Genomic DNA, 51,123 nt, shown 5'->3' on the forward strand with positions numbered 1-51,123 from the left:
TGCGCCACTATTAACTGTTGTTTGTGCAACTAATTCTGCCTTTCCCACCATTTAGCTAAAATTAACTGCACTTTATGCAACTATTCGGCTGGGGTGCGGATGTGGTGTATTCTGGGGTGCGGGTGTGATGTATTCTGGGGGACGGGTGTGGTATATTCTGGTGTGCTCTGCTTGTGGAGAACGGCGAGTTCTTCACCTGCCCTTCTAGCTCTATCACGCCAATCATCCCAACACACAACAAAGACCAGCTACTAGAGCTGGTCCATGGAATCCGTCTATTACCTAACTAATCAAATACTTCAGACTAACTTTGTACTAATAATTCCTTACTGCGCTCGGTATCCCGTTCAAGGACAGGCTTCAAATATTGGCCGGTGTATGACTTCTCCACCTTCACAATTTGTTCTGGTGTCCCTGTTGTTAAGATCGTACCTCCACCACTACCGCCTTCTGGACCAAGATCTATGACATAATCTGCTGTCTTGATCACATCTAGATTATGTTCAATGACAAGAACAGTCTCTCCTGAATCGACTAAGCGATGGAGAACAGTCAGCAATCGCCCAATATCGTCTACGTGCAGTCCAGTTGTCGGCTCGTCTAGAATGTACATCGTCTTGCCCGTACTACGTCGGTATAGTTCAGAGGCTAACTTCACGCGTTGCGCTTCACCACCAGACAGTGTTGTTGCAGGCTGTCCCATATGCACATACCCAAGTCCTACATCAAGTAAGGTCTGCAATTTACGATGAATACGAGGAACGTTCTTGAAGAATTCAGTCGCATCTTCAATCGTCATCTCTAACACTTCTGCAATATTTCTGTTCTTATATTTCACTTCTAACGTTTCACGATTATAGCGTTTGCCTTTGCATATTTCACAAGGGACGTAGATATCAGGTAAGAAATGCATCTCAATCTTAATGATGCCGTCTCCACGACAAGCTTCACAGCGGCCACCTTTTACGTTAAAGCTAAATCGTCCCTTTTTATAACCTCGAATCTTCGCTTCATTCGTCTGTGCATAAATGTCACGGATGTCATCGAATACACCAGTGTACGTTGCTGGGTTAGATCGTGGCGTTCTACCAATAGGTGATTGATCAATATCAATGACTTTATCCAAATGCTCTAATCCATTGATCTCTTTATGCTTACCTGGACGCACCTTCATCGCACCGTTCAACTCACGAGCTAATTTTTTATATAGAATCTCATTAATAAGTGTAGATTTACCCGATCCCGATACACCCGTTACTGCGGTGAATACACCCAATGGAATTTTCACATTAACATTCTTAAGGTTATTCTCTTTGGCACCCTTAATCTCGATCCAACGATCATTTGGCTTCCTACGCTTCGTATTCACAGGAATGAACTTACGACCGCTCAGATACTGCCCTGTTAATGAGTTGGGATTATTCATAACTTCTTGCGGCGTTCCTTGGGCAATGACTTGACCTCCATGAATACCTGCTCCAGGTCCAATATCTATGATATAGTCCGCAGCCATCATCGTATCTTCATCATGCTCAACGACAATAAGTGTATTCCCTAGATCACGCATATGTCCAAGTGTAGCAATTAATCGATCATTATCCCGTTGATGTAGACCAATGCTTGGCTCGTCCAGAATATAGAGAACACCCATTAAGCTTGATCCAATCTGTGTGGCCAGTCGAATACGTTGTGCTTCACCGCCCGATAGCGTTCCCGCTGCACGACTTAATGATAAATAATCCAGTCCTACATTGATCAAGAAGCCTAGTCTACTATTAATCTCCTTCAAGATCATATTCGCTATGGCTGTTTCCTTTTCGCTCAACACCAGGCTATGAAACAGGTTCATCGCATCACCTATCGAAAGACTAGTGACATCAGCAATATTGTGATTGTCTACCGTCACAGCTAAGACTTCCTTCTTCAGTCGATGCCCCTTACATACCTCACAAGGCTTTGCACTCATGAATCCTTCAATAAATTCGCGGATACCATCTGAAGCTGTCTCACGATAACGACGTTCTAGATTAGGGATAACTCCTTCAAAAACGACCAGCGCTTCTTTACGTTGACCGAAATCATTCTCGTATTTGAAACGAATTTTCTCTCCACCTGTTCCGTGAAGTAACTTATTCATTTGATCTGATGTTAACTCACTAACTGGAACATTCTGTGCAATCTCGAAATGTTCACATACCGATTTCAGAAACTGTGGGTAATAGTTCGATGTGCTTCCCGTCCAAGCTAGAAATGCGCCATCCTCAATCGACTTGCTCATGTCAGGAAGAAGCAGTTCTTGATCGACGATCATCTTCACACCCAGTCCATCACATGATGTACATGCGCCAAAGGGACTGTTGAACGAGAACATACGTGGTGATAATTCATCCATACTGAATCCACATATTGGACATGCGAAGTTAGAACTGAATCTCAGTTCTTCCTGTTCCATCACATCAACCAATAGCTGACCATCAGAAATCTTCAGTGCGGTCTCAATCGAATCTGCCAATCGTGACTCTATATCCTCTTTGATCACTATGCGATCCACAACGACTTCGATTGTATGTTTCTTATTCTTCTCCAGTTCAATATCTTCGGATAGTTCACGAAGTTCACCATCTACTCGAACACGTACGAATCCTTGTTTACTAATATCGGAGAAGATGGTCTTGTGCTCACCTTTTCGTCCAGATATGACAGGTGCAAGTAACTGTATCTTTGTCTTCTCTGGATATTGCATAATACGGTCAACCATCTGTTCTACCGTTTGAGATGTAATCTCCACACCATGTGTTGGGCAATGCGGATGACCTACACGCGCGAATAGTAATCTCAAATAGTCATAGATCTCCGTAACCGTCCCAACGGTTGAACGTGGATTTCGACTGGTTGTCTTTTGATCAATGGAAATGGCTGGTGACAACCCTTCAATGGAATCGACATCAGGCTTCTCCATCTGACCTAAGAATTGACGAGCATATGCGGAGAGGGACTCGACATACCGTCGTTGACCCTCGGCATATATCGTATCGAACGCAAGCGAAGATTTACCCGAACCACTAAGACCGGTTAATACAACAAAACGATCTCGCGGAATGGTGATATCTATATTTTTCAGATTATGTGCTCTCGCACCTTTAATAATGATATTATCAATTGCCATGGAATTTCCTCATCCCCTTCATGTCTAGCATTATCGTTTAATCTGCTCTTAATTCTAACAATGCATCACGAAGCTCGGCGGCTCTTTCGAATTGCAAGTTCTTCGCCGCTTCCTTCATCTCTTGTTCTAGGCGTTGTATGACCGTCTGACGGTCTTTCTTCGTAATCTTAGACAGATCCCCTGTCAAATAGTCTGACTTCGATTCAGCCACTTTCGTAGCTTCTATAATATCACGTACTTTCTTGCGAATCGTCTGAGGGGTAATCCCATGCTCTTCATTATAAGCGATCTGAATCGTGCGTCGACGGGAGGTTTCTTCGATCGCTTTGTTCATGGAATCCGTTATTTTATCAGCGTACATAATGACATACCCTTCCGAGTTACGAGCAGCCCGCCCACTCGTCTGAATCAAGGAACGCTCAGAGCGTAGGAACCCTTCCTTATCTGCATCTAGAATAGCGACTAGGGATACTTCTGGAAGGTCAAGCCCTTCTCGTAATAAGTTAATACCTATTAATACATGGAATACACCCAGACGCAGATCGCGAAGAATAGCCAGGCGCTCTAACGTCTTGATATCCGAATGCAAATATCTTACTTTGATCCCAATCTCCTTCAAATAGTCCGTCAGATCCTCTGACATCTTCTTCGTAAGGGTTGTTACAAGCACTCTTTCATCACGTTCAATTCTCAGATGAATCTCTTCAATTAGGTTATCAATCTGCCCTTTGGTTGGTCGAACCTCAATAATGGGATCCAACAGACCCGTTGGGCGAATAACCTGCTGCACCATCGTACTACAACGCTCCAACTCAAGGGGCCCTGGCGTGGCCGATACATACACAATCTGATTCACCTTCTCTTCGAATTCTTCGAACCTCAAAGGTCGATTATCTAGTGCCGAAGGAAGCCTAAATCCATGATCTACCAACATCGTCTTCCGCGCTCTATCCCCATTATACATCCCTCGAATCTGTGGTAACGTCACGTGGGATTCATCGACAACGACTAACATATCTTTGGGGAAATAATCCATTAGTGTATAAGGCGTAGCTCCAGGTTCACGGAACGTTAACGGTCCTGAATAGTTCTCAATCCCCGAACAGAATCCGACCTCATTCATCATCTCAATATCATATCTGGTACGTTGCTCCAACCGTTGAGCTTCCAATAACTTCCCTTGCTCTTTCAGCACGACCAGTCGTTCTTCCAGTTCTCGCTCTATATTAACCAATGCCAACTTCATGGTCTCTTCCTTAGTAACGAAGTGAGATGCTGGGAAGATAGCAATATGCTCACGAGTACCTACCACTTCACCCGTTAATACATCAATCTCTGTAATCTTCTCAATCTCATCGCCGAACATTTCAACACGAATGGCATGCTCTCCGTTGGAAGCAGGAAATATCTCTACCACATCGCCACGCACTCGAAATGTTCCACGCACAAAATTCAGATCATTACGCTGGTATTGAATATCTACAAGCCGACTCAGAATGTCGTTACGCGACTTCTCCATCCCTACTCGTAATGAGAGTAGTAAATCAGAATACTCCTGTGGAGATCCCAGACCATAGATACAAGAAACACTCGCTACAATAATGACATCACGTCGTTCAAACAATGAACTCGTAGCAGAGTGACGTAACTTATCAATCTCTTCATTCACACTTGAGTCTTTTTCAATATAAGTATCTGTAGATGGGATATAGGCTTCTGGTTGAAAGTAATCGTAATAACTCACGAAATAATCGACGGAATTGTGCGGAAAGAATTCTTTGAACTCTGCGGATAGTTGTGCTGCCAGTGTCTTATTGTGCGCAATGACCAGTGTCGGTCGATTCACAGCATTGATCACTTGAGCAATCGTAAATGTCTTACCTGTACCTGTTGCACCAAGCAGTGTCTGCTCTCTTGCACCACTATTAATCCCTTCTACTAATTGCTTAATTGCGGTTGGTTGATCACCTTGTGGGGTATATTCAGATATAAGCTCAAACGGCTTGTTACTGATTACAATATCGCTCATTGCTCTAAACCACCCTTATCATCTAAAATAGTAAAGTATATGTCGAGAATTCCCGATAAATAGATTATCAGAGATTATTGTAATAAGAATATTTGTTCCCATTTATTATACTCGGATCAGATAAGCTATGCAAACCCTAACTATAAGATCGGAGTGGTACGTACTCATGGATATCATTACAATATTAGGTGTTCTAGCCGGCCTTCTTGCACTCATTGGAGGCTTTCTATGGGAAGGTGGCCAATTAACAGGTCTATTCCATCTCACTGCTGCTGTGATTGTATTTGGCGGCACGTTTGCTGCCGTTGTGATTAGTTTCCCGTCAAGCAAGCTCAAGTTAATTCCTGCTGCTATTCGCTATGCTTTTGTAAGAACAGACACGGATATGGAGCAAATGGTAGAAGACTTAGTTGATCTAGCAACCATATCTCGACGAAACGGTGTACTTGCACTAGAGTTGAAATCACAAGATCATCCCAATTCATTCCTTCGCGAAGGAATACAGATGGTTGTGGACGGTAATGACTCTGCACTCGTTCAACAAATTCTAGAAATCGAAATGGATCGTGTTGAATTGAAGCATCAAAGCTTCGCCAAAATATTCGAATCCGCTGGTGGCTATGCGCCGACTATGGGGATTGTAGGAACCGTCATGGGTCTAATCCATGTGCTAAGCAATCTGTCAGATCCAACACAATTGGGCCCTTCGATTGCGATCGCCTTTATTGCTACATTGTACGGAGTTGCTAGTGCTAATCTTATATTTTTACCCATTGCTTCCAAGATTAAATCGCTAAGCGCGGATGAGATTCATAATATGGAACTTCTACTTCAAGGCATTCTCGCTATCCGTGACGGGGATCATCCCCAAATTGTTCGCAAAAAGATCAGTTCCCTTGAACCCGAGGATTACTTCCGTTCACCTACCTTTCCAAAGGGGGGATTTGAATGAGGCAACTTCGTAGACGAACAACGTTCCGGCAAAATAATGCCGAACATAGTAGTCGTGATCGTTGGCTCATTACATACGCCGATTTAATTACATTATTACTGATATTTTTCATTATGATGTATGCGATGAGTTCTCTCGATGAGAGCAAGTATGAAGGCGTTACGCAATCCCTTCATCTTTCTTTTCAATCAGGTGATTCCATTCTAGAACAAGGTTCGGGATTAACAGGTAGCGCTGATCAATATAAACATAAGAATCCAGACTCTACAACAACAGAAGGACAAGCTACGCAAGGTGCTACGGATGGAACAACAACGGAGCCATCTGTAGAGCAAGGAACTCAACCCTTGTCTGAACGTGAGTTAGCTTTTATCGCACAGGAACAAGAACTAAAAGGCTTAATGTCGATTATATCCAATTACGTCTCTGATAATAATCTTCAGGATCAGATTTTCGTGGCAGATAAGCCCCAAGGGATCTCCATTACCCTGAGCGACCAGTTCGTATTCGATACAGGTAAAGCAGATCTCAAAACAGCATCAACCCCAGCGTTATCTAAGCTTGGTAGTCTTTTTCGAAATATAGATACGATTGTTAGCATTGAAGGACACACCGACAACTTCCCTATTAAATATGCATCACAATATCAAGATAATTGGGAACTCTCTGGCGCACGTAGCTTGTCTATCCTCAGATTCTTCCTTGAAAAAGAGAAGTTACCTGCCAATGGATTTCAATATGCAGGTTATGCCGACACCCGTCCAATTGCGGATAATGCAACGCAGCTGGGCCGTCAGAGTAATCGACGCGTGGAGTTGATCGTTCTGCGTCAGTTGCAGGAGTAAATAAGGGATGTTGGGGCAGCCACAGTGTGGCTGTCTTTTTATTGGACTTATTCACAAGGGTTGGCATTGCTATGGGAAGATGAATGTGTAGGTGAGGAGTTGTATCCTTGTATGTGCAGTCGTTAGATAAATGTTAGTCGCAGCCAGTTGTTACATATGCTGTTCCGGCTCTACTTTAGTTGCATAGATGTCATCTAAACACACCATATTTACCAGTCATCTAACTTTAGTTGCAATAACAACATCTAATTTACTCTAAACCAACACTTTTCATCATCACTCTGCTTTTAACTGTTGTTTGAGCAACTAATTGTCCCCTTCTGATTATTTCACCCAAATTAACTACACTTTATGCAACTATTCGGATAGCTATGAGTAAACGAAGTATGCGAGAATATGTGGGGTAAGTCGTACCCACTTAACTAAGTATTCCAGTTACACACTTATATAAATGCTCTAGATTATTTGGAAATATATTGATATAATCAGCCTATCTATTATTTTAGTGACGAAGTACGTCCTACCATCAAATCTGATGAGTGGGGCTTTTTTGCGTGCGCAAAGGAGTGTGTGGAATACAAGTTCCAGCTTATCCATTAAACTAAGGAGTTGCATTAGATGAGTAATTTCGAGGAAAAACATCAAACATTTGTTCAACAACATTTAAGTCTACGTACAGGAGAGAGAAAAGGCCGTCTTGAACGTGGTCACAGTCATGGAGAAATCCTATTTCTTAAAAATGTTTGGTGGCCTCTCTATGGTAACTTTGATGGATTACATCCTGAATTTGAGGTGGCGGATTGGCGTGGACGTTCATATTTCGGTGATTTCGCCTTCTTGAAAGGTCATTTAAAGTTCATAATTGAAATTAAAGGGTACGGTCCCCATGTACGTGATATGAATCGTCAAAAGTACTGCGATGAGCTGAATCGCGAACTTTTTCTTCAATCTACCGGTTACCGGGTTATTTCGTTCGCATATGATGATGTCTCTGAGCGCCCAGAAGTGTGTAGAGACTTAATTCAAATGTTATTAAACCGTTATTTGGTACTTGAGCAACCTACTAACCTTGCTACCATATCCGAGAATGAAGTCATACGCTTGGCGCTATCCCAGACTCAACCACTTAGCCCCAAAAGAGTTGCCCAACATTTCAGCATTAGCTATCGAACAGCTATCCGACTGCTTCAATCTCTATGTGCCAAAGGTTGGCTCCATCCGATTCCGTCAGGCAGCGGGATGAGAATTCATCGTTATGAACTGCAACGTAATACTTGGGATTTCATATAACCAACTTTAGTTGCATAATAGATCACTAAATCCACCACATTTACATTTAATCTAACATTAGTTGCTCAAATAACATTTAATTACTCCTTAGAACCCCGTATTCATTATTTCGCTAATTTTAAATGTCTTCTGAGCAACTATTTCACTTTATCCTTCTCTTTGCACTTGATTAGATACACAAAATGCAGCTATTCTGCCATAGTACACCTAGGTTGGGTTGGGTTGGGTTGGGTTGGGGGTCTGATTTCCACGACATAGCTTGCGTGGTGTAACTTTTGGTCTTATATATGCTTGTTTTATCCTTTTTTCTATAGGTATATTACAACTAACATCAAAGACAAGAAGAAGAACCCACATCTACTTGGGTCCCCTTTGTGCATATGATCGATACTATCAACATCACCATCATCATCAATATTAACCAAGCATACTAATTAGCCTATAGATCCGATCATTTCTGTTCGCATATCTCATTCTTCTACTCAACGATCCCACGGGTATTTAATCACGACATCATCATCTTCGTCATCATCCATCTTCGTATCTGATGTCGCTGCCACCTCAGCTACAGCTAGAGCTGCTGCTGGGGATGAAGCTTCTAATTCAAGGCTATCTCGACGTACTCTCGAACGTGTCAGCGTATTTAGCTTCATACCGATAATTTGATAGATGCTTGCAAATCTCCAACTGGCTACATGGGTAATAGATTGTTCGGGAGACAAGATAACACCTAATTGGTGATGGTCTCCTGCATACATCGGACGTTGCAGATATTTACTCTCACCGGACAAGTTCTGCACTTCTAATTTACAAAAGGCTGCATTCATGCGCAGAGAGCTATGAAGTTGTTCCACGCTATGCACCATGACACCATTCACCCTGAGTAGCGTTTCACCTGGAATAATACCTAGCTCCTGAGCAGGGCTATTAGGCACAATCGCAAGCACTCGTAATCCTTGCGAAGGGTGAACGAACAGAGAATTGCGTTGTTGTTCCTCGAATGCACTGACCCATTCTAAGCCTCTATGAAGTAAGATACTAGCAAGTGCAGCCACAATCATCAAGGGACTCCACCAGAGTGCGAGGCTTCCAGTGATAATAAGAATGACACTGAACCATAAAAGTCTTGTAAAAGTACGCTTTGCCTTTTGTTGAGGTAACACACTTTGTGTCATCTCGCTAAATCCTATAATGACTGGTAATGCTAATATACTGAATCCGTTCATCCAACCGTCCCCACCTAATATGGGGGTCCATGGTAAGATACTGCCCGCAGTATGAATAGGAATCAATAACATTAATGGCAACGGCCAGAAGGCCTGCATTTGATATCCGCCCACCAACTTACCTCGTTTGCTCTCTAATAACAACGGCATAGCAAGTGAAGCGCTTTGATTCTTGATTAGAAAAGCTTCAACAATATGAAGAAGCCCTACCAACATGACTAAAGCTGGTATATCCAACCCTCTCACAGCTTGCGTTGCCGTTCCTAGATAAGAATCAGGTTGCCAATTTGGGAAGAAGCCCATAATAAATTGTACGACTCCTAACACACCTATAGCGTATGCCAAACACAAATATCGAATACCTAACAGTAACAACCCTAGTGTTACAACCCAAATGCAAATGATAGCTTCTGCAGTTAATGATATACCTAACAAAGCCATCACAATCGATATACATATTCCAGCAACCACACCACTCACTAATGTTCGCCAAGCTTGTAGTGTCCAACTATGTAATCGCACATGGAATAATTTACGTTCCATAAGCATTTGTTGCCGATAGAACAATAGTATAAACACGATTGAAATATAATAAAAAGGTTGAGTAAACAGTTGTACTAGCCCATCCGTCAAATTCCACAACAATTCTAATGCCACATCCAAAGCCTAGTCACTCTCCTTCACAATCCTACAGAAACATTACATCCTACATTGCGACTGTTGTCATTCCAACTCCAATTGAAGATAATCGCATTTTAAAACCTTCACATTTCAAATCAAGCGAAGTTCTTACTGTATCAATAAGGCCTTTTCGTACCTACATAAGAAAAAAAGAAGGCTACGTGCAGCCTTCTTACTTGTTCGACGCCATTGCCTTTATTTCCTTCTGTAACTCTGCAATACCCTGTTTCAATTGTGCATCATTCACAGGATCTTGGATATGCTTGATCAGCATCAATTCTAGTGCGCCAGCTGTCTTGGCATCGATCACGCCATCGGCCTTTAACTTTTGACTCGTCTGGAAGCTCTTCACAGCTTTTTGAGTACCTTGATCGAAGTATCCATCTGTACGACCTGTTGTTAATCCCAGTCCGTTCAACATGATCTGTGCACTCTTCACATCTTCACTATTCATGTTGTACTTCAGCGTTTTCTCTTTGTTAATGGGTGCAACAGAGAAGTAAGCAGGTTGGGATGCGGCAATATCTGGTTTAATTCCTTTCTCATGAATCCAAGTGCCGTTCGGTGTAAGCCATTTGGCAATCGTAATCTTGAGCAAGCTACCATCACCCAATTGCTTATCGAAGCTTGTTTGTACAGTTCCTTTACCAAAGGAGTTGTCACCCACTAATATGACACCAGCGGATTGTTGAAGCGCACCTGCTAAGATCTCCGACGCACTTGCACTTCCCTTGTTCATTAATAGTGTGACCGGGTAGGATTTGCTTGAACCTTTAGAAAAGCTCTTCTCACGCTTTCCGTTCTTGTTCTCCACTTGAACTATCATTTCACCTTTAGGTACGAATTGTTGTGATATATCGATAACGACCGAAAGTACACCACCGGGATTATTACGAACATCAATCACAAGTCCCTTCATGCCTTTTTGCTCCAGATTAGCTAATTCCTTCTTAAATCGTTCAGCTGTATTTAATGAGAATTGTGAAATCTCAATTACACCAATTCCGTTATCTATCATCCGAGCATGAACCGTTTCTAAAGCAACATCATCGCGGACAATAGCATATTCAATGGGATCGGATACACCTTCACGTTTCACTTTTATTGTAGCTGTTGATCCTTTTACGCCTCTAATCTTACTGACAGCGACATTCAACTCAAGGCCTGCTATGGATTCACCATTCACAGATAACAGAATATCTTTTGCTCGAATACCCGCCTTCTCTGCAGGTGCTCCTTTGATGGGAGACACTACAGTTACATTTCCGTTAACCAATGAGACTTCCGCACCTATTCCACTGAAAGAACCTTCAATAGACTCTTCGAATTGTTGCGCTGTTTCTTGGCCCATATACGTAGAATAAGGATCTGATAATGCTTGCATCATCCCATTAATCGCACCATCTACCAACATACTACGATCAACATCCTTATAATAATTACCTTCAATGAGATCAAGAGCTGCCCCAATCTTACGATTCTCTGAGGACTTCAGACCTCCACTTGTAATGCTAGCAAGAAGACCTTCACCACTTGCAGCCTGTCCAGCAAAACTGCTACCTGAATTACTAAGGAAAATCGTCAATAAACTACCACTTATCAGACCGATTACCATCATAAGTATCGCCGTGCGTTTCTTTAACAAAGTTGAGTTCACCGCCTTCTTCATATCAGTCCAATTCTATTCATGGTCTCATTATACTTGAATTAGTATATGTCTGAAAGGGCAGGATTATTTATAACAGATTATCATCATTTCCAATTTAGAGATACGGCATTGGATCTACAACGCTTCCGTTCAGACGCACTTCAAAGTGTAGATGGGGTCCAGTACTAAGCCCTGTGTTGCCAGATTCGGCAATCTTCTGTCCACGACTGACCCGATCTCCCACATTCACAGAGATGCCTCCTTTGCGAAGATGTGCATATAACGTCCACATGCCGCCACCGTGATCTACAATTACAGCGTAGCCATATCCACTATACCATTCAGCGAGTATAATCGTTCCTGATTCTGCAGATCGAACTGTCGTCCCCTGTGGCACTGCAAAGTCTACGCCATTATGCATCTTACCAATAGCTCCTGTTACAGGATGCGTTCTTTTACCGAACCCAGAAGACAGCCTTGCACCAGATACTGGCGTTGCCAAAACACCTGCCCCTCCAGAAAAGGATGAGTTTGAAGAAGATGATGATGAAGATGTTTGTTTCTTCTTTCTCTCTGCTTCACGCTTAGCTGCAGCCGCTTTAGCGGCTTTGGCTCTAGCTTCTTCCTCAGCTACCAACTTATTCTTAGTTTGTAACAATGATGAACGTTCGCTTGCAAGAGCTACGAGCTTATATTCCTGTTCTACCGTCAGCTCACCTGATTCTTGAATTTCTTTATCATATTGTGCGATAAGAACTTTCTTCTCGGCTTCTTTTTCGCTTAGTATACTTTTCTGTGACTCCATTTCCGAATAGAGACTTTCTGCCTTGGCATACTGTAATTCTAGCTCCTGTTGCTTCTCAACAACAATCTCCTTATCCTTCTTATGCTCAACTAATAAATTCTGATCTTGGTCCACAATCATCTTCAATGAATCTGCCCGTGCTAGGAAATCACTAAAGCTAGTTGAAGACATCAATACTTCTAGATAAGAAACGTTACCATCTGTATACATTAAGCGAATACGTGATTCCAACATTACTTCACGCGATGCGATTCGTTCCTCCGCAGCATCGATCTCGGTTGCAGCTATCATTAAATTTTCCTTCGTTGCTACGATTTGATCAGAAATATCATTTAAACGATTCGTAACCGTTCCAATTTGGTTAATGAGAGAATGTAAATATTCCGTTGTCTTTTCCTTATAATGTTCAGCTTCTTCCTTCTGGAACGACGCTTTAGCTTGAGACTTTCGAAGTTCCTGTGCGCGATTCTGTAACACTTTTAGTTCCTTCTCAATATCATTTACCGTTTTCTTCTTCGCATACGTATCGCCAGGTTGAAATATCATGGTTGCTGCCAAAATAATAACCAATATAAGATTTATCTTTTTCAATTCAGGTTCGCCATCCTTTTAGCTAAATTCTATAATGCTCATATATTCTACGATAGCCGATAGGCCTGTCCGTTAGCTTACAATATTACACTTTTAGGAATTTACGAATGGATACTGTACTTCCCCATATGCCGATTAACATTCCAATCATAAGCATTAGAATACTAATCAACAACCATATCTCAGATAATGGAATCAATATAATGCCAAGTGAAATGTCCGACCTTACGGCTTGTTCCAACTGACTATAACTCACGAACAGCATACCTACTGTAGCGATGGAACCTATAGCACCAATCAGGGCACCTTCTATGAAAAAAGGCCAGCGAATGAAATTGTTCGTCGCACCTACCAACTTCATAATACCAATCTCGCGACGACGAGCTAGAATGGTCACTCTAATCGTATTGGATATTAAGAACATCGACATCAATGCAAGAACACCAACAAATATAAATCCTATATTACGAACAGCTCGGGTAATCTTGAATAGTTTCTCGACCGCACCTTCACCATATTTCACTTTCATAATTGGTTTCTCAGGATGTTTATTATTCAATGCTTGGATCTGATCAACCACTCCAACTATCGTTGTTGCTTCAGCGACCTCTACCACCAACGTATCGGGCAATGGGTTGTTATCCACATCAAATCCTGATAGAAGTTCCTTACCTTCTTCCCCTAAACGTTCTGCAAATTCTTTTAGCCCTTGTTCTTTTGATATAAAAGAAACTTTGCTGACCTCCGGGATGAGACCAATCTCCGTGTGGATGTTCTCGCGCATCTTCTGATCCACATCAAGATTCAAATAGGCACTAATCTGGACCTTACTATCTACATCATCGGCCAGCTGGTTCACATTGAGTACTAATAAGATAAACACACCCAACACGAAAAGAGATACTACGATAGAAGTAATTGAGGCAATGGACATCCATCCATTACGGAATACGCTTTTGCATCCTTCTCGCAGATGGCGCAAGGAGGTGTTAAAATTCATATCCATATTCCCCTCTCGCTTGGTCTCTGACGATGTTGCCCTGTTCAATAGCAATAACACGCTTACGCATGCCATTGACGATATCTTTGTTATGCGTAGCCATCACAATGGTTGTTCCTCGGAAGTTAATCTCATCGAGAAGTTGCATAATCCCCCATGATGTCTCGGGATCAAGATTCCCTGTCGGCTCGTCCGCAATAATCACCGATGGATTGTTAACAATTGCTCTAGCTATAGCAACACGCTGTTGTTCTCCACCCGAGAGTTGATCTGGTTCACGTCCAGCTTTATTCTTCAATCCAACCATGTCCAGCACTTCCATAACACGCTTCTTGATGACCTTCTTCGGCATTTCTATAGCTTCCATGGCAAATGCAACATTCTCATAGGCTGTCATGCGTGGTAGCAATCTGAAATCTTGAAAAATAACGCCAATATTTCGACGCACATAAGGAATCTTGCGTTGTTTCAATTTCTCTAGATTGAATCCATTTACGGAAATCTGTCCTTTGGTTGGAACTTCTTCTCTATAAATAAGCTTCATAAATGTCGATTTACCTGCCCCTGAAGGACCCACAACATATACAAACTCGTTACGATCAATCTTTACAGACACACCACGTAGAGCATGCGATCCATTCTTATATGTCTTCCATACATCCTGCATTTCAATCACAATATCACTTCCCAATTCACAAATTCAGCTTAATATTATTTCGACAACATGTATCTATTTCCTTTAAAAACCACTAAGAATCCTCACTATAGTATATTGTAACAAAATTGTTACCCTTTGAGTACCCGAAATTATCTCATTTATTGGACATATAGTATATAAGTGCGTAAATCCATTCTTAGAGGAGAGTAGGTCGATACCACTTGAGAAATAATCATATCTTTTCAAAGATTATATTCATGATCTTCATCTTAGGGACTACCCTAATCGGATGTCTATATCTATATTCACAACAGGATACATTGCCAAAAGGAACTACGGTATCGGGTTGGGATGTGGGAGGCTTGTCTTCTCACGTTGCACTGCAAGAGGTTGATAATAAAATGAATCAATTAAAAAAGTTACCCATCAACTACACCTTAAATCATCCTTCTAAATTCGTGATACATGCGAAATCCACACTCGGTGAGTCTGGGGTTGATTATGATGCAGACGACTTTCGTAACGCAGTAATACAATTACGAGAAGGAAATATGTTTCAGCGTGCTTATTATCGATGGAATTTCAACAGGAGTTATGTCATTACACCGCACTGGACTTCCTATGCAATGCAGCACACGTATAGTGAAGCATGGGAGAATGACCAATTCGGAGTGCCCATTAACGCCATTCGTTCAATTAATGCACGTGACCAAGTTGTCTATACAGCCGGAATTACTTCTTATCGATTGGACTGGGATGCCATAGCAAATCGTATGATTTCTATCATTCCAAAAGATTTTACCCCATTGGAAGATGATGTAACAGCTCCTTTCTTATACGAATTACCCTTAGTCATATCACATCCTAAGATCAGCATGGATGATTTGAAAAAGGAAGGGATTGATCGTAAATTCATTGAGTTCTCCACCGTATTAGGATCCAGTGGGGAAGGAAGAGTGTACAATGTTAATTCAGCAGCCCAAGCAACAAATGGCATTCTATTGCGTCCAGGTGAAACATTTGATTTCGGGAAGGTCATTGCTTTTGCGGAGAAACAATATGGATTTCGGGAAGCACCTGTCATTATAAATGGTAGACTCGTTCCTGGTGTGGGCGGGGGGATATGTCAAGTATCTAGCACACTGTATAATGCAGCAATTCGAACAGGATTAGACATCGTCGAGAGAAGAAGTCACTCTTTGCCAGTAAGTTATTTACCTAAAGGCCAAGACGCCACCTTTGCTACAGGCTCCATAAACTTTCGATTCAAGAACAATACTGGCAAGCATTTACTCATTCTAGCTGCTGTCCATCAAAGGACACTTACAATTAAGTTCTTCGGCACATTTCCTACAAATATTCATTATGATATTGAGTCTATTATTGTGGAGACCCTCACACCAGCTAATAAATACGTCAATAATGCCACATTACCATTAGGGACTCAAGAAGTGCTACAGCAAGGAAACATTGGCTATGTCGTTGATACGTACCAGATTAAAAAGGTGGATGGCGTCATAAAAGACAGGAAACGAATCTCACGGGATACATACCAGCCTCAGAAGCGCATCATTGGCATTCATCCTGAGGAAAAGTTGAACATGGATCCACCGATTGTTCCGAAAGAGAAGCCCATTATTGAGGATGGTGTGAGTGGTCCGAATTTTTGAAGATATGTTGAATCCATATTAGATTAAAGATTAGTGGAAACGAGTTATGACAGCACGAATAAGGCGAGTTCCTATCTGATCATTCAAATTATCGGCTCTCCTTTCCATTTCCAATGCTATCGGAGGCACGCAAATTCAATGTATCCAAATAAAAACAAAGGCAATATTACGCTCTGTTTCGAACGAAATATCACCTTTGTTTTTCTTTGAAGCGTATAATCAACTAATTATTTTACGGTAGCTTAAAGGTCATACTATTCGTCATGTTGTAGAACCCATAGTTTGTCCGATTCTAGCTTGACTTCACTGCGTTCAATTGCCGCTGCCACTTGTACTGTTGCTGTCCCGCCGTATACGTTACGTGCATTCACAACCGCCTCAGGTTGTAACACATCGTATATACGTTCATCGAATAAGGATGAGAACTCCTGGAACTCGGCAAGCGTTAAATCGAGCAAGTATTTATCGTTCTGAATACAGTACAACACGGTCTTACCAATCACTTCATGCGCTTGTCGGAAAGGTAATCCTTTGCCTACTAAGAAATCTGCAATATCCGTTGCGTTGGAGAAATCTTTATTCACGGCTTCACGCATACGACCTTTATTCACTTTCATCGTTGCGATCATCGGAGCGAATAATTGTAGCGCTCCCTCCAGTGTGGCAACCGTGTCGAACATGCCTTCCTTGTCTTCCTGCATGTCCTTGTTATATGCCAATGGTAGTGACTTCAATACCGTAAGAAGCCCCATCAGATTCCCATAGACGCGCCCTGTCTTACCGCGGACTAATTCAGGAACGTCTGGATTTTTCTTCTGTGGCATAATGCTACTACCTGTACAGAAGGCATCATCCAACTCAACGAAACTAAATTCTGTACTACTCCACAATACAAGTTCCTCACTAAGGCGGGATAGATGTGTCATGATCAACGAAGCATTAGCTAGAAATTCAACGATAAAATCTCGATCACTTACGGCATCTAGACTATTCTCATACACCCCATCGAATCCAAGCTGCTCTGCTACGAAATGACGATCAATTGGGAACGTCGTACCCGCAAGTGCTCCTGCCCCAAGTGGCAGAATGTTAATGCGCTTGTAACTGTCCATTAGACGTTCAGCATCACGTCCAAACATCGATACATACGCCATTAAATGATGTGCGAACAGAATAGGCTGTGCTCTTTGCAAGTGTGTATATCCTGGAACAATCGTATCTAGATTCTCCTTAGCTTGAGTAATAAGCGCTGCCTGCACCTCTTGTAGCATTCCCGTTAGAGCGACCACTCGCTTGCGTAAATACAAATGCATGTCCGTAGCAACTTGATCGTTGCGACTGCGTCCTGTATGTAACTTACCGCCCACTGGGCCAACTTCTTCTAGTAAATGCTTCTCGATATTCATGTGAATATCCTCATCTGAGACAGAGAATGTCACTTCACCGGCACGTATCTTCGTTAATACCTTCTTCAATCCTTCACGGATGGTCTGTGCATCTTCCTCGGGCACGATACCACATTTGGCAAGCATCGTTACGTGTGCCAAACTACCTTGAATATCTTCTTCTGCTAGTACCTGATCGAAGTCTATTGAGGCTGTGTACTCCTCTACTAAATGGTTGGTCTGCTTCGTGAAGCGCCCTCCCCATAATTTACTCATATCCCATTCTCCCTTCTATTGACAACGAAAGCCGCTCCTTCTCCTACACGGACAAGGAACGGCCACTTGCTGCCTTCAAGCTAAATGTAGATCATTTATTTATTATGTTTGCTCTGTTCAACGCCCATGGCTACTTTCAGACGCAAAGCATTCAGATTAATGAACCCCGTCGCATCACCTTGGTCATATGCTTGGGATGGATCTGCTTCCATCGTAGCAATATCCGGATTGTATAGGCTGACGGGACTCTTCACACCCGCTCCGATAATATTTCCTTTGTACAATTTAACACGTACCGTACCGGTCACATTATTCTGGCTCTCTTGGACAAGAGCTTGCAGGGCTAGGCGTTCTGGTGCGAACCAAAAGCCATTATATACAAGTGTACTGTAACGAGTGATCAAGCTGTCACGTAGGTTCATAACTTCACGATCCATCGTGATGGACTCCATTTTGCGATGGGCAGTGAATAGAATGGTCCCACCTGGCGTCTCATACACACCACGGCTTTTCATTCCAACGAAACGATTCTCCACCATGTCCACACGTCCGATACCATGCTTACCACCTAGCTCGTTCAGTTGTTCCATCACTTGCAATGGCGTAAGCTTGTTCCCGTTAAGTGCTACGCAGTTCCCCTGCTCGAATTCAAGTTCCAAGTATTCTGACTCATCCGGTGCATCTTCTGGAGATACACTAAGTAAGAACATATCCTTGTTCTCCGGTGCGCTTGGGTCGAACCAAGGATCTTCAAGTACTCCACTCTCATAACTAATATGTAGTAAGTTACGATCCATGGAGTAGGACTTCGCAGCCGAAGCGGTCACTTGGATATCATGTTTCTGTGCATAAGCGATCATCTCCGCACGTCCCGGGAAATCATTACGGAATTCTTCAAGACGCCAAGGCGCGATAACCTTGATATCAGGTGCTAGTGCCGCAACACCAAGTTCGAATCGAACCTGATCATTCCCTTTACCTGTAGCGCCATGAGCAATCATTGTTGCCCCTTCCGCACGAGCAATATCAACCATACGCTTCGCGATTAATGGACGAGCAATACTCGTTCCCAGCAAATATTGACCTTCATACAATGCACCCGACTGGAACATCGGATAGATGAAGTCATTAGCGAATTCATCGCGTAAGTCATCAATATAGACTTTGGAAGCTCCTGTTGCCAACGCCTTTTCTTCAAGACCATCTAACTCTTCCTTTTGTCCAACGTCAGCTGTGAAAGCAATAATCTCTGCATCATATGTTTCCTTAAGCCACTTCAGAATGATGGATGTATCCAATCCTCCAGAATAGGCGAGTACGATCTTTTGTTTAGCCATGCACGATAACTTCCTTCCTTATATATAAATAAATATCTATAGATGAACCTTAACCTCTGTTTACTTCTATCCACATATCATACTATGAATCAACTAACCCATCAATGCGGCCATCAATGCCTTCTGTGCATGAAGACGATTCTCTGCTTGATCAAAAACAACGGAATTGCTGCCATCAATCACACCTTCACTCACTTCTTCACCACGATGCGCAGGTAGACAGTGCATGAATAGGTAATCACTCTTCGCACCTTGAACTAATTGCTCATTCACTTGATAGTCTTTAAATGCAGCTTCACGCAATTTCTGTTCCTCTTCAAAGCCCATGCTTGCCCATACATCTGTATAGATCACATCCGCATCTTGAACTGCTTCTTGCGGACTACGAGTTACTACAATCTGTGCCCCTGTCTCACGAGCGATCTCAAGACATTGCTGTACCACAGATGCATCTGGTTCATATCCTTCAGGCGTTGCAATAGATACATGAACACCTAGCTTGGCGCCACCAATCATCAGAGAGTGCGCCATATTGTTACCATCACCGATATAAGCGAGCTTCAACCCTTGTAGCTTCCCTTTATGCTCATAGATCGTCTGATAGTCTGCGAGAACCTGACATGGATGGGCAAGATCACTCAGTCCATTAATAACGGGTACCGTAGCATAACGAGCTAGATCAACGACATTCTCATGTCCAAACGTACGGATCATCATCCCATCTAGATAACGAGATAACACTTGTGCCGTATCGCTAATGATCTCCCCACGTCCTAGCTGAATATCATTCTTACTCAAGAAAAGTGCATGCGCACCCAATTGAAAAGCACCCACTTCAAAAGAAACACGTGTACGAGTCGATGATTTCTCAAAAATAAGTCCGATCGTCTTACCTTTTAGCGGCTGATACACTTCACCATTCTTGTGTTTTCCTTTAATCTCAATCGCAAAGTCGATTAAATATTGTATCTCCTGCGTCGTATAGTCATCTAATTCGAGGAGATCGCGACCTTTTAAATCCACCTTGGGTTGTTGTTCATTCTGTGTCATACGTCTAGCCTCCATTCATAATGATGATTATTTAAGTTGTGATTGTCTTGGCCAATAGTTGCATAACTACCGCAGTTACTGTCAGAGCCATCGCCAATAGTTGCATAACCTGCACTTAAAACTAACTAATCTGGGTCGTATAGACTTTTAGTTGCAAAAAGTACATCTAGTTTGTCGTAAACACCCTTTTTACCTCGTTACCCAACTTTTAAGTGCACTCTAAGCAACTATTCCGCACTAACCACACATATCGCTCTAATTAGATGCATGATTTGCAACTAAATATCGGCGAAGTGGCGTAAATCTGCTAGAGATGGCGCGGAGCGCTGGAGCACTGGGACACTGGGAAAGATAGTACAGGAGCACCCGTTAACCGGCGCATACTTTCCACCGTTCACCGCCAATAGTTGCATAACTTGCAGTTAAAACTAACTATTTGAGATGGCATAGACTTTTAGTTGCAAAAAGTACATCTAGTTTGTCGTAAACACCCTTTTTACCTCGTTACCCAACTTTTAAGTGCACTCTAAGCAACTATTCCGCACTAACCACACATATCGCTCTAATTAGATGCATGATTTGCAACTAATTATCGGCAGGATGGCGAAGGGAACGCGGGACGGCGCTCAACTTAAACTTCTACATGGTAGCTCAGGACCGCTGGGAGTTCGCGTAGGACAGCTAGAACGGAACTCATTCCATCCCCACCTAAAACTAAACTGTCTTAACCTTCGTATGTTCCTCTATGATATCCGCCACAATGGCTACCGCTTGATCGATCTCCTGCTCCGTCACACAAAGGTTCGGTAGCAAGCGGATCACGTTCGGCCCCGCATTTACGAATAATAGTCCACGTTGTTGACCTTCTTGCACTAGACTAGCGACTGGCTCCACACACTCAATGCCAACTAGTAGTCCTAGTCCACGGATTTCTTTGACAAATGGATGATTGCTAAGTTTCTCATTCAATTTACCGAATAGATACGTACTCATCTTCGCTGCACGCTCAGGAATGTTATCTTCTATCATCGTCTCCACTGTTGCAATAATAGCTGCTGTCGCGAGTGGTGTCCCACCAAATGTCGTCGCATGACTACCTGGCGTAAATGCTTCACGCAAATACTCTTTACCTAGCATAGCACCGGCTGGGAACCCACTTGCAATTCCTTTGGCAACGGTGAAAATATCTGGTTCAACGCCATAATGTTCGTGCGCGAACCATTTGCCTGTACGTCCCATACCCGTCTGAATCTCATCTATAATGAAAAGGAGTCCTTCTTCTTTACATAAAGCCGCTACTGCCTTTACGAACTCCGGTTGCGCTACGATCACTCCGCCTTCAGCAAGAACCATCTCTAACATGATTGCTGCTGTGTTCTCTGTAATTGCTGCCTTTAGCGCGTCTAAATCATATAATGGTACCGTCTTAAATCCAGCTGGAAGAGGTAGAAAGCCTTCCTTCACCTTATCCTGACCCGTTGCAGTCAGCGTAGCTAATGTTCGACCATGAAAGGACTGATTAAATGTAATGACTTCATAGCGTTCCGTTCCTTTTACTTTTTGGTGATAACGACGAGCTAGCTTGATCGCCGCTTCATTTGCCTCTGCCCCACTATTGCAAAAGAATACCGCATCCGCACATGAGACAGATGTTAGAAGGGATGCCGCCTTCTCCTGATTCGGAATCTGAAATAGGTTGGATACATGCCATAACTCATCGAGTTGATTTTTGAGCTTTTCTTTTACCTTTTCAGGAGCATGGCCTAAGTTCGTTACCGCCAATCCAGACATGAAATCTAAATATTTATTACCTTTATCATCCCATAACCAACTTCCTTGGCCTTTGACCAAGCTAATGGGATAACGGGCATAGGTGGGAAACAATGAACTTGTCGCTGAATTGTTCTGATCTGCTAACTTCGCCATAATATATTATCACTCCAATCGATTGATCTATTGATATTGCGTTATCCTCGTGCAATACGAGTGCCTAGTGTCTCACCTTGCATGACTCGACTCAGCACCTTCGGTTCACTGCCATCTACAATGATGACTTCTTGAACATTCCCATGAATACAGCCCATTGCTGCACGTACTTTGGGGATCATTCCACCGTATATTTCACCCGACTCAATCATCTCGTGGATCTGCTGAACAGTAACGGAAGCTAACACTTCCTTCTGTCCGTTCACAGTCTGCATAATACCAGGAACATCCGTTACAACAATCATCCGATCTACACCCAAATGTGATGCGACTGCACCTGCTGCTGTATCTGCATTAATGTTGTACCGTTGCCCTGTCTTATCTATACCAATGGGTGCAATGACTGGGATGTAACCTAATTCCTGCACGCCTTGAATAAGCGTAGCTTCAACATACGTAACCTCGCCAACCCAACCAACCTCTTTACTATTGGATACGGCCTTCGCTTGAATCAGAGAACCGTCCACACCCGATAAGCCCCATGCCCGACCTTCAACATTCTGAATTCGTCGCACAATTTGCTTATTAATACTGCCCGACAGTACCATCTCCACAACATCAAGGACTTCCTCCGTCGTCTTACGCAAGCCATTCACGAATTCACTCTCAATGCCGAGCTTCGCTAGATTATCTGAAATAGCAGGACCGCCACCATGCACAATGATCGGTTGTACGCCACTCTCCTGCAATTCTCTTAAATCATGAAAAAAGGAATCCGGTAACGCTGCAAGCGTACTCCCGCCACATTTCATCACAAAGCTGACTTTACCTTCACCGCTTATCGCCATAAGTGATATCCTCCTTTCCGTTCGTGGTAATTACTATACTTACAATAGTATCTGCGCCATCACCAATAGTTGCTTAAATCGCACTTAAATCCGCTACCACTCCACTAATCTAATCTTTAGTTGCAAAACATGCATCTAAATTACTCGAAGTTCCTCAATCGTGCGATTAGGGCTATTTTAACTGTACTTTGTGCAACTATTTCTCAATTTCCTTGCGTTCTTGCTACATTAGATGCAGATTATGCAACTAAACCAGGCACACCTGCTGTCATCAGCCCGATTATTGTGTGCGATCCGCGCCATCACCAATAGTGGGCTAAAGTGCACTTAAATTCGCTCCAACTCCACCAATCTAATCTTTAGTTGCAAAACGTACATCTAAATTACTCAAAGTTCCTCATTCGTGCGATTAGGGCTATTTTAACTGTACTTTGTGCAACTATTTCTCATTTTCCTTGCGTTCCTGTTACATTAGATGCAGATTCTGCAACTAAACCAGGCACACCTGCTGTCATCAGCTATTTTGTTGTGCCACGATCAGCGCCAACACCAATAGTGTCCTAAAGTGCACTTAAATTCGCTCCAACTCCACTAATCTAATCTTTAGTTGCAAAACATGCATCTAAATTACTCAAAGTTCTTCATTCGTGCGATTAGGGCTATTTTAACTGTACTTTGTGCAACTATTTCTCAATTTCCTTGTGTTCTTGCTACATTAGATGCAGATTATGCAACTAAACCACGCACACCTGCTGTCATCAGCTATTTTGTTGTGCCACGATCAGCGCCAACACCAATAGTGTCCTAAAGTGCACTTAAATTCGCTCCAACTCCACTAATCTAATCTTTAGTTGCAAAACATGCATCTAAATTACTTGAAGTTCCTCATTCGTGCGATTAGGGCTACTTTAACTGTACTTTGTGCAACTATTTCTCAATTTTCTTGTGTTCTTGCTACATTAGATGCAGATTATGCAACTAATCCAAATTAACTATTCCAATCAAGTTCGATATGCCGCGTTAATTCGCACATAATCATATGTTAAATCGCAACCCCATGCTGTCGCTTTCCCTTGACCGCCATGCAAGTCGACAAAAATACGCACAGTATCACCTTTTAAATATGCCAATGCTACCTCTTCATCAAAGGCAACCGGTCGTGAACCTTCAAGTACCGAAATCGATCCGAGCTGGATATCGACGCAATCTGGGTTCACTGGTTCTCCCGCTCGCCCCACTGCAGCGATGATTCTGCCCCAGTTGGCATCGGCTCCAAATACCGCAGATTTCACTAGACTTGAACCTACCACCGTCTTCGCAATGACTCGTGCGGAGCTGTCGCTAACTGCCCCATGTACGACAACCTCTACCAATCTAGTAGCACCTTCGCCATCACGCGCGATAGCCATTGCTAACTTCTGACACACATAAGTAAAGGCATCTGCGAAGTTAGCCCAATCGGGATGAGATGGGTTCAGACTCTCATTGTCTGCCAGTCCGCTCGCCATCGTAATGAGCATGTCATTCGTACTTGTATCCCCATCTACTGTAATCATATTGAACGTAAGATCCGTAGCTTGTCGCATCAGTTGTTGGAGCGCTTCTTGTTCAATATTGGCATCCGTGGTCATAAATGCCAACATGGTTGCCATGTTCGGATGGATCATGCCTGATCCCTTTGCAGCTCCAGCAATAACAATCTCCTTACCATCCACAATTACAGATACACAAGCTTCCTTCTTCACCAAATCCGTGGTGAGGATCGCTTGTGAGAAGTCCTCCGCGCCGACTTCGTCTTGTCTCAGACGTGCCGGCAATGCCTCGATGCCCGCGTGTACGCAGTCCATCTTCAGCACTTCGCCGATCACACCCGTCGACGCAACAGCCACATCCTGCTCCGCCACGCCAAGCTGCTTCGCCATCGCCGCCCGCATATCATAGGCATCGGCTTCACCTTGTTGCCCTGTACAAGCGTTGGCGTTGCCACTATTGACAACAACGGCACGTAACTTGCCGTCCATAAGACTCTCGCGCGTCACCTTCAGTGGTGCCGCTTGAAACACGCTCGTAGTATACACCGCCGCAGCTGTTGCCACCACATCACACACAATCGCACCTATGTCGTGGCGATCTGTCTTTTTGAGACCACAATGCACTCCACCTGCGCTAAAGCCCTTAGGCGTCGTAACTGAACCACTTTCTAACACTATATATTGGACTAGCTCGTTAGCTTGCTCTATTGAAATCATATCTCGTTCCATAGATTATCTCTCGAACTTAAGGATACACGGGTGTGTAACCTAAGCCGAGATTCTCCTCCCATCCCATCATCAGGTTTAAATTTTGAATTGCTTGGCCCGAAGCGCCTTTTACAATGTTATCTATGACGGAGATGATCGTGATTCTTCCCGTCCGCTCATCCAACATGAAACCCATGTCACAATAATTCGAACCTGTTACTTCCTTCGTCGCTGGCCATACCCCATGATCTCTCACTCGAACAAAAGGTCGCCCTTTGTAATAATCACGATACAACTCAACGAACTCTGCTTGCGTATGCTCTCCAGACACTTTTGCATACATCGTACTCATAATTCCTCGCGTCATCGGTACCAAATGCGTTGTGAACGTGACCGTCACCTTTTCACCCGATACGTCGCCAAGCACCTGCTCAATTTCAGGTATATGCTGATGCCTATTTACTTTATATGCTCGTAAGTTCTCATTAATCTCAGCGTAATGCGTCGTTAGATTGGTACCTCGACCTGCACCCGACACGCCAGACTTCGCATCAATAATAATGCTGGATAGATCAATCCAACCCGCTTCAACGGCTGGGATCAATCCTAGAAGTGTGGCGGTGGGGAAACATCCCGGATTAGATACAAAATCTACACCTTCTACTAAATCACCATACACTTCACTAAGCCCGTACACGGCCTGCTCAATATAGGCAGGGTCTGCTGCGGGAAGTTTATACCACTCTTCAAACAACTCCCCATTCCTGATACGGAAATCACCAGATAAATCTATCACCTTAAGCCCCGCTTGAAGTAACTTCGGTACTAAGGGTGTACTTATCCCTGACGGTGTCGCTGTGAACACAACATCAGCATTTCTTGCGATCGTCTCTATGTCTAAATCGTCCAATTCTTGCTCCACAATATTCGTTAGATGTGGAAAGCCTTGTGCAATAGAGACCCCTGCACTAGACGTCGAAATAACAGAAGTTATATTTACTTTGGGATGTCCTTGTAGCAAGCGGATCAATTCTACTCCGCCATATCCTGTTGAACCAATAATCGCCACTCTCATCTTAGTATTCACTGTCATTATTCCGTATCCCCTCTCTTGTCGAACATAAACGGTATCCCTTGAATAGTATGTATTATTATACAGAGGTATTCATATAAATACAACAGTGTTTTATTCCATTACACGTCATATTCCCATGAAGACCAATACCACTTTCTTGCATTCTACATCTGTCGCTTAAATCCTTCCCCGAGTACCTCATGTGCGTTCGTAATAATAACAAAGGCATCTGCATCTACACTCTGAACCAATGTCTTCAACCTTGTTACTTCACTCTGGCCAACGACTACCATCAGAACCGTGCGATCATCACCTGTAAATCCACCTTGTGCATTCAGCTTCGTTAATCCACGATCTAGATCTTGAAGAATAGTTGTTGCGATATGATCTGTATGCTTAGAAATGATGTAGGCAACCTTGGTGTAATTGAAGCCAAGCTCTACAACATCTATTACCTTACCCGTGATATACAAGGCAACTAATGCATACAGCGCTTGTTCCATTGTCATTACGAATGCTGCTAGAATAATAACCGCTCCATCCAACGCCACGACACAAAAAGAGAAGCTAAGTCCACTTACTTTCTGAATCACTTGTGCTAGAATGGTCAATCCACCTGTTGATCCACGTCCACGAAATACGAGTCCTAACCCAAGCCCAACACAAATCCCACCATATATAGAAGCTAACAAAGGGTTAGCCGTGGGTATAGGGTAATCCTTCGTCAAGAATACGAATAGTGGTAAGATAATACTCCCTAGCAAAGAGCGAACGCCATATTCTTTACCTAACAACACAATGCCCAATATGAATAACGGGATATTGAAAGCCCATTGCGTAAAGGCAGGTTCTAACCCCAGCCAAGCTTTGCCCAGCACGGAAAGACCAGAAACGCCGCCAGAAGCAATGCCATTTGGGAGGAAGAATAAATTGAATCCTATCGATATAATAAAAGATCCAACTATAATACATATCGTGTCAAATACATGTCTTGCCCGTCCATTTGCAGGAATGAACGCTTTGGATCTACGATTAAGTGTTGGTGATGCCATATGGTGTTGCTCCCCTTTCATTCCTCATGTGAAAAAATCCCTACACAATTTGAACGTGTAGGAATTCTCATATCTATTATTCAGTTTCAGTCACTTTAAGTTGACTGCGCAGAAATCCATCAATGAACATATTGATATCTCCGTCCATAACGGCGCCTATATTCCCTGTCTCTACGGTAGTACGGTGATCCTTCACCATACTATAGGGATGGAATACATAGGAGCGAATCTGACTTCCCCAAGCAATGTCAGAGTGTTCCCCTCTAATCTCTGCCAACTCCAAACGTTGTTCTTCGAGCTTACGCTCTACTAACTTAGAACGAAGTGCAGTCATCGCCCAGTTACGGTTCTTGATCTGAGAACGTTCCGCCTGACTCGCTACAACGATACCCGATGGAATATGTGTAATACGTACGGCTGAATCCGTCGTATTGATATGCTGTCCTCCAGCTCCCGTAGCACGGAATGTATCGACCTTCAAATCCTCCGTGCGAATCTCTACCTCTGCATCTTCTGTAATCTCTGGTACAACATCACAGGACACAAACGACGTATGGCGTCTTCCTGAAGAATCAAAAGGTGAAATTCGTACCAAACGATGTACACCTTTCTCTGCTTTGAGATAGCCATACGCATTGAACCCTTTGATTAACAAGGTGACGCTCTTGATACCTGCTTCGTCCCCCGCTAAATAGTCCATCGTCTCGACCTTGAAGCCCCGCTTATCTGCCCAACGTGTATACATACGTAGAAGCATCTCTCCCCAGTCTTGAGATTCTGTACCACCAGCTCCAGGGTGAAGCTCCAGAATAGCGTTCATCTTATCATATGGTTCACTTAGTAGAAGCCCTAGCTCAAATTCAGCTAACTTCTTCTTAAGTTGCAATACAGACTCCGTTATCTCAGCGAATAAGGATACATCTTCCTCATCATCGACTAGCTCTGCCATCATTTCAATATCATCGTACTCGCTTTGGAGCTTCGCATATTCATCAATGGACGATCTCACTACATTAAGTTCTGCAATCAAGCTTTGCGCCTTCTCTGTGTCATCCCAGAAGTCAGGTGCGGCCATCTTCTCTTCGAAATTGGCAATCATCTCTTGCTTAATATCTAAGTCAAAGAGACCCCCTAAGGTTCGTTAATTTATTGCTCATGTCTCGAAGATCATGTCTTATACTTGGATCAATCATTTCTAGTCACCTCTACATTATTGATTTCGCTCTATACTACCATAAAATCCCCCAATTCAGAAGGTTCACCTGTACACGCTCATAGTCCCTTGCCGAGAATGAACGTAACGATAGAACCTCCAACCATTGAGGGAATCTTAATGCTGTGATCCAGCCCTTTACTATGGCTATCTCAAGCTAACTATTACTTATTGACCGTGACACTGTTTGAACTTCTTACCACTACCACATGGGCATGGATCATTACGACCAATCTGCTCACCCACACGTACCGGATTCTTATCCACCGGTTCAGCATTTGTAGACACTTTAGATTCATCAACGACCGCTTGACGTTCTTGGTTACCTTCAATCTGAGCTTTCATAATGTAATTAGAGACTTCTTCTTGTATATTTGCTGTCATCTCATTGAACATTTGGAAGCCTTCAAATTGATATTCACGCAACGGATCTGTACCACCATATGCACGTAAATGAATTCCTTGACGAAGCTGATCCATCGCATCAATATGATTCATCCATTTACTATCGACAGAACGAAGTACAATAACCTTCTCGAATTCACGTACAAGCTCAGAACCAATACGTTCCTCACGTTCGTCATACTTCGTAACTATGCGACTATAGATATATTCGATCATATCTTCTACTTCTTTACCCCAAAGGTCTTCTGTAGTAATCGATCCTTCTTCCAAAAGCTTACTGTTCATGTAATCCGCAACTTCTTGTAGTTCCCAGTTCTCTGGTATATCGTCGGCACAGTGTGCCATAACGACTCTATCCACGACACCTTTGATCATTTCCATGACAACACCTTTGATATTCTCTGATTCGAGAATCTCGCGGCGTTGCTTATAAATAATCTCACGTTGCTGATTCATTACGTCATCATATTGAAGTACGTTTTTACGTGCATCGAAGTTATTTCCTTCTACACGCTTCTGTGCAGATTCAACCGCACGCGTAATCATCTTACTCTCAATTGGCTGATCTTCCTCGAATCCAAGACGATCCATCATATTCAGCACATTATCCGCGCCGAAACGCTTCATCAATTCATCGCCTAAAGATAAGTAGAATTGTGTAGATCCAGGATCACCTTGACGTCCTGCACGACCACGGAGCTGATTGTCAATACGACGGGATTCATGACGCTCTGTACCAATGATATGCAATCCACCAACTTCTGGCACACCATTTCCTAATATAATATCCGTTCCTCGGCCTGCCATATTGGTAGCAATCGTTACAGTACCTGGTTGTCCTGCTTGAGATACGATCTCTGCTTCTTCCGCATGATACTTCGCATTAAGTACGCGATGCGTCACGCCTTTTCGCTTCAACATTTCAGAGACAAGCTCTGAATTCTCGATTGAGATCGTTCCGACCAAGATCGGCTGATTATTCTTATGACGCTCAACAATCTCATCAACAACGGCCATGAATTTACCCTTCTCACTCTTATAGACGATATCAGGCATATCTTGACGTTGATTCGGCTTATTCGTTGGCACTTGTAGAACTTCTAAGCCATAGATCTTCTTAAATTCTTCTTCCTCTGTCTTCGCTGTACCTGTCATACCCGCTAGCTTGCGGTACATACGGAAGTAGTTCTGGAATGTAATCGTTGCAAGTGTCATACTCTCGTTCTGCACTTCTAAGCCTTCCTTGGCTTCAATCGCTTGATGTAATCCATCACTATAACGACGACCTTGCATCAGACGCCCCGTGAATTCATCTACGATCATAACTTCTTCTTCCGCCACTACGTAGTCGACATCCAGACGCATGATAACATTCGCCTTGAGTGCTTGTACGATATGGTGATTCAACGTTACGTTCTCATGATCATATAGGTTCTCAATACCGAACGCCTTCTCTGCCTTACCTGCTCCTACCTCCGTAAGCGCAACAGACTTCACCTTAATATCTACCGTGTAGTCCTCTTCACCCACTAGACGCTTCACAAAGCGATCTGCTGTGTAATACAGTTCTGTAGACTTCTCAGCTTGTCCCGAAATAATTAACGGTGTCCGCGCTTCATCCACCAGAATAGAATCGACCTCATCGATTACACAGAAATACAATGGACGTTGTACCATTTGTTCTTTATACAACACCATATTGTCACGTAGATAATCGAAGCCAAATTCATTATTCGTACCATAGGTTATATCACAGGCATAAGCAATTTGCTTATCTGCATGATCCATACCATTCATATTAACACCAACAGTTAATCCAAGAAATTCATATATAATTCCCATTTGCTCACTATCACGTTGTGCTAGATAATCATTGACAGTAACGACGTGCACACCTTTACCCAATAGTGCGTTCAGATACACGGGAAGCGTTCCTACTAGTGTCTTACCTTCACCCGTCTTCATCTCAGCAATTCTACCTTCATGAAGTGCCATACCGCCCACTAACTGTACATCGAAGTGGCGCATTTGGAGCGTACGCTTGGAAGCTTCTCTCACCGTAGCAAATGCTTCTGGCAAAAGCTCATCTATCGATTCACCCTTTTCAAGGCGAGCGCGAAATTCCTCTGTCTTAGCTTTCAGTTGTTCATCCGTGAGTGCTACAAATTGTGGTTCCATTTGGTTGATTAGTTCGACCGTCTTCATAAGACGCTTGACATCACGTTCGTTGATGTCACCGAATATTTTCTTTACAAGTCCTAACATGGTTAACCCCTTTCGTTCAAAACAGATGGTTGAACCAACTTCATAACTCCGAGGGTTAATAATGAAATTGATTCCTTAAAAGATTGTTTGCATAAATTGTAACAGTTTGAACCCAATGCCGCAACACAGGTTGTCTCCACGTTACCATTGAATAACTATAACACTTTCTACTATAAGAATGAACTATCAGATAGACACCTCGTATGTTTCTATAATAGATACGCACAAACAACCCCATCCGTTGCGCGGACAGGGTTGTTTAAATTCATATGACGATCGTATAATTAGCTCTGTTCAATCAGACCATATTTACCATCATTACGCTTATACACTACATTTACTGCTTCATTATCGATATTAGAAAATACGAAGAAATTATGTCCAATCATATTCATTTGCAGGATTGCCTCTTCCACATCCATAGGTTTGAAGAAGAAACTTTTGGTACGCACAACTTCCAATTCGTCTTCAATGTCACCATTGACAATCGAACCTGATGCTGCCGATCCTTCAGCAAATAATGTCTTTAGACTTCCAGCCTGGCGGAACTTACGGTTGAGCTTCGTCTTGTGTTTGCGAATCTGACGTTCAAGCTTGTCCACAACGGCATCAATCGATGAATACATATCATCACTATGATCTTCCGCGCGAAGCATAAGCCCTGGCAATGGGATAGTTACCTCTACCCTGTGTAACCCTCGATTAGCACCTAAAGTAACATTACCATCTGTCATCAATGGTTCATCAAAATACTTCGTAAGCCTGCTGAGTTTTTTATCAACATACTCCTTCAAAGCACTTGTTACCTCAATCTGTTGACCACGAATACTGAAATTCATAAGGCACTCCTCCTTTGCAAATTCATTATAACACAATCGTTAACGGGAAGTAAAAGGGTGATTTATATGTAGTAACAAACTTTGAGAACCCTTAGAATTGTTCAGAAAAATTTAATATCTATCTTATCAAACAAACAATACAGACCCTGGAAGTATCCAGGGTCTGTACTCTATTCATTCAACTATAATTAATATTTCAACTATATTGGTTCGGCAATTGCCGTACGAATTATAATTTAGTTACGTTAGCTGCTTGTGGTCCACGAGCTCCATCAACAACGTCGAATTCAACTTCTTGACCTTCATCTAGTGATTTGAATCCTTCAGATTGAATCGCAGAGAAATGTATGAATACGTCATTACCCTCACTTGTTTCTAAGAAACCATACCCTTTTTCTGCGTTGAACCATTTCACTTTACCTTGCATACATAACATTCCCTTCGTTTTAAAAAATGACGTAAGCAAGCGCTTACTTTAGGAATATAACATTATAAGGAAGGGCATGTCAAATTAAAAATCTATTACATATCATGTTATTTCTTTGGATACATCTTTAGCAATGGAATGCTTTTACTATAATCAAAATCATAGATATACATAGAAGTCTCTATACGGTGACTATCGATCGAGAGTAGTTCTTTATATGAAAATTGGATATTTGGATTCTGTATTACGTGATCAAACAATAATAGGAAGTCCGCTTCTAGTCCATGGGAACTAGACTTGAAGATTTCACCATCAACTTCTCGGTCTGAAATTTCATGTAGCTCGCAGTTGTTCATCGTTGCACAAAAGTCTCTTTTATCCATAAGTGTAATAATATTGTCGTTAGCACCATGAAATGAATAAATAGAACATTGGTTATGTAGCCCCATACTAATGGTCGGTAAATTTAATATTTCTACGTCTTGAATGATATTCCCGGCCATATAATTAAATTCATAGATGACACCATTGATATGAAGCACTCTATTATCCAAAATATAAGATGGGAATAACCATGCTGAATTATCAATCATAAGTGTAAATAAGCCCGGAGCAAAAATATTACATAAGTACGTTAAATATGCCCCATGTGAATGACCATATGCAATAACCTTTCCTACGTTAAATGTCATCCCATTATCTTTAATAATCTCTACGATTGCTGTGATTGCAGTAATATTATCTAAAGCTTGCATGATACCCATATCATTGAAATTGTGCTTAGATTCCGGCAGTCTTTCAGACTGCATAAATTCCCATCCGAAATAGTCGCATTGTATGGTCACTAGATTATATTGATCCGCAAAATTTGATCGCATCTTTCGATAAACATTTGAATTAGCATGTGCTCCAAACCCAGGGATGAACAATAGTAGTCCAGTATCCTTATTTATTCCATTCTCTGGTTCTGAAAAATATACATTTAAATCTCTTGGTGAATAACCGTTGTATATATTGGGATGTCCACCCATTGTGAAATTATAATCCTTTGCCATTTGAAGACTCCTCTAATTGTTAAAACATTCTATTATTCGTTCAATAACGTACATTTGATCCTCTTGATTCAATTTAGTATCAGAAGGTAGACAAATTCCGTTATTGAACAACTCAGAACTTACGTCCCGACCAAGTTCATGTGTGAAATAATCCGTATTCTCAAATAGCGGCTGCATATGCAACGGCTTCCACACTGGACGTGATTCAATATTGAATTTTTCCAAATGATCAATCACTTGCTCAACGACCACGCCGGTCTTGATCGGGTCCATTAGCATAGCTGTCAACCAACGCGTAGACTTACCATCATCCGTCTCTGGCATGAACTCAATACCATTAATCATGGATAAGGATTGTTGATATAATTCGAATATTTGCCTTTTCTGAGAAATGCGTTCATTCAATACTTGTAATTGACCTCGTCCTATACCCGCTAATACATTGCTTAATCTATAATTATAACCGCTTTGACTATGTTGATAGTGTTTAGCTTGATCCCTAGCCTGTGTAGCAAAGAATCTAGCCTTCTCTAATTGATTCATATCTTCAGATACTAGCATACCGCCACCGGAGGTTGTAATAATCTTATTTCCGTTAAATGAAAAAATACCGTACTTCCCTATCGATCCGCTCATCTTCTGGCCATAAGTAGCTCCAAGGGATTCAGCTGCATCTTCCACAATCGCTACTTCATAGGTGTCACATATTGCCATAATTCGATCATAATTAGCACTTTGCCCATATAGATTGACCACGATCACAGCTTTGGGTCTCTTTCCCTTACTAGCATATAGGCTAAGAGCTCGTTCAAGTGCATCTGGTGACATATTCCAACTATCCGGTTCAGAGTCAATAAATACAGGAGTTGCCCCTTGATATAGAATTGGATTGGCGCTGGCTACAAAAGTTAACGAGGAACAAAACACGATATCATCTCTTCCAACTTCCAGTAGTACTAAAGCCAAATGAATAGCAGCCGTTCCTGAACTTAAAGCAACTGCTCCCATGCTGCCAGCATAGCTTGCTACTTCAATCTCCAAGGCGTTTACATTTGTTCCAAGAGGTGCAATCCAATTCGTCTCGAACGCTTCGTTAATGTATTGTTGCTCTAGCCCACTCATATGTGGTGATGATAAATAAATTCTGTTTCGATTAGACATTTCATTTCATCCCTTAGCTTTATAGGTTTTTAATAACTTGTGCAGGACACCCAACAGCTATTACATGACTTGGCACATCACGTATAACACACGAAGCGGCTCCAATCGTTGTATGTGCACCTACCCTCACACACGGAATAAGGCAGGCACCAATACCAACGTGACTGCTACGCCCAATCTTAACTCCACCGGCCATATGTACGCCTGGTGAAATATGTGCAAATGATTCAATGAAACAATCATGGTCTATTGTAGCTGCAGTATTAATAATAGCGTGTTCCTCAATATAGGCATCCGCATTAATGACAACATTAGGCATAACTACCGTGCCTTCACCAATAGAGACATTGGAACCGAGGATTGCACTTCTGTGGATAGCTTTACCAAAATTAACACCAACACATTTCAATTGAGCAACAATTCTTTCCCTAACATCGTTATCCCCAATTGCTACAATAAATAGGGATTCTGGATATTGGATTAAAATCTGACTAACGTGAGCAGAAGTGCCTAGATTAGGCAAGCCGTTCCAATGAATGTCTTGGCAATAATCATCCATGATGCCATAGACTTGTTCATCACAAGAGCGCAATATATCAAGTACAACCTTAGCATGTCCTCCGGCTCCATAGACAATATAACTCAAAGACTCATCTCCTTAGTAGGTAATTGTCTTTTGTATAACATCATCTGAACTCGATATTTGTTTTAATATTTCTACAATAGAATTACTTGTATTCTCCCTGTAGTATACGTTATTTACAAGTTCAACGCGTTGTTGAAATATGCTTGATAGTACATAATCTACGGCGGATTGAAGCTCCGATCCATTCTCTGTTATATCCACTACGTTAGCTGACCTTTCTCTTCTACCCTGTCTGTTTCCAATGTTAATTACTGGCGTATGATAAGAAGCTGCTTCTATAATACCTGACGAAGAGTTCCCTACCAATACTTCAGCATGTCTCAATATAGTCAGATAGTCTAATTGTTCAAAACTCGTTACACAATGTATCTTGTCCGATCCATACTTTCGTAAAAAGCGATCGTATACTTCCAATATCGTATCTGCGCCTGCATCTGAGTTCGGCATAACACAAATGATGTCCATTTCACTCGCATATAACACTTCTAACATTTGGTTCAACTCTAGAAGATCAGTAGCCAATGTAGTGACTGGATGATATGCAAATAGGATATATTTATTAGTTGAAATATTAATTTTGTATTTCAGCAGCGTACAGGCAAGTTCAGGCAACGTGGTATTCATCATCGTTTCAATTCGAGGGGCACCCACTAAGTGAATTCTCCACGGATCTTCCCCAAGCTTGATCAGACGTTCTTTACTACCTTCTGTTGCAACTAGATGAATATGTGCCAACTTACTGATCGCGTGACGTACAGACTCGTCAATGGTACCCGATACCTCACCGCCATGTAAATGAACAAGCGGAATGTTCATATGTGATGATACGATAGAAGCTGCCAGCATTTCTCCTCGATCACCTAGTACAATAACGACATCTGGTTCAATCACTTCTATGGATTGTGTCATTCCTAGGATCGCTAAGCCAATACCTCGAGACATGTTCGCATGTGTCGCACCTTGCAGCAAAGTATCCACTTGAGCAGATATACGAAATCCGTCGTTTTTAATGAGATTGACTGTGTATCCATGCTGAGGTGACAAATGCATTCCTGTAATCAATAAATGTAATTCCAGTGATGGATCTGCCTCAATTGCTTGTAATATCGGATAATATATTCCATAATCAGCCCTTGTTCCTGATACCACTAGTATCCTTTTCATGTCACATCGTCCCAAGAGATCATCTCATCTTGCTGTAGATCCTTTAATAGACTTTTTCCTATCACGTCATACAGGAATTTCGGTTCGATCCCCGTACCAGGTCGTTTAACGCTAAGATCAGCTACTGTTAATCGTTGACCTGCCTTTTTATTAGTTGCCATTACAATGCTTTTTCGAGCTACTTCCTTGGTATTCTCTTCTGAAGGCATGCATCTTTTGATTCCATCGCCTAAAGCTTGTTCAACATTACGAATCGCAGTTACCATCTTGGTGAAATCAACTGGTTCCAATGAAGCCTTATGATCAGGTCCAGGAAGTGTGCGGTCCAACGTGAAATGCTTCTCAATCATTTGTGCACCCAGAGCAGTAGCGGCGATAGCAACTTCAATACCTGCCGTATGATCAGAGTATCCCGTTATTGTATTGAATGTATTCGACATCGTTTTCATAGCCAATAGATTAACATCTTCCAATGGTGCAGGATAATCCGAAGTACAGTGTAATAGAATTACCTTGCTCTTCTTAAACACATGTATCGATTCGCTGATTTCTTCTATGTTAGACATCCCTGTAGATAGGATAACAGGTCTTCCATACTCATCTATCTTATGAAGAAAGGGAATATTGTTCATGTCTCCTGAACCAATCTTGAATGCATCTATATCAATTGAATCGAGAAACTCTGCGCTTTCCTCATCGAACGGTGTGGATAGAAAGTCTATCCCCTTATGCTCACAATAACTCTTCAAATATATGAAATCATCAAATTGGAGTTCTAGCTTCTTAAGCATTTCCAACTGACTCTCAGTTGTTCCAGTATTCTCAGTCTGATAAGCTGCCTTCTTAGCGTGCTTAGAGACAAGATTCTCACTTTTAAAAGTCTGAAATTTCACAGCATCTGCACCAGCTAGAACAGCTTGATCAATACATTGTGTAGCAAGATCCAACGAGCCATTATGATTGACTCCGATCTCAGCTATGATATATACGGGACGCTTACTGGTTGTGTCATGAGAGAAAAAGCTTTGGATCGACATCTCAACGCCTCCTAATATCGAGGATTCCCTCTTATTGCGCTTCTTTTAACAGAAATTCTGCCCATTTCAAATCGAATTCACTATCGATATCAATGGATCTATTCCTAGGCATAACATATCCGCAATTCTTACGACCTACTAAGGTATTCTCATTCATCAGAGTATCTCTTCTTACGATATAAATGGCGCCATTAAGAACATACGAATCCTTCAATTCTTGTCTTCTCAGTCTTACATCTTCTCTATCATTCTTCAGATAAGAACTAAGCATATCCCCTTCTAATTCTCTTAGTAGATATGGAGGGGCTTCCGTCAGAGCTACACTCTGAAGAGAGTCCGCTTCTTGATCCATAAATATACGATATGCTTCTTGAACATCTACAGCATTGCGAAGTGGAGAAGTAGGTTGTAAGAGTATAATATTATCGAAAAGGCGATCACATTCTTGCTCATAGAATCCAACCGTGTGTTTGAGAACATCCATCGTTGAGGCACTATCTGTAGCCAAGTTCTCTGGTCTCATAAAAGGGACGCTCGCACCCGCCTGTCTAGAGATGACTGCAATCTCTTCACAATCGGTGGAGACTGCCACTTCGTCAATATACCCACATTTCAATGCAGCTTCAATGCTATACTCGATTAAGGGCTTCCCATACAAAGGTAATATATTTTTGCGTGGCAGCCCCTTTGAACCACCACGAGCAGGGATAATAGCTAAACAGTTCTGTTGGCCTCTCATAGAAGCCGGCCCTCGAAGTCCAACTTATACTTTTTCATTAATTGTTTAATATCTTCCATATATAACTGAATAGCGTGACTTGATGAATAATCACTATGCTTAGCTTTCCAGAAGCCATCATATACTTCCTCCGGAGAATGAAACGGTGATTTAACAATATACATTTGTTCATTCTCTAATGCCCGCTCGGATTCTTCAAGCGTCATTAATTCCTCATATAGCTTCTCCCCAGGTCTAATACCGATCTCCGTAATCCCGCCCGTAAATGTCTTGCCTGAGGCATTCTCGTACGATTGAATTAAACAAATGGCTAAATCCATGATTCTAAGAACTGGCATCTTCAATACGAACACTTCTCCACCTAAGCAACATTTTGCCGCTTCAAGGACAAGTTGAACTGCTTGGGGGATGGACATCATAAATCGAGTCATCTCTTTATGAGTAATGGTTAATTCTTGCCCTTGCATAATCTGATTCTTAAACAAAGGTATAACTGAACCCCTAGAACCCATAACATTTCCGAATCTTACACAAGCGAACGTTGTACGCTTACTACCCTTATACAGATTCGCTGCAGACATTAGCTTCTCAGATAGCAACTTGGTTGCACCCATCGTATTCGACGGGTTCACAACTTTATCTGTACTGATGGAGATCACTTTCTCCACATTGTGTTCAATTGCTACTTCAATAATATTCTGGACACCTAGAACATTCGTCTTCACTGCTTCCATTGGGTTATATTCGCATGCAGGAACATGTTTCAGTGCCGCTGCATGAAAGATATAATCCACACCCTCTGCAGCGTAACTTAATCTTTCCTTGTCTCTTATGTCACCGATCAGATACCTAACATTCGAGTATTCTTTCAGTTCGTGTTGTAGATCAAATTGTTTACTCTCATCCCTACTGTATATTCTTACCGATTGGGGTTTATATAATAAGATATTCCGTACAATCTCGCTGCCTATTGACCCTGTTCCACCTGTAACTAGAACCACTTTATTTGTAAACATATAGACCCCCGGTATTTAGTTATTTATACGGACACTAATTATTATCATCACTTCACATCAATGATCGTATTCATACGTTCAATCGATTCCCTCAATATTTCTTCAAGCGTTGGAATTTGCTCAATCATGTTCTTAAGCAGTGTACCCAAATGTTCATCGATAAGATCGGATTTTTTAATTAGTTGTGTTTCCGTAACTATGGTTGGTAAGTGCTGGTCAAAGCTAGCAATCTCTAATGGCATAATGGATTCGAAAATGGACGAGAACCAATCTCTGTTGGCTATCATACCCCATTGTTGTTCAATCTTTTCTATCAGCTTTTGACCTCGGTCAGGCTTTGTTCTGGCCATTTCACGTATCTTACTCATCAATTTCTGCAGACTAATAATCTCCATACGGACATTTGAAAGGTCAACTAATGTCGATTCCATTTTCGCTTTGACATTCATTATCTTCTCTGTATCTTGAACAAAGGTAGATTCTTGAATCATTTGTGCGATTGCATTAGAATCAATCACTTCATTAACTACCATCTCATATACTTCTTCTATTGGTTGAAATGGCGCTCCTTCAATCACTGCGCCGTTGCGAGTAGTATTGATAAATTCAACTTTCGGAAGATTGGCAATCAAATTCTCCAATCCAGCTTTCATCAATAGGAAGCTATCATCTGTTGCATTATTTGTTCCCTTTACGTTAGGAACTTGTTTCTGTGCAATATTCACTTTGTGTTGTGTAACGTCACTTGCAAAATGTTCTATACCTGCCGTGTAGAATTTATCGTCAGGAAAGGATAGATCCTGTCCTGCTAGTACTATTCTTGTTGCACCAAAGGAAACAGCCGCTTGAATAACCGTCCCCGCCACAGTTTCTGTAGGCACGATGAATAGCTGCTCTTGCCTAATATTCATAAAGTATTGGGTTATCAAGTCACTCTTCATTACACTATGAATCTTTGGCGCCCGACTTTGGTCAGATATTTCATAATATGATGAAGAGGTGAATAGTAATGGCGCATCCAATGTTCCAGGTTGAGAGAATATTTTATTATTTACAGGATGACCATCCATAATAACTGCAAGATGAGGCCTTATCCCATTCTTAAGCAAAGCTTGAATGCTAGAACCCGCTGCAATGATTAGCACATGTGATTGTATACGTCTTAACCATTCGATATCTTCTTGTAACGAAGGTCCAGACGAGACTACAACAGCAGTTACGCCTTCAAAAGCGTTATAACATTGCTCAATGGAAGGAGTGCTTAGAACTTCAGGTAAATGATACAGATAATTGCGTGTCCAATCTAACTTGAAGAAGTTCTCTGTATGTTTGTTAGAGAAGAAAGTTCTTCTATATTCCTGAAATTCCTCCTTCACCTTACGTAGTAAATCCATTTCTGTATCTAGATATTCACGCAGAGCCACAAACATCATTTCTTCTTGCATGTAGCTACACACCATATGAAACATCATGTTCAACTGCGATTTACCTACCGATAACCAGTAGAAATTAGGGTGTTCCAATAACAGACTAAGATCATAATCGTTGAGCGCCTTACGAAAGAGGTCTTCATCCGGTTCATATACAAACAACCATCGGTTCGGATAGAGTTCAAGAAGATCAGCAATGCTGAGTCCTCTTCCAAATCCGTATATAAAGATGATCTTACAATCATTAAGGAGACCATCTACGGCATTCAACCACTCCGTATCCCTTTCAAAGGATTCTTTAAATGAAATGGATTCAGATAACTTAGTATTTTGAGCCGATTGTATTTTTGTAGCAACATGAGGAAACCTCTGTTGTAAAGTATCGTAATTTCGTTTTAATAGAGACAAGAAGATACCACCATCCCACGTGAAGTTATGTTATATACTATATCGGAATTTTTAGAGTCAGATTGAACCTTTCCACAAAAAAACCCCCTCATCATAAAGGCAATGAAGGGTCTATCTATCTTATTCATTTAATTTCGGTGATCAATAAAAAGACTGTCTATAGCATACACTTGTTGATATGCATTCTTTTGTTCACGAATAGATCCACGCTTCTCTAACCATACACCAAGCTCATTCTGTAAATTACACATATGTTGTAGAATTTCAGCATCTTGACTTGTAATGACTTGGATGCGCTGTTTATGTGCCTGTGTCATTATTATTGCGTAATCTTCCATCGCTTGAACAATTCTTTGTCTATTCGTAGCGAACTGTTCAAAGTCTTCTTCAGTCATTTGAGTTAAGTTATCATATGTTGCTTGAGTCAAACTCTGTAGATCATCTAATAGTACATGCAACTTTTGTTCTTCCATTACATACTACCTGCATCACTTGAGTTTTTACTGGCTTCAAACCAAGTATCACGCAATTCAATCAAATACCCAAGAACTTCTTTAGCGGGTGCGTCAGATTTGCGTACGTTAGCGTCAATCAACTGATGCATCATATACTCATATAACCGATTCAAATCATTTGAAATAGCATAACTGAAATCTAAAGCAGAGACTAATTCATGTATTATTGCTTGCGCTTTACATAGATTATTATTACTCTTCTCATAATTACGTTCCTCAATGCCCTCGATGCCTGCGCGAACGAAACGAATAGCCCCATCGTACAACATAATTAACAATTTGGATTTAGGTGCTGTTTGCGCTTGAATCTGTTGGTATTTCTGATAAGGTGCATTAATCAAATTATATTACCTCCTTATGACATGAAACTAGAAAGGACTGACGATGTTGAGTTAAACTTATTTATTGCCGTTTCCATCCCGGTAAACTTCTTGAAATAGTTGGTTTCAATTCTGGTTAACCGACTCGTCATGTCCGCAATACGGCGATCAAGACTAGATAATTGTTCACCCATCGTACTTGAATTGATAAATGTTGATGTAATATCTGAACTAACTCTGGATGTACCTGCCGTTTCGGCCATTCTTTGAAGGGATACATTTGAGATCTTTCTTAATTTAGCAATGATACCGTCTTTTTCGGTATACTCATTACTCAATAATTTATCCTTATCTTGATTACCAAAGAAATTATTAAGGATCTCAGGATCACTATTTAATGCGGTCTTGAGCTTGTCGGTATCTAGAATTAATTTACCACGTGTATCATAAGTACCTGTAGTAATCCCAAGTTCGGATAGCATCAATGGTTGATTTTTCCCATCGCTACCAATTCTCCCTATATCGACTCCCTGCATCATCGCATTACGCATCTCAATAACTGTATTCTGCAGAATAGTATCATTCTTCAGCATTCCGCTCTTGGCCTTGCTTGTCCACAATTTTATTTCTTCGTCACTCATGTCACCTTTTTGTTCCGTTGTGAGTGGCGTGTATTTCTTATAGCGTTCTTCATTTACACTGCTATTCATGGCCCCTAGCACTTCATTATATGCATTTACGAAGTCTTGAACATTCTCAACAAGCTTATCCGTATCTTTGGACACTTCAATATTAGTTGATTCACCTGGAGGTGTTACACCTTTTAGAGTAAGGGTGACACCATTTATATCAAATGTGTTGGTTGATTTGGATACAGCGAGACCATTGACGTTCAATACAGCGTCTGTACCTGAAGTTATACTTAGTCCAAACATATCACTTATATTTAAATCCACTTTAATGTTGCTTACTCCTGTCACTTTGCTTGTCAAGGACAATCCTGATTTTTCATCATAAATTGCAGTTACACCGGTCTGTGTATTAGCGTTTATTTTATTCACAAATGATTCTATCGTTTCACCAACATCAATTTGGATATCTACGTTACCAACTTTAACTTTATCGTCTTTAGGTGTACCGATAGGCACTCCATCCTTAGTTCTTTCTACTACCCAATCAGCAAAATCAGATTTAATTGTCGGGGACTTGGTTGTCCAGTCCTTACTAACTGCCCTTGAGGCCGTAGCTAGACTTGTTACCTGAATATCCAGACTTCCACTAGCAGAAGATGATGCCACGGCTGAAACAGCCGATGTGTTTCCAGTTACTGTCGCCTTTTGTGCATTAATGGAGCTGCTTAAGCTTAATTTAGCTAATTTATCTTGTAAGAAGGATACCATCTTTGTACTTGTCTCACGGTAGCTTTCTCTCTTCCACTCCATCAATTGTTTCTGTGCCGTCATCTTATCCAGTGGTATGCTTTCAGCTTTCATTAACTTCTTAACCATTGCATCAATGTCCATACCCGATGCTAGACCACTTATTCTAGTTACCATAGTATTACCTCCTATATTCTTTTATCTATAAGTATCCCTGTAATTTCCATCATTCTGGCTGCCAAATCAAGCAACTTCTCTGGTGGCACCTCACGAATTAAATCTCCGGTCTCTTTGTTCATTACTTTGATCATGATAGCATTTGTCTTCTCATGAACTGAGATTTCAAGTGATTTCTTCGGACCTTGTATTACATCAATCGCCTTCTGGAGCTCAGCAATAGCTTGATCTTGTGTCTGTTCACTTGTATGTACACCAACCGTTGTTTGTACCACTGCTGGTATTTGTGATTGATTCATTTCAGTTTCTATAGATATTTCTCTTTTCCCTATATTTGCTCTTTGAACTGGTATAACATTGCCCTTATTGGCTATTACCATTGAATCCATATTGAGACCTCCACTTATAATTTAATTCAATCTTAGTGAAACTACTCTGCTTCTCAATGCTGTTACCTTATATATCGGTTAATAAACTCAAATATTTATATGAATACAAAAAAAGATCCTGCAAGAAGCAGGATCTTTCGAAGTAATGATTGTTTCGTAATATTAACGAAGCAATGACAATACACCTTGAGGGTTGGAGTTCGCTTGTGCAAGCATCGATTGAGAAGCTTGTAGCAAGATGTTGTTCTTAGACATAGCAACCATTTCTTTAGCCATATCAGTATCACGGATACGTGATTCTGATGCAGTCAAGTTCTCAACAGTTGTTCCTAGGTTGTTAGAAGTATACTCCAAACGGTTTTGAATAGCACCCAACTTCGCACGTTGCTTAGCAACGTTGTCGATAGCAGTAGTTGCAGCTGAAAGCGTAACTGCTGAAGTCAAGCCACGAACTTGAGAAGAGTTGATTCCAGTAATTGTAACTTGGAATAGATTATCATCTGCTTGGATTACTACAGAACCACCAGAGATGTTGATTCCGTTAAACTTAGTGTTAGAAAGGATAGCATCGATTTGTCCACCAAGTTGACCAAGTTCTGCCTTGATGTTGGACTTATCGCCAGCGCTATAAGTTCCGTTCAATTGTTGAACGCTAAGTTCTTTCATACGAGTTAACATTGAAGATACTTCGTTCATTGCACCCTCAGCTGTTTGTGCGAAAGAGATACCATCTTGAACGTTACGTTGAGCTTGCTCAAGACCGCGGATTTGCCCACGCATTTTCTCTGAGATTGAAAGACCAGCAGCATCATCAGCAGCACGGTTGATACGTAGACCTGAAGATAACTTCTCCATGTTCTTGCTTGCTGCAGTGTTGTTAAGACCCATGTTACGGTGTGTATTTAAAGCTGGAATATTGTGATTGATAATCATTATAATTTCCTCCTTGAAATGGTTTGTTCCCACATCCATGTGGTTAAGCTCATTCACGGTCGGCCGCCCTGAATTATTGCTCTTAATTATATATCGACGGTTAACAGCTAAATGTTTATAGTATTTTAATATTTTTTCAAATAAATTAATTTGATAGATTATCCATTATCTTTTTGAGCTGATTAACGTCTATTGCAGCACCCAAATTGTTCTGTTGAATCGCTTCAAATATTTCCTTGCGATAAATATCTATCGACTTAGGTGCTGAAATTCCCAATTTAACTGTATCTGCCTCTACGGAGAGCACGGTAACTTCAATATCATTTTGTATAACGACAGTTTCACCCTTTTTTCGTGACAGTACTAGCATTAACCCTCACCACCTTCAGGATTGTCTTTGTTATTAGCCCACAGTAAATGTCTGGTATTATAGGGTACATTCTGAAGCACAACTTGTTTAGCATTCTGATTCTCGGAGTTAATAATTAACGGAGCTAGCAAATTAAGAGTTACCTTATGATGATCACTATTCCATGTAACGATACATCGAACATTCACTTGCTCAGGACTTTTTATTTCAATCTCTTCTAACAAATCATCTGGCACATCTAATTCATAATCTGGATAAAAATCAAACGGATTCACGATTATAAACGCAACGGATGAATCATCTTGCGAAATCAAATAACTAAAGTTTTCGTCATATTGTTGAATAGCATATTTCTTTAACATCTTAAACCCAGGTAATCCTTTGGGGAAAATAACGATATTTGATTGGTTGTCCATAGTATAACCTCCATTGTTTATGAAACAAAAGAGCTATGGATTCTTTCATCCCCATAGCTCTTTGATTTCAAAGTTTAATTACATCCCACTATCTCATATAATCCACTAGACTTGTGGACATAATCTGTGCGGATGACTTCAATGCCGCTTGATAGATCGTTTGAGCAGAGGTAGCTTGAATAAGTAAGCTAGCAATATCTGCATCTTCTGTTTTGGACTTAAGTGTAGTCAGATTAAGATTGTTATCTGTTAAACGATTCTGTACTAATTCAACTCGGTTCGTACGTGCACCAACCTCCGTCTGTGCAGCAAGCATCTTCGTCATTCTAGATTCAATCTTAGTCAATTGCCCACTAATGTTGGTGAAGTTACCACTTAGCACAGCTGCGGAGAGATCATCGAGAAGTTTAAAGGTATTATCCGCTTCCGTACTACTACCGAAGAATTCACTACCCGATGTATTGATTCGGAACGTTACCTCATCACTAATTGAATATTCAACTTCTGCAGTATCTGCGTCGATATCTGCAAAATTCGTAACTGTGCCAGATAATTGGTACGGAGGCACATCATATTTTTGACCATTAAAAATATACTTACCTCTAATTTGTGTGTTCCCGATATCAACGATATGTGACTTTAATTCTTGGATCTCTTGATTAATAGCAAACAATCCAGATTCATCAAGCGTTCCATTGGACGCTTTAACTGTTAATTCCTTCACACGTTGCATAACATCTGTAGCTTGTGACATGTTGGTATCCGTCGTATCCAACCAACCAACTGCCGCATCAGTACTTGTCTGATACTGTTCATTCGATGCTAAGTCTGATCTATATCGAAGTGCATATGTCACGCCTACTGGGTCATCTGATGGTTTGTTAATTCTACGACCTGTAGAAATTTGATTCTCCATCTTATTCATACTGTAATTGTTGCGATTAAGATTGGTCAACAACTGTGAGCTCATCATGCTAGAAGTAACACGAATAGACATCAAAGAACCTCCTTATTAATTAACGTCCCACTACCCCTGTACCGTTAATTAATTTATTTAATAATTCATCAAACGTAGTCATAAATCTTGAAGCAGCACCATAAGCATGTTGATATTTAATTAAATTACTCATTTCCTCATCCAATGAGACACCACTTATGGATTGACGACTGCTATTCACCTGATCTGTAAGTAGCATTGCATTCTGTACTTGTCTTTCAGCTTCTTTACTTTCCACACCAATTTGTCCAACGATGGAGGTGAAGAAGTCATCCACAGTAACTGGTTTGGAGAAGGATGGACCAAAGTCAAATCTGCCACTTTTCAACCCAGTCATTAGAATAGCTAACGAATTGTTTCCTGCAACAACCTTTTCATCTGTCCCTGTACCATCTGAACGGATGGAGGAAGCAATATAGTTGGGGTCATCTTTGATCAATTGACTTAATGTGATATTATCTGCGGTCAGAGGTGATCCATCTTTAGATACGAAGAAATCACCACCAGCAACCGGAGGGTTACCCGTTAATGTATAACCTAGGCTATGCAATTCATTGATACCATTAACAGTGACCGTTAGGCTAGTATCTAATTTTCTATTATTGTTTGCATCGCTATACGTAATATTATTTAATACAGTTCCATCTGGTAGAACCGAACCTGCTGGAATAGTAACTTCGACTTTACCGTTTGCTATTGTATCTGCTAACTGATTCAGTTGATTCTTATAATCTGCTACATACACATCTCTTGAATAGAGTGTACCGAAAGTCTCTCCACCCGTTAAAGTGCCACCTTCATATCCTGCTTGAAGCGTTTCTGCAGTAATGGCATTAGCCGTACCACCAGCAACTACAATCTGACCAGCAAGTGTGACTTGGTATCCAGTCTCTAATGGAGCTACTTGAACATTGGCTAACTTAGACAATTGATCCATAGCATAATCTCGCTGATCACGAAGATCATTTGCATTATCGCCAAGACTCTCGATCTTATTGATATTTGAATTAAGACCAGCTACCTGACTTAGTAGGGAATTAATACTTGAGGCCTGTAGATCAAGACTATTTGTTAAATCACTTGTTAAATCATTCATCTGACGACTCATCTGATTCATGGCATCTGTCATAGCCAGTGTAGTCTCTTTAACGATTTTGCGGTTCGTAATATCTTGTGGGTCCTTACTAAAATCTGCCCAAGCACTCCAAAAGTTATTAATAACTTTAGCTAATCCACTATCGGAAGGTTCATTTATGGTTGCTTCTAATTTCCCAAGCACAGAGAATCGAACATCCCATGCCCCTTGAGATGAACTTTCTTTACGAAATTGATCATCCAAAAAGGATTCCCGTACGCGTTCAATGGATACGAACTCAGATCCTGTTCCCAATTGTCCTGGCGATGTTGAACGTAAGAATGCAAATGGAGCTAGGGGTATGGATTCTGTCATTTTCACTACTTGTCGTGAGTATCCGGGTGTATTAGCATTGGCAATATTATGTCCGGTTGTACTTAATGCAGCCGTTTGAGTGAACAAACTTCGTTTTGCAGTTTCAATTGAATGAAAAGTTGATGTCATAAGATCCTCCTTAATTACGCACGCGTATCAAAAACACCAGGACGATTAGCCACATGAGTTTTGTCTGACGGATGCTGATAGAATGCTTCTTGCTCAGGATGTATCTGGAGTAATCCGATTGAAAAGTCAATGTAAGCTATCGCCTGTTGCAGCAATTTTTGATTTGTATCATTTAATAACTTCAAATTATTTAAAGTCTCATTCAATTGTAATTGGATCTTTTGAAGTCTAGCCTTATCTTCGGGTTCGAATACAAGCCTTGTGACTTCTTTTATATTGAGATTTAAATTGGATTTAATCCCTTTCTCTTTCAAAAAGAGATTCACAGAGACTGAACGTTCTTGTTCAAGCTCTTCAATCTTTTTAACCATTCTAGTTTCCTGTTTAACTAAAGAAATGATCTGCTCCATCTCATTAGCAATGATGAGTTGCTTTTTGTGTTCACCACTTACAATCAACTTCTGATGTTCCATATCCAGCTCGCCTAAAATATTGATAAGCCGTTCTAATGCCATATCATTCACCTAATTCTCAGAATGTTGTTTGAAATACGGGGCTAGCTTCTCAGCTAACTTGTTACTGTCCACATGATAAGTTCCTGTAGATACCTGTTGTTTCAAATCCTGTATTTGTTGCGTGCGTTCTGGATTAGCACTACGTTCTGTAGCTTGCAACATCTCCATAGCTTCGGCTGAGATGGTTACTTCGTCTTTGCGACGACTCTTCTTATCCTCATTCTGTCTGTTTACCTCTATGTTGCGTTGATAAGAATTAATGGCTCCCACTCGTCCGGTTTCGTTAATTTTCATAACTTCCACCTTCCTATTCTTCTTCATTATATAAAGGTCCGAACTTGTGTGAATAATAAAAACCGATAACCTTTACTAAGTTTATCGGTCATAAATGAAACATATATAATAGCTGTACACTTAATTCATTCGTAATTTTCTATTTATTATATTTATCGAGTGCGCTATAAGCGGATGAGCGGCTATTCTCATTGGTTCTATTTACTTGTTGATCTCGTGCAGACTGATTCATTTCTTTGGTAAGACGTTGTCTACATGAAGCACACATGTTACCTTCTTGAATAAATGCCGTAGCACACACTTCACAAGGATAGCTAAGATTAGGTGCATCAATCACCGATATACGACCTTCACGTATAAATTTAGTGATCTGTCGAACGGTCACACCCGTTACCTCAGATAATTCAGTCATAGAGATACCTCTATTTACTCTTAAATGATCGGAACACAGCTGATATTCAGCTTCTATCTTCTTTGTGCAATCCGAACATATATCTCTAAAAGTCATCGTAAAAAGCTTACCACATTTCGGGCAATTGATAAGATTCATCGCGACTCACTCCCCCATTCCATAAATTACATATAACCATACAAACTAGTATTTATATTAACTTATACAAGTGGCTTTCGTCTATCAAATAAATTACACGCTGCGGATTTGATCACGGTTCACTCTTTCTTAGTATATCATTTCTTTAGATGGACTTCCTCCTTTACGATCGAGCCCATGTCAAGCTATAGATCTCCACAGGATGTTGCAGAGCCTCTTCTAATTCCTGCAATACGTGTGCACATGCATTCATCGTGCTTCCCGTCGTATAAATATCATCGATTACAAGGATGCGTATTGGGCGAACTGCAAGTGCTTGGTGATTGGATTGAAGTATCTGGCCTACATGATGAAACATATCTGGATCACGACGAAACACGTTCTGCATATCTCGAATTCGGTCACCACGACTTTTGAAACTTTGTTTATCTGTATGGCGTGCTCTAACTAACAATTGTATAAAAGGAATATGTATTCTCTCGGCTAATCCAACGGCTAGCACTTCCGCTTGATTGAACCCTCTTTCCTCCAATCTGATTGCACTCACTGGAATGCACGTTATGATATCCATAGTCCATGCAGAGGTCGACTTCATATTACTGTATTCACTTCGCATTCTCATATAAGCCTTCACTAGCATCATTACAAGCAACGCACTATATCTCTCGTCACCTCTATATTTATACTGTCCAAGCCATTCTTTCATCATTCCATTATAAGCTACTGCACTTCGATTAGATTTGAAGAATCGTTCATAACCATCAACACGCGTACAATCTGGACATCCGATATGCCGACCACAGATCGTACAACGAGGGTCAACAATCCACGGAATCATCTGATAACATTCATCACAGATTCCTTTTCTCTGAGTTGATATGGTCTTCAATTTTCCACACGTGAGACAAGCTACTACCGGCGGACCGATAAGTCCATGTAGGGAGTTTATTATACTTTTCCAGATCATTATTCACTCCTTCTCCTTCTTATTCGAGTGGCATTGGTAGAACGCTCGAATGGATATGTGCCTATATTGTTCTTCTCAATGAATAGGTGCAATTGTGCATCTAATTTCAGCTAGTCTTCTATCGCGTTATGTTTAGTTGCATATTGTGTATCTAAATACCGTGTTTA

The 51,123-nt window shown here is 41.3% G+C and carries 44 protein-coding genes; 4 read left to right on the forward strand and 40 right to left on the reverse strand.

The features are described 5' to 3' along the window. Positions 1 to 304: 304 nt before the first annotated feature. Both uvrA and uvrB read right to left on the reverse strand, forming a co-directional pair. Entirely contained in the window at positions 305 to 3,166 is a 2,862-nt protein-coding gene (uvrA, locus tag ACH8E3_RS04790) for an excinuclease ABC subunit UvrA (protein ID WP_458631473.1), read from the reverse strand. A gap of 37 nt (positions 3,167 to 3,203) precedes the next feature. Next, positions 3,204 to 5,195, reverse strand: coding sequence for an excinuclease ABC subunit UvrB (gene uvrB / locus ACH8E3_RS04795; protein ID WP_458631474.1), 1,992 nt, complete (start codon positions 5,193 to 5,195; stop codon positions 3,204 to 3,206). Between the two features lie 166 nt (positions 5,196 to 5,361). On the opposite strand from uvrB, the gene ACH8E3_RS04800 reads away from it, so the two are divergent. The 3 genes from ACH8E3_RS04800 (at position 5,362) to ACH8E3_RS04810 (ending at position 8,282) form a co-directional block, all read left to right on the forward strand. Continuing rightward, entirely contained in the window at positions 5,362 to 6,147 is a 786-nt protein-coding gene (locus ACH8E3_RS04800) for a flagellar motor protein (RefSeq protein WP_458631475.1), read from the forward strand. Then, positions 6,144 to 6,992: a flagellar motor protein MotB gene (locus ACH8E3_RS04805; protein ID WP_458631476.1), complete on the forward strand. Its 849-nt coding sequence runs from the start codon at positions 6,144 to 6,146 to the stop codon at positions 6,990 to 6,992. The genes ACH8E3_RS04800 and ACH8E3_RS04805 overlap by 4 nt, the downstream gene beginning before the upstream one ends. A gap of 618 nt (positions 6,993 to 7,610) precedes the next feature. After that, positions 7,611 to 8,282 carry a DUF559 domain-containing protein gene (locus ACH8E3_RS04810; protein ID WP_458631477.1) on the forward strand — a complete coding sequence of 224 codons (672 nt, stop codon included), beginning with the start codon at positions 7,611 to 7,613 and terminating at the stop codon, positions 8,280 to 8,282. A gap of 482 nt (positions 8,283 to 8,764) precedes the next feature. Here ACH8E3_RS04810 and ACH8E3_RS04815 read toward each other — a convergent pair whose 3' ends face one another. The 5 genes from ACH8E3_RS04815 to ftsE all read right to left on the reverse strand — a co-directional run bounded on the left by ACH8E3_RS04815 (position 8,765) and on the right by ftsE (position 14,909). Beyond that, entirely contained in the window at positions 8,765 to 9,457 is a 693-nt protein-coding gene (locus ACH8E3_RS04815; RefSeq protein ID WP_458631478.1) for a PDZ domain-containing protein, read from the reverse strand. A gap of 904 nt (positions 9,458 to 10,361) precedes the next feature. Next, positions 10,362 to 11,834 carry a S41 family peptidase gene (locus ACH8E3_RS04820; RefSeq protein ID WP_458631479.1) on the reverse strand — a complete coding sequence of 491 codons (1,473 nt, stop codon included), beginning with the start codon at positions 11,832 to 11,834 and terminating at the stop codon, positions 10,362 to 10,364. A gap of 118 nt (positions 11,835 to 11,952) precedes the next feature. After that, positions 11,953 to 13,233, reverse strand: a complete 1,281-nt coding sequence (locus ACH8E3_RS04825; RefSeq protein WP_458631480.1) for a murein hydrolase activator EnvC family protein — start codon at positions 13,231 to 13,233, stop codon at positions 11,953 to 11,955. An 85-nt stretch (positions 13,234 to 13,318) separates the two neighbouring features. Continuing rightward, complete coding sequence (ftsX, locus tag ACH8E3_RS04830; protein WP_458631481.1) at positions 13,319 to 14,233, reverse strand: permease-like cell division protein FtsX; 915 nt, start codon at positions 14,231 to 14,233, stop codon at positions 13,319 to 13,321. Further along, positions 14,223 to 14,909 (reverse strand): cell division ATP-binding protein FtsE, encoded by a 687-nt coding sequence (ftsE, locus tag ACH8E3_RS04835; RefSeq protein ID WP_458631482.1) that lies wholly within the window; start codon positions 14,907 to 14,909, stop codon positions 14,223 to 14,225. The genes ftsX and ftsE overlap by 11 nt, the downstream gene beginning before the upstream one ends. A 203-nt stretch (positions 14,910 to 15,112) precedes the next feature. Here ftsE and ACH8E3_RS04840 point away from each other — a divergent pair, with 203 nt between their 5' ends. Then, positions 15,113 to 16,561, forward strand: a complete 1,449-nt coding sequence (locus ACH8E3_RS04840) for a VanW family protein (RefSeq protein ID WP_458631483.1) — start codon at positions 15,113 to 15,115, stop codon at positions 16,559 to 16,561. Between the two features lie 254 nt (positions 16,562 to 16,815). Here the strand turns inward: ACH8E3_RS04840 and argH are convergent, their stop codons facing one another. The 33 genes from argH to ACH8E3_RS05005 all read right to left on the reverse strand — a co-directional run bounded on the left by argH (position 16,816) and on the right by ACH8E3_RS05005 (position 50,956). Then, positions 16,816 to 18,222: an argininosuccinate lyase gene (gene argH, locus ACH8E3_RS04845; protein ID WP_458631484.1), complete on the reverse strand. Its 1,407-nt coding sequence runs from the start codon at positions 18,220 to 18,222 to the stop codon at positions 16,816 to 16,818. 95 nt (positions 18,223 to 18,317) lie between these two features. Then, a complete protein-coding gene (locus tag ACH8E3_RS04850; protein ID WP_458631485.1) occupies positions 18,318 to 19,559 on the reverse strand; it encodes an argininosuccinate synthase in 1,242 nt (413 codons plus the stop codon). Positions 19,560 to 19,652: 93 nt separating this feature from the next. Further along, complete coding sequence (gene argF, locus ACH8E3_RS04855) at positions 19,653 to 20,609, reverse strand: ornithine carbamoyltransferase (protein ID WP_458631486.1); 957 nt, start codon at positions 20,607 to 20,609, stop codon at positions 19,653 to 19,655. Between the two features lie 714 nt (positions 20,610 to 21,323). Beyond that, on the reverse strand, positions 21,324 to 22,535 hold the full coding sequence (locus ACH8E3_RS04860; protein WP_458631487.1) for an acetylornithine transaminase: 1,212 nt from the start codon (positions 22,533 to 22,535) through the stop codon (positions 21,324 to 21,326). Between the two features lie 41 nt (positions 22,536 to 22,576). Beyond that, positions 22,577 to 23,383 (reverse strand): acetylglutamate kinase, encoded by an 807-nt coding sequence (argB, locus tag ACH8E3_RS04865; RefSeq protein ID WP_458631488.1) that lies wholly within the window; start codon positions 23,381 to 23,383, stop codon positions 22,577 to 22,579. A 1,001-nt stretch (positions 23,384 to 24,384) separates the two neighbouring features. Next, complete coding sequence (argJ, locus tag ACH8E3_RS04870) at positions 24,385 to 25,632, reverse strand: bifunctional glutamate N-acetyltransferase/amino-acid acetyltransferase ArgJ (protein WP_458631592.1); 1,248 nt, start codon at positions 25,630 to 25,632, stop codon at positions 24,385 to 24,387. Between the two features lie 28 nt (positions 25,633 to 25,660). Further along, positions 25,661 to 26,716, reverse strand: a complete 1,056-nt coding sequence (gene argC, locus ACH8E3_RS04875) for an N-acetyl-gamma-glutamyl-phosphate reductase (protein WP_458631489.1) — start codon at positions 26,714 to 26,716, stop codon at positions 25,661 to 25,663. Between the two features lie 146 nt (positions 26,717 to 26,862). Continuing rightward, a complete protein-coding gene (locus tag ACH8E3_RS04880) occupies positions 26,863 to 27,750 on the reverse strand; it encodes a YitT family protein (protein ID WP_458631490.1) in 888 nt (295 codons plus the stop codon). A 76-nt stretch (positions 27,751 to 27,826) separates the two neighbouring features. Then, a protein-coding gene (prfB, locus tag ACH8E3_RS04885) for a peptide chain release factor 2 (protein WP_458631491.1) occupies positions 27,827 to 28,943 on the reverse strand; the annotation gives its coding sequence in 2 pieces (ribosomal slippage) (positions 27,827 to 28,870 and positions 28,872 to 28,943; 1,116 coding nt in all). Between the two features lie 188 nt (positions 28,944 to 29,131). Continuing rightward, complete coding sequence (gene secA / locus ACH8E3_RS04890; protein ID WP_458631492.1) at positions 29,132 to 31,633, reverse strand: preprotein translocase subunit SecA; 2,502 nt, start codon at positions 31,631 to 31,633, stop codon at positions 29,132 to 29,134. Between the two features lie 284 nt (positions 31,634 to 31,917). After that, positions 31,918 to 32,472 (reverse strand): ribosome hibernation-promoting factor, HPF/YfiA family, encoded by a 555-nt coding sequence (gene hpf / locus ACH8E3_RS04895; RefSeq protein WP_458631493.1) that lies wholly within the window; start codon positions 32,470 to 32,472, stop codon positions 31,918 to 31,920. 229 nt (positions 32,473 to 32,701) lie between these two features. Then, on the reverse strand, positions 32,702 to 32,899 hold the full coding sequence (locus ACH8E3_RS04900; protein WP_458631494.1) for a cold shock domain-containing protein: 198 nt from the start codon (positions 32,897 to 32,899) through the stop codon (positions 32,702 to 32,704). Positions 32,900 to 33,006: 107 nt separating this feature from the next. After that, positions 33,007 to 33,954, reverse strand: a complete 948-nt coding sequence (locus ACH8E3_RS04905; protein ID WP_458631495.1) for a DUF2920 family protein — start codon at positions 33,952 to 33,954, stop codon at positions 33,007 to 33,009. Between the two features lie 12 nt (positions 33,955 to 33,966). Next, the gene (locus ACH8E3_RS04910; RefSeq protein ID WP_458631496.1) at positions 33,967 to 35,115 is read right to left on the reverse strand and encodes a DegT/DnrJ/EryC1/StrS family aminotransferase; all 1,149 of its coding nucleotides are present in this window, start codon (positions 35,113 to 35,115) and stop codon (positions 33,967 to 33,969) included. Between the two features lie 19 nt (positions 35,116 to 35,134). Then, complete coding sequence (locus ACH8E3_RS04915) at positions 35,135 to 35,761, reverse strand: acetyltransferase (RefSeq protein WP_458631497.1); 627 nt, start codon at positions 35,759 to 35,761, stop codon at positions 35,135 to 35,137. Between the two features lie 12 nt (positions 35,762 to 35,773). Continuing rightward, on the reverse strand, positions 35,774 to 36,925 hold the full coding sequence (gene neuC, locus ACH8E3_RS04920; protein ID WP_458631498.1) for a UDP-N-acetylglucosamine 2-epimerase: 1,152 nt from the start codon (positions 36,923 to 36,925) through the stop codon (positions 35,774 to 35,776). After that, positions 36,922 to 37,962, reverse strand: a complete 1,041-nt coding sequence (neuB, locus tag ACH8E3_RS04925) for an N-acetylneuraminate synthase (RefSeq protein ID WP_458631499.1) — start codon at positions 37,960 to 37,962, stop codon at positions 36,922 to 36,924. The genes neuC and neuB overlap by 4 nt, the downstream gene beginning before the upstream one ends. Positions 37,963 to 37,993: 31 nt before the next feature. Beyond that, positions 37,994 to 38,701: an acylneuraminate cytidylyltransferase family protein gene (locus ACH8E3_RS04930; RefSeq protein ID WP_458631500.1), complete on the reverse strand. Its 708-nt coding sequence runs from the start codon at positions 38,699 to 38,701 to the stop codon at positions 37,994 to 37,996. Further along, positions 38,698 to 39,717, reverse strand: a complete 1,020-nt coding sequence (locus ACH8E3_RS04935; RefSeq protein WP_458631501.1) for a UDP-N-acetylglucosamine 4,6-dehydratase family protein — start codon at positions 39,715 to 39,717, stop codon at positions 38,698 to 38,700. Before ACH8E3_RS04935 ends, ACH8E3_RS04930 begins: the two co-directional genes overlap by 4 nt. A gap of 47 nt (positions 39,718 to 39,764) precedes the next feature. After that, on the reverse strand, positions 39,765 to 41,555 hold the full coding sequence (locus ACH8E3_RS04940) for a motility associated factor glycosyltransferase family protein (protein WP_458631502.1): 1,791 nt from the start codon (positions 41,553 to 41,555) through the stop codon (positions 39,765 to 39,767). 128 nt (positions 41,556 to 41,683) lie between these two features. Beyond that, positions 41,684 to 42,028 (reverse strand): hypothetical protein, encoded by a 345-nt coding sequence (locus tag ACH8E3_RS04945; protein ID WP_458631503.1) that lies wholly within the window; start codon positions 42,026 to 42,028, stop codon positions 41,684 to 41,686. Then, entirely contained in the window at positions 42,028 to 42,411 is a 384-nt protein-coding gene (fliS, locus tag ACH8E3_RS04950) for a flagellar export chaperone FliS (RefSeq protein ID WP_458631504.1), read from the reverse strand. The genes ACH8E3_RS04945 and fliS overlap by 1 nt, the downstream gene beginning before the upstream one ends. A gap of 14 nt (positions 42,412 to 42,425) precedes the next feature. Then, entirely contained in the window at positions 42,426 to 43,946 is a 1,521-nt protein-coding gene (fliD, locus tag ACH8E3_RS04955) for a flagellar filament capping protein FliD (protein WP_458631505.1), read from the reverse strand. An 11-nt stretch (positions 43,947 to 43,957) separates the two neighbouring features. Further along, on the reverse strand, positions 43,958 to 44,335 hold the full coding sequence (locus tag ACH8E3_RS04960) for a flagellar protein FlaG (protein ID WP_458631506.1): 378 nt from the start codon (positions 44,333 to 44,335) through the stop codon (positions 43,958 to 43,960). A gap of 162 nt (positions 44,336 to 44,497) precedes the next feature. Then, complete coding sequence (locus ACH8E3_RS04965; protein ID WP_458631507.1) at positions 44,498 to 45,268, reverse strand: flagellin N-terminal helical domain-containing protein; 771 nt, start codon at positions 45,266 to 45,268, stop codon at positions 44,498 to 44,500. 145 nt (positions 45,269 to 45,413) lie between these two features. Further along, positions 45,414 to 45,638: a carbon storage regulator CsrA gene (gene csrA / locus ACH8E3_RS04970; protein WP_458631508.1), complete on the reverse strand. Its 225-nt coding sequence runs from the start codon at positions 45,636 to 45,638 to the stop codon at positions 45,414 to 45,416. Beyond that, positions 45,638 to 46,054, reverse strand: a complete 417-nt coding sequence (gene fliW, locus ACH8E3_RS04975; protein ID WP_458631509.1) for a flagellar assembly protein FliW — start codon at positions 46,052 to 46,054, stop codon at positions 45,638 to 45,640. Before fliW ends, csrA begins: the two co-directional genes overlap by 1 nt. Before the next feature lie 88 nt (positions 46,055 to 46,142). Then, positions 46,143 to 47,051: a flagellar hook-associated protein FlgL gene (gene flgL, locus ACH8E3_RS04980; protein WP_458631510.1), complete on the reverse strand. Its 909-nt coding sequence runs from the start codon at positions 47,049 to 47,051 to the stop codon at positions 46,143 to 46,145. Positions 47,052 to 47,070: 19 nt separating this feature from the next. After that, positions 47,071 to 48,630 (reverse strand): flagellar hook-associated protein FlgK, encoded by a 1,560-nt coding sequence (gene flgK / locus ACH8E3_RS04985; protein WP_458631511.1) that lies wholly within the window; start codon positions 48,628 to 48,630, stop codon positions 47,071 to 47,073. 14 nt (positions 48,631 to 48,644) lie between these two features. Further along, positions 48,645 to 49,145 carry a flagellar protein FlgN gene (locus ACH8E3_RS04990; RefSeq protein WP_458631512.1) on the reverse strand — a complete coding sequence of 167 codons (501 nt, stop codon included), beginning with the start codon at positions 49,143 to 49,145 and terminating at the stop codon, positions 48,645 to 48,647. Between the two features lie 9 nt (positions 49,146 to 49,154). Further along, entirely contained in the window at positions 49,155 to 49,439 is a 285-nt protein-coding gene (gene flgM / locus ACH8E3_RS04995; protein ID WP_458631513.1) for a flagellar biosynthesis anti-sigma factor FlgM, read from the reverse strand. 139 nt (positions 49,440 to 49,578) lie between these two features. After that, entirely contained in the window at positions 49,579 to 49,989 is a 411-nt protein-coding gene (locus ACH8E3_RS05000; RefSeq protein ID WP_458631514.1) for a flagellar protein, read from the reverse strand. A 163-nt stretch (positions 49,990 to 50,152) separates the two neighbouring features. Next, on the reverse strand, positions 50,153 to 50,956 hold the full coding sequence (locus ACH8E3_RS05005) for a ComF family protein (protein ID WP_458631515.1): 804 nt from the start codon (positions 50,954 to 50,956) through the stop codon (positions 50,153 to 50,155). Positions 50,957 to 51,123: the final 167 nt, after the last annotated feature.

Source organism: Paenibacillus sp. CMAA1364 (assembly GCF_054373195.1).

What these genes read in the sequence shown, in the direction of transcription:
- neuC (WP_458631498.1), bottom strand. Translation starts at nt 36,925, where the DNA reads ATGAAAAGGATACTAGTGGTATCAGGAACAAGGGCTGATTATGGAATA.
- ACH8E3_RS04905 (WP_458631495.1), bottom strand. Translation starts at nt 33,954, where the DNA reads ATGGCAAAGGATTATAATTTCACAATGGGTGGACATCCCAATATATAC.
- ACH8E3_RS04850 (WP_458631485.1), bottom strand. Translation starts at nt 19,559, where the DNA reads ATGGCTAAACAAAAGATCGTACTCGCCTATTCTGGAGGATTGGATACA.
- ACH8E3_RS04965 (WP_458631507.1), bottom strand. Translation starts at nt 45,268, where the DNA reads ATGATTATCAATCACAATATTCCAGCTTTAAATACACACCGTAACATG.
- argC (WP_458631489.1), bottom strand. Translation starts at nt 26,716, where the DNA reads ATGACAGTGAATACTAAGATGAGAGTGGCGATTATTGGTTCAACAGGA.
- uvrA (WP_458631473.1), bottom strand. Translation starts at nt 3,166, where the DNA reads ATGGCAATTGATAATATCATTATTAAAGGTGCGAGAGCACATAATCTG.
- ACH8E3_RS04815 (WP_458631478.1), bottom strand. Translation starts at nt 9,457, where the DNA reads ATGACACAAAGTGTGTTACCTCAACAAAAGGCAAAGCGTACTTTTACA.
- hpf (WP_458631493.1), bottom strand. Translation starts at nt 32,472, where the DNA reads ATGAATTTCAGTATTCGTGGTCAACAGATTGAGGTAACAAGTGCTTTG.
- fliD (WP_458631505.1), bottom strand. Translation starts at nt 43,946, where the DNA reads ATGGTAACTAGAATAAGTGGTCTAGCATCGGGTATGGACATTGATGCA.
- flgL (WP_458631510.1), bottom strand. Translation starts at nt 47,051, where the DNA reads ATGTCTATTCGTGTTACTTCTAGCATGATGAGCTCACAGTTGTTGACC.
- fliW (WP_458631509.1), bottom strand. Translation starts at nt 46,054, where the DNA reads ATGGACAACCAATCAAATATCGTTATTTTCCCCAAAGGATTACCTGGG.
- ACH8E3_RS04810 (WP_458631477.1), top strand. Translation starts at nt 7,611, where the DNA reads ATGAGTAATTTCGAGGAAAAACATCAAACATTTGTTCAACAACATTTA.
- ACH8E3_RS04900 (WP_458631494.1), bottom strand. Translation starts at nt 32,899, where the DNA reads ATGCAAGGTAAAGTGAAATGGTTCAACGCAGAAAAAGGGTATGGTTTC.
- ACH8E3_RS04945 (WP_458631503.1), bottom strand. Translation starts at nt 42,028, where the DNA reads ATGGAAGAACAAAAGTTGCATGTACTATTAGATGATCTACAGAGTTTG.
- ACH8E3_RS04860 (WP_458631487.1), bottom strand. Translation starts at nt 22,535, where the DNA reads ATGGCGAAGTTAGCAGATCAGAACAATTCAGCGACAAGTTCATTGTTT.
- ACH8E3_RS04910 (WP_458631496.1), bottom strand. Translation starts at nt 35,115, where the DNA reads ATGTCTAATCGAAACAGAATTTATTTATCATCACCACATATGAGTGGG.
- ftsX (WP_458631481.1), bottom strand. Translation starts at nt 14,233, where the DNA reads ATGAATTTTAACACCTCCTTGCGCCATCTGCGAGAAGGATGCAAAAGC.
- argF (WP_458631486.1), bottom strand. Translation starts at nt 20,609, where the DNA reads ATGACACAGAATGAACAACAACCCAAGGTGGATTTAAAAGGTCGCGAT.
- uvrB (WP_458631474.1), bottom strand. Translation starts at nt 5,195, where the DNA reads ATGAGCGATATTGTAATCAGTAACAAGCCGTTTGAGCTTATATCTGAA.
- secA (WP_458631492.1), bottom strand. Translation starts at nt 31,633, where the DNA reads ATGTTAGGACTTGTAAAGAAAATATTCGGTGACATCAACGAACGTGAT.
- argH (WP_458631484.1), bottom strand. Translation starts at nt 18,222, where the DNA reads ATGAGTAAATTATGGGGAGGGCGCTTCACGAAGCAGACCAACCATTTA.
- ACH8E3_RS04960 (WP_458631506.1), bottom strand. Translation starts at nt 44,335, where the DNA reads ATGGATTCAATGGTAATAGCCAATAAGGGCAATGTTATACCAGTTCAA.
- flgK (WP_458631511.1), bottom strand. Translation starts at nt 48,630, where the DNA reads ATGACATCAACTTTTCATTCAATTGAAACTGCAAAACGAAGTTTGTTC.
- flgM (WP_458631513.1), bottom strand. Translation starts at nt 49,439, where the DNA reads ATGAAAATTAACGAAACCGGACGAGTGGGAGCCATTAATTCTTATCAA.
- ACH8E3_RS04800 (WP_458631475.1), top strand. Translation starts at nt 5,362, where the DNA reads ATGGATATCATTACAATATTAGGTGTTCTAGCCGGCCTTCTTGCACTC.
- ACH8E3_RS04935 (WP_458631501.1), bottom strand. Translation starts at nt 39,717, where the DNA reads ATGTTTACAAATAAAGTGGTTCTAGTTACAGGTGGAACAGGGTCAATA.
- csrA (WP_458631508.1), bottom strand. Translation starts at nt 45,638, where the DNA reads ATGCTAGTACTGTCACGAAAAAAGGGTGAAACTGTCGTTATACAAAAT.
- argJ (WP_458631592.1), bottom strand. Translation starts at nt 25,632, where the DNA reads ATGATTTCAATAGAGCAAGCTAACGAGCTAGTCCAATATATAGTGTTA.
- ACH8E3_RS05005 (WP_458631515.1), bottom strand. Translation starts at nt 50,956, where the DNA reads ATGATCTGGAAAAGTATAATAAACTCCCTACATGGACTTATCGGTCCG.
- ACH8E3_RS04990 (WP_458631512.1), bottom strand. Translation starts at nt 49,145, where the DNA reads ATGGCATTAGAACGGCTTATCAATATTTTAGGCGAGCTGGATATGGAA.
- ACH8E3_RS04880 (WP_458631490.1), bottom strand. Translation starts at nt 27,750, where the DNA reads ATGGCATCACCAACACTTAATCGTAGATCCAAAGCGTTCATTCCTGCA.
- argB (WP_458631488.1), bottom strand. Translation starts at nt 23,383, where the DNA reads ATGGCGATAAGCGGTGAAGGTAAAGTCAGCTTTGTGATGAAATGTGGC.
- ACH8E3_RS05000 (WP_458631514.1), bottom strand. Translation starts at nt 49,989, where the DNA reads ATGAATCTTATCAATTGCCCGAAATGTGGTAAGCTTTTTACGATGACT.
- neuB (WP_458631499.1), bottom strand. Translation starts at nt 37,962, where the DNA reads ATGTCGATCCAAAGCTTTTTCTCTCATGACACAACCAGTAAGCGTCCC.
- ACH8E3_RS04805 (WP_458631476.1), top strand. Translation starts at nt 6,144, where the DNA reads ATGAGGCAACTTCGTAGACGAACAACGTTCCGGCAAAATAATGCCGAA.
- ACH8E3_RS04930 (WP_458631500.1), bottom strand. Translation starts at nt 38,701, where the DNA reads ATGAGAGGCCAACAGAACTGTTTAGCTATTATCCCTGCTCGTGGTGGT.